Here is a 57,671-nt window from a genome sequence, read left to right as displayed (position 1 = left end):
GCTAGTCCATCAACAGGTAAAAGTTTTTGGGATGTGGCCGTGTTAATTGTCTCTAATGCTTCTCAAGATCAATTAGATAAAGTTGATGTAAAATACTTAGAACATATGTCTTATCTAGCAGCCATGCGCTCTGGTACATATGATATTAATCAAACCGTTCCCACAAAACCGTTTGTGCGTGAATTTAGACGAGACGACCTGACAGATATTTTTAATGTTATTAAAGTTTTACTTGGTGGGTTAGGCTTTTCAATTTTTGCGGATGCTTCAAATGGAATAGAATATGAAAGCGAAGCTGTACAGTCTGGTGACATACCAAAGATTGAAGCAGAGCAAGCGATAGAAAAGGTTGTTCAAGTTGAGACACATTTGTCAAAAGATATAAAATCAGTAATAGTAGAGGACGTTCTATATTGTAAGCGCCGAGATGCGTATGCGACCGGGAAATATGTTAGCGATGGATTTCTTGTCTATAAAGGAGCTTTGCTTGCGAGCGAACAACAGCTAGAAGGACCTAAACTTAAAAGGCACCAAGACCATATTAATACTTTCTTAGCAAACGGTGTATTAGAAATAAAAGATGGTAGATACGTGCTGGTACAAGATCAAATTTTTTCTTCTATCTCAGCTGCGGCAGTGTTTGTGACACAGCGAAGAAGCAGTGGAACTTCTGAATGGAAAGATAAGAACGGGATAACAGCGCGTAATAAAATCGATCAAATGTTAAGTGCAGAAACAAAATAACTTAGATCTAACCCTTTTGAGCTCAATAAGTATTTCAAAACATTGACATTCCCTTCCAAACCGCATACAATAGCTACTAATAAAAGCACACAAATTCGTTGAAGAGAATCAGTACGCTGCAAGTTTGTTTCACAGAGAGCCGGTGATAGCTGAAAGCCGGTGTTCAAGCTGCAGGGGAATATCCTCTCTGAGAAGTCAAACTGAACTGTAAGTAAGTTTGAACGGTAGTCTACCGTTAAAAAGAACGCGTATGATTGTACGTTGCTGAGTGCTATTGATGAACGGATCAATAGAAGCCAGGGTGGTACCGCGGTTTAAAACCCGTCCCTAGTCATAGGGACGGGTTTCTTTGTGTGCTTTTAACTTTAAAAGGAGTGGTATCACATGAAAGAAGTGAATGTAAGGGAGTCTTCGCAAGAGCGCGAACAGCGTATTCAGCAGCAGTGGCAACAAGGAAATGTGTTTCAGCAGTCGGTTCAAAACCGAGAAGGGCATCCTTCGTTTGTATTTTATGAAGGGCCTCCGACAGCAAACGGTTTGCCTCACGTGGGGCACGCGCTAGGCCGGACGATTAAAGACGTGGTGGCTCGTTATAAGACGATGACGGGGCATCAAGTGATTCGAAAAGCAGGCTGGGATACGCACGGACTGCCGGTTGAGCTCGGTGTTGAAAAGCAGCTCGGGATATCGGGGAAGCATGATATTGAAAAATACGGGGTAGAAGCTTTTATCAACAAGTGTAAGGAAAGTGTGTTTGTGTATGAAAAACAATGGCGCACGTTCACGGAGCAGCTTGGCTATTGGGTTGATATGGAAGACCCTTACATCACCTTAGAGAATTCATACATTGAAAGTGTATGGAACGTGCTTGGCACGATTCATGACAAAGGACTTCTTTATAAAGGCCACCGCGTATCACCTTACTGCCCGAGCTGTCAAACGTCGCTGAGTTCGCATGAAGTAGCGCAAGGGTATAAAGATGTAAAAGATTTAACGGTAACGGTGAAATTTAAAGTGAAAAACCGCGATAATGAGTATTTTTTAGGGTGGACGACAACGCCTTGGACGCTTCCGTCAAACGTGGCGCTTGCGGTGCATGAAGAGATGAACTACGTTCGCGCCCAGCAAGGCGGCAGCGTGTATATAGTGGCAGAAGCGCTCGCAGACAAAGTGTTAAAAGGAGAATATAGCGTTTTATCTCATCATAAAGGAAATGAGTTAAAAGGGATGTCGTATGAGCCGCCGTTTGATTTTGTGAACGTTGAAAAAGGTCATGAAGTCGTAACGGCTGATTACGTAACGGACCAAAGCGGAACAGGAGTTGTTCATTTAGCACCTGCATACGGCGAAGATGATTACAGAGTTGTAAAAGAAAACGGCTTTTCATTTGTGAACGTAGTGGATGAAAAAGGACAGTACACGTCTGAAGTGCCGCCTTTTCAAGGACGTTTCGTGAAAGACTGCGACGTTGATATCGTACGTTATTTAGCAAACGAAGGCGTGCTGTATCATAAAGAAAAGCATGAGCACAGCTATCCGTTTTGCTGGCGATGCGACTCGCCGCTTCTTTATTACGCAAATGAAAGCTGGTTTATCCAAACGACGGCGTTAAAGGAACAGTTTTTGAAAAACAATGAAAGCGTGACGTGGTACCCGGATCATATCAAGCACGGCCGCTTTGGCAACTTTTTAGAAAATATGGTGGACTGGAACATCAGCAGAAAACGCTACTGGGGAACGCCGCTGAACGTATGGGAATGCGGAGCATGCCAGCATCAAGTAGCCCCGAAAAGCATCAAAGAGCTTCAGGAACATGCGTCACATTCCGTGGATGACAGCATTGAACTGCATAAGCCTTACGTAGATGACGTGCAGCTGACGTGTCCGGTCTGCAGCGGAGAAATGAAGCGAACGCCGGAAGTCATTGACGTTTGGTTTGACAGCGGGTCGATGCCGTTTGCGCAGTATCACTATCCGTTTGAAAACAGCGAGCTGTTTCAAAAACAGTTTCCAGCAGACGTAATCGCAGAAGGAATTGATCAAACGCGCGGCTGGTTTTACAGCCTGATGGCAGTTTCAACGCTGTTTACAGGAAAAGCACCGTATAAGCGCGTTTTGTCTCTTGGTCACGTCTTAGATGAAAACGGTCAAAAGATGTCTAAAAGTAAAGGAAATGCGCTGGACCCTGTTGATCTTATTCATACATTTGGTGCCGATGCGCTTAGATGGGCGCTTTTAGCAGACAGTGCCCCGTGGAATCCGAAGAAATTTTCAGAGCGCGTCGTGCAGGAAGCGAAGTCAAAAGTCATTGATACACTTGTGAACGTGTACGGCTTTTACGTGCTGTACGCTAAGCTTGACGGCTATGACCCGAAGCAAACGTATGAATTGAAAAAAACAAAATTGGATGAGTGGATTCTTTCACGTTTACACAGCACGGTCAAGCGCGCAACAGTACATCTTGAAGATTACGGATTTACAAGTGCCGCTCGTGAAATCGCGGCATTTATTGAAGAGCTAAGCAACTGGTATGTACGACGTTCTCGCGATCGCTTTTGGTCAGAAGAGATGGATGGAGAAAAAGCAGCGGCTTACGATACGCTTCATGAAGTGTTAGTCACGCTTAGTCAGCTGTTAGCACCGTTTACGCCGTTTGTTGCGGATGACGTTCATGAAAATCTGACAGGAAAAAGCGTTCATTTAGCAGACTATCCTGTGTATGACTCCAACAAAGTGAACGAAAAGCTCGAAAAAGAAATGGCAGCGGTGCTTCAAGTAGTTGAACTAGGTCGAAGCATCCGAAATACGCATTCGTTAAAAGTAAAGCAGCCTTTGCAAAGTCTTTCGCTTGTGGTAACGGAAGAAGATGTAGAGTGGGAAGCATACCATGACGTCATCAAAGATGAGCTTAATGTGAAGAACTTTAACGTGGAGCAAGATGACGACAAGCTTGTTTCATACGTATTAAAACTGGATTTTAAACAGGCTGGACCGAAGTTTGGAAAACAAGTGAATGAGGTCAACCAAGCGTTAAAGAACCTTTCAGAAGAGCAAGGAAAAGAGTTTGTTGAACGAGGCAAGCTGAGTGTTACGCTTGCTTCAGGAGAAAACCTAACGCTTGAAACGGCAGAGGTACTTGTTGAAAAAGTACCAAAAGAAGGCTTTGCGGTTGCATCAAACGGCACGTATACTGCGATGTTGGATACGGCGTTAACCGAAGAACTCGTGCAGGAAGGAGTCGCTCGTGAAGTAATTCGAGCGGTCCAAGACTATCGCAAAAAGCTGGACTTACCCGTGAATTTACGTATCGATTTGGAGCTTAGCGGAGACGAAGAAGTGAAGGAAGCCGTTGCGAAGTTTGAAACGCTGCTTCAAGAAAATCTTCTGCTGCACAGTCTCAGTGTGACAGAAGCCATCAAAAACGGAGAGACGGTAAAAGTCGGAACAAAGCAAGTTACGCTTCGTATTTTAAATCAGAGCTGATAAAGAGAGGCAAAGATAAGTTGAAGTAATGTACGAACGGTTTATTTGTTAACCGTTCGTTTTTTCTGTTTTTATAGTGAACGTAGCTGCTTCTAGCTGTGGATTGGAGGGCAAGATGAAGACTCCTGCGGGAGAAGCGGAATAGGTGAGACCCCGCAGGAGCGAAAGCGACGAGGAGGCTCACCGGCCGCCCGCGGAAAGCGAAGTCTTGCACGGAAATCAACAGCGGGGTAACAAGTGATTCATACTAATCATTCACCCGATTTGTTCGTCTTTAGGTGAGATGAATTTCGGTATTTCTAAATCTCTCTTTTTACCTTTAATCAAACTGTCCGAGAACATTTTTAAGACTCGGCCAAACGATTTCAAAAGGAGCAGCTAACACATACTCTTTTCCGTTTTCATCTTTAAAGTGCTGTACAAAACGGTATTTTCCTACCTTGTAGTTAGGAGTTGCGATATCTAGTTTGAGTGATTTCCCTGGCTTTAGCGTGACGGTTTTATCAGGAAACTCTAATCCGTTTAGCACAACTTCGTACCACTTGCCGTCTTTTAAGTGATCCGCCGTATTTTCATAAGGAATTGTTAAGGTATGCGTCGAATTGTTTTGGATAACAAAAAAGCCAAACTGCGTTTTATCGTATTTTTCGCTTACAGCAGATAGCTTAATAGTTCCCCCGTTAGTGTTAATGGAAGAAGGAATGTTTTTTTCTTGTTTGGCTCCTAGTTCCATTTTTTGACCGTTATAATCGATATAGCCAAAGATACAAAACAAAATAATAAAAATGCCTAGTATTAGTAAAAGTGTTCGTACTATTTTCAAGAGCTTTGCACCACCTTTTTTACTCTTCCATTATACGGAAAACTGCTTGTTTGAAATAGTATGAATTTACATTTTCTATATCACTTTTTTGAAAGGAATGATTGAAATGAGACAAATTATAGCCATGGGCGGCGGAGGTTTTTCGATGGAACCGGATAACTTGCTGCTGGATCAATACATACTTTCACAAGCTCATACAGATGTGCCGAAAATCTGTTTTATCCCTACAGCCAGCGGAGATGCGGATAATTATATAGAAAGGTTTTATGAAGCGTTTGAGAAGTTGGTATGCAAACCGTCTCATTTATCGCTGTTTTCACCAAACTTTATAGATTTAAAAGCATATGTGCTGCAGCACGACATTTTGTATGTAGGCGGCGGTAATACAAGAAATATGCTTTCTTTATGGAAAGAATGGGGACTTGATACGATTTTAAAAGAGGCTTATGAAAAAGGAGTGATCTTAGCAGGAATAAGCGCAGGTTCACTTTGCTGGTTTGAAGAAGGCGTCACTGATTCAATGAACGACAAACTGTCTAATATCGACTGCTTAGGTTTTTTAACGGGAAGCAACTGTCCTCACTACGACGGAGAAAGCAATCGAAGACCTTCGTATCACGAGTTAATGGCAAGCGGGGAAATCAAAGCAGGCTATGCTGTAGATGATGGAGTCGCGCTGCATTTTAAAGATGAGAAGCTATTAACATCAGTTAGCTCAAGGCCTACAGCAAAAGCGTATGTTGTTAATCGAAAAGCAAGTAAAGTCATTGAGCATGAACTCCCGGTGACCTATTTGGGTGATAGCAAGCAATAAATGGCTGCTTTCGATGTTTCTCTGCATAAAATCGAGCTTATTCGTACATACATAAGCAGAGATTCTATATAGGAGGGTGCTTCAGTGAGTTATAAACAATACTGGGGAAACATACATGAACAAAGCGATAAGCTGCAGGAGTTATTATCGTCGTATTGGCATCAGTACTCAGATTTCGGAAACTGGCAGTTTTGGGTGGTGGTTGCTTCGCTCGTTCTTCCTCTTGTGTTGTTGTATTTTACCGTAGATCGGACGAGGATCTTTGAGGTGTTTTTCTTCGGTTACACAGTGCATATGCTCTGGGCATATATTGATATTGCACTTGGTAGAAGCGGTCATTTAACGCACACGTTTTTCTTAACGCCGCTGCTTCCGAACGCAACGAATATTACCGCCTCTATTTTGCCAGTAGGCTTTCTGCTGCTTTATCAATATTGTACGAATCACCAAAAGAATTTTTATCTGTATACGATTCTGCTGAGCGCTGTTTTTTCATTTGGACTGGCGCCCCTTGAACACCATTTTAAATTTATTGATTCAGGAAAAGGAATGAGCTTGTTCTATATTTTTCTGATTGATATAGGGATAACGCTAGTGGCGTACTGGGTTACAAGGCTGCTTGTAAAAGCAAAAGCCGCAGCCTATCGTAAAGTAGAAAAAGAACGCTGAAAAAATGTTTTAAAATGAGTAGTTAAGGGTATACATACACTTAAGATAAATTGAGGTGAAGAAATTGTATTACTACCGCATTTCAGAAGGGCAAGGCGAAACGTACTCTGAAACAATTGTTGTTCATGAAGAACAATTTGATCAAGGTACATTTGAAAAAATGGTGAAAGAAGCGATGGTCGATAAGCCTGGCAAAATCGATCAAGTGGATATTGTGAAATATTTAATTGGACATTATCATTTCCAAGTTGCATATATTGAAGCCGCTTTTCACAGTACATATACAGATTAATAACGTTATGTATTCGTTAAAAAAACCCGTTGCACTGGCAGCGGGTTTTTTTGTCTCTACCAATATCGATAGTGATAGGGATTTTGAGGAGAGTAATAAGAATTTTGAGGCGGAGGATACGTATAAGGAGGAGTCTCGTGGTGAGGGGGTCCGGCTTGTTTTTTCTTTTTATAGTGTTCTTTTTCTCCACATTTGTCCGTTGGTCCAATCACGATGGTTTGATTTTTTAACGGAGCCAGCGTTTTCTTTAGCTGCTTCGGATCTAAGCAGTACGTGTGAGCAAGGACTTCAATAGGCGTTTTATTTAAAATATCAGATCCAAAAATGTATTCCGGATAAGGAGCGTCAAAAATGGCAAGTAAATGCGTATTGTCTTCAGACGCAATTTCCCAGTGCCACCAGCCTTGAGGGATATTAGCTACTTGACCGGGAGTAATCGGAATATTTGTCACTTCATTGTTAAACGGATTGATTAATGAAACGACGGCTGAGCCTGAAATGCAGTAGACTAGCTCAGCGGCATTTTGGTGATAGTGCGGTTCGACTACGCGGCTTTTGCTTAAGTAAATATCAAGTAATGATACGTTTCCTAATGTGTTGAGCACATCCCGGCCTAATCGGTTAATGTAATTTTGATCGTTTCGCGTATTAAGTCTGTTTTTATTCACATCAGAAAAGTATTGTACGTTTGGATTATTGTAATCCATATAGGGCGTTGACAAGGGTCTCCAGCTCCTATCCTTGAATTTTTTATGATGCTGTATCGTATGTGAAGAGTTTTATTTCGTGACAGAAGCCTAGGAGGATCTGTAGGTAAGGCCTATTTTTGATAACGTGTACAAACATTTGTCCACTGATTTTCATACACTGTAACAGGTTCTTTTTTACAGAGCCATGATCAATGTCAGACGCATACGACAGATCATTTTAAGGAAAGTGAGTTGCAGAGCTGTTGCTTGATCAATATGAAAAAATAACTAGTACGTATGAAAAGCTGGATGAACTTCAGCTGCCGTTTGATAAGCCCGTTTTAGTAGGAATCGAGTGGAACGGAGTGCTGTTTGAGTTTTTAGTCAGGTTAAAAAAAGAGTCTTCTCATTTGCTTGTGTTTGGCTCAGGAGGAGGGGCAAGTCAGGAAATGCCTGCAGGCCCTCCATATTTTCAGCGCCATTCGTGGATGAATGAATTCCAAGATTCAATTATTTACTATAACGATCCTACGCTTTATTTAGGAAAGGTGTCGCTTGCGTGGGGACAAGGGACAAGCGCTCGTTTTTATTTAAAAGACATTGCGGTTTTAATTGAAAAGTTCATGAAAAAAGTACAGGTGAGTTCGTCTAATGTGCTATTTTACGGATCATCGGGCGGCGGCTTTATGTCGATGTTTTTAGCAGGGTACGTAAAAGGAGCAAAAGCGCTTGTCAACAATCCGCAGACTTGCTTGACCAAGTGGCTGAAAACGCCGGTTCGGCAAGTGTTTAATTTATCTTATCCGAACCTGACAGAAGATGAAGTGATCGCCTCATACGGTGAGAGAATCAACGTAGTGAAGTTTTTTCGCCATATTAACTATGTGCCAAAGGTGTATTACTTGCAAAATGGGGCGTTTGAATACGATATGAACAATCACTTGCTGCCGTTTTTAACGGATTTGCAGGATATGCCAGATGATTGTGAAATCAATAATATAAAAGTCGAGCTCTATTATAATCCAAAGCTGAAGCACGCGGCTGTTAGCAAGCAAGAAACGATTGATTATGTGAATATGGCAAAGAAGATATAAGAAAAAAGGCAAGAGTTTATCCTTTAAGGAGCTCTTGCTTTTTTATGTCGAATTTTCTAACTCAATAGATACAAGTAGGAAGTTATGTTGCTTTTTCTTTTGAATATGATAGTGAAGATGAGGTGTAAGGAGGGGAAGTATGGCCGATCAAGATGAGAGAAAAAGATACTTGATGGAAGTTCAGACCTGGCTTGAACAAGTATGTGATCCTGTATTTGAAGAAGCCTTTACAGAAGTAGATATAACGTCATATATCACGCGCACGCAAGAAGACGTTCTTGAATATTTAAGTGAAGAAGATGTGAACGAATATACGTTAGAAGAAATCAATAATGCGGTACGGCACATTGATAAAATCTTAAAAGAGCGGCTTGGAGACGACGGCAGGGAGAGGGAATCGATAGCGCCGGGGCAGCATGAGCTGCCGCCGCTTGGTTATAGTTACTCAGCTCTTGAGCCGTATATTAACCGGGAAATTATGCGCCTTCATCACAGCAAGCATCACCAAAGCTATGTCGATGGATTAAATAAAGCAGAGCTCATGCTGCAGCAAGCCCGTAACACAAATAATTTTGACCTCATAAAACATTGGGAACGGGAAGCTTCTTTTCATGGCTCCGGTCATTATCTGCATACAATCTTTTGGGAAATCATGAGTCCAGAAGGAGGAGGAAGGCCGAGGCGCCAGCTGCTGCAGCAGCTTCAAAAAGACTTTGGCAGCTATGAGAAATTTGTGATGCACTTTTCTCAAGCCGCAAAAAAAGTAGAAGGTGTGGGCTGGGCTATCTTAGTATGGTCGCCGCGTTCGCGAAAGCTTGAAGTCTTGCAAGCGGAGCGCCATCAGCTTCTTACGCAGTGGGATACCATTCCGCTGCTCGTATTAGACGTATGGGAACACGCTTATTATTTGCAGTACAAAAATGAACGTGATCCGTACGTTGATAATTGGTGGAAAATCGTTTACTGGCCAAATGTAGAAAAAAGGTTTGAGGCAGCTAAAATGCTTCAGTGGCAGCCGTATTAACAAGTATTGCAGGTATTTTAATTTCAAATAAAAAGGCTATGATAAAAGCATTTTAGTTGAAGGGAAATCCGAACGGTGAATTGAGATTCTTGATGGAGAATCCAACTCGTTCGGATTTTTTATTGTTATGGCGGTGATATATGTATACGCTTCTAGCAGTTGATTGGAGAGTAAGACGAAGACTCCTGCGGAAATAGTGGAATAGATGAGACCCCGCAGGAGCGCAAGCGACGAGGAGGCTCATCGGCCACCCGCGGAAAGCGAAGTCTTGCACGGAAATCAACTGCGGTGTACAAAGTGATTTATATTAAGATCCTTTAACGCATTTATTAATTTTAAATAAACTATGTTCTAAATAACCAATATAAAATAAAATATAAGCCTCTAGAACCAGTGGAATGTTACAAATGAAATAATCCAATATAAATGTGTGTAAAAGCACCGTTATATGCCTGAATATGTATGTTTTTGAAATGTTAAGGTGATTAATTTACTAGTTTAAAAGGAAGAATTTTTATTTTTGCTGTAACTAAACTATCAAACTATTGACATGTTACTGAAATATAACTGTAATATTCATGTGTTATTTTTTATGTATTGGTAGATAAAGGGGAAATCAATTACATGAAAAAGACAATGATTACGTTCAGTTTAGTTCTAATGTCACTGTTCGGAGTGGCAAGTGGTGCATCAGCTGCAACAAATACATATACAGTAAAAAGCGGAGATTCGCTATATAAAATTGCAAAGACATATAAAGTATCGGTTAGTCAGCTGAAACAGTGGAATAACTTAAAGTCAGACAGCATTCATCCGAAACAAGTATTAAAAGTATCACAAGTAAAATCAAGCACGCCTGCTAAAGCAGCGCCTGCGAAGTCTTCAAACGTTGTGAAAGAATTTAAAGTAACAGCAACAGCGTACACAGCGAACTGCAAAGGCTGCAGCGGAAAAACGGCGATTGGAATCGATTTGAAAAAGAATCCAAATCAAAAAGTTATTTCTGTCGATCCAAAAGTGATTAAGCTTGGTTCAAAAGTATACGTAGAAGGTTATGGGACGGCAATCGCAGCTGATACAGGAGGCGCGATTAAAGGAAATAAAATTGATGTTCTTCTTCCTTCTCAAAAAGAAGCGTTAAAATGGGGAAGAAAAACAGTAAAAGTTCAAATCTTAAAATAAGTATTTCTTAAGGAAATGAGAGCCTTCGTTGAAGGGCTCTCATTTTTTTCTTCATTAAAGGGTATGCTACTTTATATATACTGATGGAAAAGTTTTACGAAAATGATCATATTTGTTGACAAATATTTCGGAAACAGATATATTTATCCGGTATATAATTAAGTTCATTAAATATTCGTGACATAAATTAATAGAATGAACACATAAACTATATTCTTAACCTGTTTGTCATCTGAAGATTTACATACAGATAATTTTAAAAGGGAAAGGTCTTGTTAAAATGAATACACAAACACAACAGTCCGATCAAGCCCGAACTCGGTCTATTTTTGGCGTAATGATAATGGGAGCGCTCGTCGCTTTTTTAAATCAAACGCTAATTAACATTGCGCTTCCGCAAATGATGGATCACTTTCAAGTAACGGCGGCTACGGGTAACTGGTTAACAACCATCTTTATGTTAGTAAACGGAATTGTTATTCCAATTACAGCATTTTTAATGAATCGATTTACGACAAGGCAGCTGTATATTACAGCAATGGGTCTGTTTACAGTAGGAACACTGCTTTGCGGTATCGCACCGACATTTTCTGTTATTTTAGTGGGACGCGTCGTGCAAGCAGCAGGAGCAGGAATTTTATTTCCGTTAATTACAAACGTTATTTTTACGCTATTCCCGCCTGACCGCCGCGGCTTTGCGATGGGGATTTTTGGGGTAGCAATGAACTTTGCACCGGCAGTAGGGCCGACGCTTTCTGGTTTAATCGTTGAGCACTACTCATGGCGCGTTTTATTCTTTATGATGTTTCCAATTGCACTTATTAACGTAATTGCGGCGATTATTTTAGTGAAAAACGTGACAGAAACAAGCCGACCTAAGCTAGACGTGCTTGGCGTTATTTTGTCAACAATTGGATTTGGCGGCTTGCTTTATGCGTTCGCTACGGGCGGTACAAAGGGCTGGACCAGCACTGAAGTATTAGCCATGTTCATTGTAGGCGGTATTTCAATTCTGTTCTTTATTTTCCGTCAGTTAAAAATCGATCAGCCGCTTCTTGAATTCCGTATTTTCCGTTACCGTATGTTCACGCTGACAACAATCATTAACGTGATTGTGACAATGGCAATGTTTTCAGGTATGATTTTAATGCCGATTTATATGCAAAACGTACGCGGCTTTTCACCGTTTCTTTCAGGATTGCTGCTACTTCCTGGGGGAATTGTAATGGGGATTATGTCTCCGATTACAGGAAGGCTGTTTGATAAGTTCGGCGCAAGATGGCTTGCTGTTATTGGCTTAGCGATTACCGTTGTGACAACATATGAATTAACAAAACTTGAAACGACCACAACATTTATGTATGTGATGATTGTCTATACTGTTCGTATGTTTGGGATGTCACTGCTCATGATGCCGATCTTTACAGCAGGATTAAATGAGCTTGCGCTTAGTCTAAATAAATACGGCACGGCAATGGTTAATACGCTTCGAATGGTTGCTGGAGCTGTAGGAATGGCGTTCTTTGTATCCATTATGATGAATCAAGGTGAAAAACACGTGAAAAACATCGTAACGAATCAGCAAATTTTGCCGACAGATAAAGGCAGTATGGCTGAAGCTGTGAATCAAGGTACAGCAATGGGTATTAACGATGCGTTTATGATCGCAACGATTTTAAGTGTAATCGCGTTTGTTTTAGCCTTCTTTATTCGCAAAACATCACCAAAAGAAGATACCATTACAAATCGTGTGAAAAAAGCAAGCTAATAAAAAATCCGTGCCTTATATGGTACGGATTTTTTTTATGAGTTAAATTTGTCTTTTTTATAGTCAATATAAAGCGATCCGTCCGACTGAACCTCAGCGTAAAAGACGTCATCAATTGAGTTGACTCCCGCTTTTTCTAGCTGCTTATGCAGCCAGTTATGGTCTACGTGCAGGTCCTTCAAAGCATCTTCATTCGCTTTCCCATCGTAAATAACGCCGGTTGAAGTGGGAAATAAAAGCGTTTTTGACCATGCGTTTGGCTTTTTATCTTGTTTTTGCATAACGGAAAGGTTTCCGTTGATTTCTAATATGGCGTATTCTACATCTTTTATGGAAAATACGTTTTGCTGCCTCAGCATGCCCAAAAGAGATTCAATATCTAGCCGGACTTGTTTTAATGCCTTTTCCATCACTTTCCCTTGCTTAATCACAATTTTAGGCTCACCGGTAATAAGATGCCGCGCTTTTTTCGATTTCATTCCAATATAGCCCATAGCGATTGTTAAAAATGTCCATCCTAGCAGTGAATAAACTCCTTTATCAATTTCCACTCGCTTATCAGTGGAGAGGGAAGAAGCAATATTCCCAATCGTAATCGCCGTAATAAATGTAAATACATTTAACTGGCTGATTTCTGTTTTTCCCATGAGCCGCGTTAAAAGAAGCAGCACAAAAAATGAACAGGCGATTCGAAACGTCGATTCAGCATAGCCCATACATTTCACCCTTCCTTCATTTCATTGTTTTATGTTGTGAAAAAATAGAAATTTTATGCAGTTAAAAGGATAAATTCCATGCTTCTTTCCCAATCGCTTTTGCTTTTGCGCTACAATAAAGAAGCAACGTGTTTAACTAGACAAAAGAAGGTGAAAAGATGAAACCATTTAAAGCCTCAGCCCTACTAGATGTTATTAGTGAACTGTTTTCCGATGAAGCGTCGATTGCTGTTTCAGATCTAGAAACATACGTGTATTACAGGGCAAGTAAACGAATTAATTTAAAAATTAGCCCTGGAGATCACATTAAAAAAGGAACGATTACATATAAAGCATTAGAACGAAAGCAAAAAGTATCGGAATTTATTCACCGAGACGTGTTCGGCACACCTTACTACGGCATGGCCGTACCTTTCTTAGATGAAGGAGATGTTCAAGGATGCGTAACGGCGATTTTTCCCGCGTTAACGAGCGGAAAGTCAGTTGTGACGTTAAAGGTGAACGAGGGATGGATACCGGTTCCTTTCTCAAAAATCATCTACGTAGAAGCGCGTGACCGAAAAACATATGTGTACGCACAGAAGTATACGGGTACGCATAAATACACGTTAAATGAATTTGATTATGTGCTTCCAAAAGAAGAGTTTGTGCGCTGTCATCGTTCCTTTATCGTCAACGTGACGCAAATCCAAGAAATTTATCCTGATACACATTCAACTTTTTTATTAGTGATGAACAATGGAGAAAAAATTCCGGTCAGTCAGTCGTACGCCAGTTATTTTCGAAAGCTGCTTGGGTTTTAACCTTCATTTAGCTTCATTATCATCAAATATGCTGTTTTGTCGCTATTTTTGTCCATTTCATTCCAAAAACTCTTGTGGACGCTTTCTTTACAGTAAAATGGTAAAAAGAGCAAAAACAAGGAGTGAAGAGAATGGAAAACGTACGTAATCGAATTAAGCATGAAGCATTACAGAATCGCGTTGTCTCTGCTGAAGAAGCAGCGTCTTGGATTCAAGATGGAATGACGCTTGGTCTAAGCGGTTTTACACGCGCGGGCGATGTCAAAGCTGTACCGTTTGCGCTAGCGAAACGAGCGGAAACTGAGCCGATAAAAGTCAGCGTGTATACCGGCGCCTCGCTTGGGTCAGATGTAGATAAGCTATTTGCAGAAAAAGGCATGTTAAACAAACGCCTGCCGTTTCAAGCGGACCCGACGATGCGTAAAAAAATTAATGAAGGTGAATTTCAGTTTATTGACCAGCATTTATCGCATACTTCTGAATGGGTGCGTTCAGGCGTGTTAGATTCAATAGATTTCGCTATTTTGGAAGCGGTTTCTATCACGGATGACGGAATGATGATTCCAACAACGTCAATTGGCAATTCGATGGTGTTTGCCCAGCATGCAAAATCGATTATTATTGAAATCAACACAGCGCAGCCAGAGCTGTTAGAAGGTATTCACGACCTGTATGATCCGGGCGCTCAAGGACAGCGAGATGCAATTCCTTTGAAAAAATCCGATGATCGTATTGGTTCGTTGGGCATACCAATTGATTTAGATAAAGTAAAGGGTATTGTGTTTACAAATCAGCTAGATTCACCGTCTACGATTGTAGCACCTGACGAAGAAACGGTTGTAATGGCTCAAAATTTGATTTCATTTTTACGCCAAGAAATTACAGAAGGGCGATTAACTGAATCGCTTGCTCCTTTACAATCTGGAATTGGATCTGTGGCAAATGCCGTTTTCCACGGTTTGTTAGATTCGGAGTTTCATGATTTACAAGTATATTCCGAAGTATTGCAGGACGCCGTGTTTGATTTATTTGACGCAGGAAAAGTTACGTTTGCTTCCTGCTGCTCGATTACGCTTTCAGCGGATAAAATGGAACAAGTTTTCTCTAATTTTGAAACCTATCGAGATAAACTCATTCTTCGTCCGCAGGAAATTTCAAACCACCCAGAGATTATTCGTCGCTTAGGACTAATTTCCATTAACACTGCGCTAGAGCTAGACATTTACGGAAACGTTAATTCAACGCATGTGATGGGAACAAAAATGATGAATGGCATCGGAGGTTCAGGGGATTTCGCCCGAAATGCGCGTCTCGGCATTTTTGTAACAAAATCTATTGCCAAAAACGGTGATATTTCAAGCATAGTGCCGTTTGTTCCACACGTTGATCATACGGAACACGATGTGGATGTCATTGTAACAGAGCAAGGATATGCAGACTTACGCGGACTTGCTCCAAGAGAACGGGCCAAACGCATTATTGAAAATTGTGCACATCCAATGTACCGCGACCAGCTTATGGCGTATTACGAAGAAGCGCTCACGCGAGGCGGCCAAACACCGCACGTTCTTGAAAAAGCCTTTTCTTTTCATACGTCTTATCAAAAAAATGGAACGATGAGAGAAACCGTAGCACAAACAAATTAAAAAAACGCTTTGTCTCATGAGGAGACAAAGCGTTTTTTCCCTGAGTCAGAAACTTGTGTTTGGTATCTCTTTGAATTACGATGAAAGGGAATACATAAAGAAAACGAGGTAACTTATCTATGAAAGCATTAGTATTTGAAAGATTTGGAGGACCTGACGTTCTTCACTATCAAGATATACCGAATCCCTCTATTGGTCCAACAGACGTACTAGTAAGAACAAAAGCAATTGGACTTAATTTTGCGGATGTGTACCGAAGAAAAGGGAACTACCACTTAACGGGTACACCTCCGTATATTTTAGGATATGAAGGAGCAGGTGTGGTAGAAGAAGTAGGAGCAGAAGTAAGTCATGTTAACGTAGGAGACCGCATTGCGTTTGCTGACGTTCCTTTTGCAAATGCAGAGCTTGTTGCTGTGCCACAAGATAAAATAATTGCTGTACCTGACGATATTTCGTTTGACACAGCTGCTTCTGTGCTTTTGCAAGGGTTAACGGCTCACTATTTAACACAAGACAGCTACAGCATTCAGCCGGGTGATTATGTACTTGTGCACGCAGCTGCCGGAGGTGTAGGGCAGCTTTTAGTTCAAATTGCCAAGCTATTAGGCGGACAGGTTATTGGCTTAACGTCATCTTCTGAAAAAGCAAAAGCAGCGGCTCAAGCAGGGGCTGACTACGTCTTTTTATACGAAGATAACTGGGTGGAACAAGTGAAAGAAGTAACGAAGCGAGGCGCAGATGTTGCCTACGAATCTGTAGGAGTTACGCTAGAAAAAAGCTTTGAAGCCGTAAAAACAGGCGGAACCGTGGTATTTTACGGAATGGCAGGAGGCGATCCGGCCCCGGTCGACCCACGTATGCTGATGGATACCTCTAAAACGCTTACAGGCGGAGATCTGTGGAACGTGCTTGTATCTTATGAAGAACGCAAAGTACGCTCACAGCAGCTGTTTGAGTGGATCAGTAAAGGTCAGCTTGTGCTAACCGATCCTGTGGTATTTGACTTAAAAGACGGAGCGAAAGCACATGAGCTTCTTGAAAGCCGAAAAAGTACAGGTAAAATTTTGTTAAGACCGTAAAAGAAAAGCCCTTTCGTCAAGGGCTTTTTTCCGTTAGTAAAGGAGAAATCAAGAAGCTGTCTAATATATATAGTAGAGAAGTAGAGTAAAAGAGGTGAAGGTCGATGAAACATGCATTAATTACAGCAGGTCATAAAGGTATCGGCAAAAAAGTAACAGAACAGTTTCTAAAAAAGCAGTATTCCGTTACCGTCCATTTTCGCAGTGATAAAAATAAAGTGCGAGAACTGCAAGAAGAATGGCATCAATATAGTGATAACGTACAGTTTATAGAAGGAGACATAACAAATAAAGAAGATATTGAACATGTCGTTGCGCAGGCTATGGAGCGGTTTGGACGTATTGATGTTTTAATTAATAATGCAGGTCCGTATGTATTTGAAAGAAAGAAATTAATAGAGTACACAGACAGTGAATGGTATGAAATGGTGGAAGGGAATTTAAGCTCTGTTTTTCACTTTGTCAAAGCTGTTGTTCCTATTATGAAAAACCAGCAGTTTGGACGGATTATTACATACGGCTTTCAAGATGTAGAGCATACCCCTGGATGGATGTACCGCGCGGCTTTTAGTGCCGCTAAGTCAGGGCTAGCTTCTCTGACCAAATCGCTTGCTCTAGAAGTAGCGGAATACGGGATTACGGCCAATATGGTCTGCCCCGGAGATATTGTAGGAGACATGAAAGAAAGTGATATTATAAAAGCAAGATTACTAGAAGACAAAGCAACGCCTGTCGGTCGATCAGGGACAGGAGAAGACATTGCGCGTATTATTGAGTTTCTTTGTGATGAAAACTCAGATATGATTACAGGCAGTATTATATCCGCTTCGGGTGGAGTAGATGTTGTTCATAAAAGTAAAAAAACAAGCCCCTGACGTTGATGCAGGGGCTTGTACGTTACAGCAGCGATTCTCCGCCGTCAATAAACATTTCACTTCCGGTAATATGTTTGGACGCGTCAGAAGCTAAAAAGGAAATTAAATCTGCTACTTCTTCGGGCTTAGCCGAGCGTTTAGCAAGCGGTTGATTGCCATTTGGATATTCAATTGGAATCGCGACTTCTTTTAATTTGTCTTCTTGACGGAATGTATTGCTTTCAATATTTGTATCAACTGCTCCTGGACAAATGACGTTTACCCGTATTCCGCATGTAGAAAGTTCAAGAGCTGCCATTTTGCCGAAGGCCATTTGGCCAGCCTTTGAGGAACTGTATGCGCTCATGCCGATGTTTGAAAATGTACGGTTGCCGTTAATGGAGCTAGTAATAATAACGCTTCCTCCCTGAGCTTTCAAATAAGGAATAGAATGCTTCACGGTTAAAAAAGTACTCGTTAAATTTGTATCAATTGTTTTTGTCCAATCTTCTGGTGATAGTTCTTCAATAGAAGAAAACGTACCGTTGATGCCTGCGTTAATAGAAACAATATGTAATTGACTCCATAAGCTGCTAATCGTTTCGATACTTTCTTTTATACTTTCAGAGTCAGATACGTCTGTTTTAATGGCTATACACTCTCCGCCACTCGCCATGATGGTCTCTTTTACTTCGTGTAGTTTTTCTTCCTCTAAGTCTAAAAGAGCAACGCGCGCTCCTTGTTCAGCTAAGGTAATGGCTGAAGCCCGTCCAATTCCAGATGCCGCTCCCGTCACAAGCGCAACTTTTCCAGTTAATGCAATCATTTGTAACCCCTCCATATAAAAATGTTGTTTCCTTTCTTTAACCTATAAGAAGGAAATAAAAACCTCTTTTAAACTATTTGTGTTTAAATTTGCTAAAAGATGCCAAAAGGAAAAGAGAAAACAGCGGCGAATTATTAATATGACGCCAGAACACGAAAAAGGCTAATCTCAAATAGGCTTACTTGAGTAGCTAAAGATATACTCTGTCTTTTCAGAAGAATGTTTATATAAAATTTTACATCAGAGGGACTTGCAAATCGTTCCTTGAAAGCTTACACTAGTAAAGCACAGAAAAAGGACGGTGTTTTATGAAGAAGAAAGATAATGTGATTCCATTCCCGCAAAGAAGGGAAGCAGCTGCTTATGTTCCCGCTTCTATTAGCTTAGATAAGGATATTGTGGAGTTTTTAGAAATTATGAATTTTGAAGATCGAAATGATTTTTTAAATGAAATGATTGATTCATTTTTTAAATATGTAAAAGGTGAAGAAGACGAAGTAAGATAAAAAGTAACGTAAAGACATCCAAAGAGATGTTTTTTATTTTGTGACCAATTGCTTAAAATGCATGCTTAAGCCTCGTATAGCTATTTATGGTATAGTATACATTAGATACTATCTAGCAGGTGCAAATGCGAGGAGTGATAAGATGAGTGGATTTAAAAAAGACATTCGTGCCGGATCTGAAGAACCACACTCACTAGAACAATTAAAGCATGAAATGGAGCAAAGCCTGTGGAATTTAAGAAAAGATTTGCGAAATGAAAATCGTTCGGAAACGGAAATGGAAATGATTAAAATTTCGCTGCTGTCACTATTTGAGGAGCAGGCCAATAATTTGAGCAAAACGGAGCTCTCTGATTACCTTGCGGACTATCACAAAAGAGTCGAGCAATTATTCGACAGGTATAGCTATAAATAAGACAAGCATCCTTGCGGGGATGCTTGTTTTTATTTGAGCAAAATTCGCTTGTATTCGCTGCGCTTCAGAGGTTTGGATACATATCCGTCAGCTTCTAGCTGATAAATAATGGTGGCAGCTGCATACACGCTAAAGGCATGATCAAGACCAAAGTAGTCTTGCAAGGCGGCGACGCTCACTTCCTCTTGAAAGATTTTACTGCGATTCGATAAGACAATAGGGTAGACGTTTTTAACGATTTGCTTTGAAATTTCGAGTGTTAACATATTGAATCCCTCCTGTGTGAGTGTACATAACTAAAGGTATTCAGCGGGGTGTACATTCATGAAAAAGGGAGCGATTACATTTTTAAAAGGTACAGAAAAGAGGAGTAAATGCCCATAAAATCAGATATTTTATCACTTTGTGGAACTTGTTTGAGAAGCTCAGTATTTTAGTGTATGACAAACATTTTCAAAAGTTCTATGGAATTATTAGGAGCAATTTAACTAAATCCACATATCTTAAAGTATAGCAAATGGAGGTGAAACACATGGGATACTACGGAGGTTACGGATACGGTTGTGGTTATAGCGGTGGTGGCTGCGGCGGCGGTTTCGCTTTAATCATTGTACTTTTCATCTTATTAATCATCATCGGCGCTTCTTGCTTCGGCGGCGGCTGGTGCTAATTATTAAAAAATGAGGACGACGCAACATCCACACTTTATTTCTTCAACTATTTCTTCCACAAAAGGTCTCTTCGGAATGAAGAGACTCTTTTAGTTTACTATTTATAATAACGTGTACAAACTACATGTTAAAAAAATTTATGCGTAGCTCTACATAAAAAAAGACTCTGACTGAAATCAGAGTCTTTTTACTACTTATGCTTTTTGAACGTTAGCAGCTTGAGGTCCGCGTTGACCTTCTTCAACGTCGAATGTTACAGCTTGACCTTCGTCTAAAGATTTGAATCCTTCGCTTTGGATTGCTGAGAAATGTACGAATACATCGTCGCCGTTTTCGCGCTCGATAAATCCGAAACCTTTTTCTGCGTTAAACCATTTTACTGTACCTTTTTCCATGAATGTTGCCTCCTCGTGTGCTATGCACACATTGTATTACTATCCTTGCTCATGATCAAAATCTTTAAGACGAAAGTATTCACCTATCGATTGTTGCCGAACAAAAATAATTCTTCTTATAGAATAGCAAAAGATAATGATAATTGCAAGGAATGAAGAAAATTTAACGAAGATGTTGCCTTCATTTAACGAAAGAAAACGAAAATTATACGACTGAAAATAAGTAAGAAAGAGCGTATCAGGTCACACTATCTCTATATATAAGGAGAAAGGGGTAGTCATATGTTTAAACAAAAAGCTGGGGAAAAACTGATTGAACTGCTAATTGAATGGGGCGTTGATCATATTTACGGCATGCCGGGAGACTCCATTAATTCAATTATTGAACCGCTTCGCAAAGCCCAAGATAAAATTAAGTTTATTCAAGTGAGGCATGAAGAAGCGGGAGCTCTCGCAGCGGCTGCATATGCGAAGCTAACGGGTAAAATCGGTGTATGCACGGCTATTGCCGGACCGGGAGCAATTCATTTACTAAATGGTTTATATGATGCCAAATTAGACAAAGCACCCGTTTTAGCACTTACAGGGCAAGTAGAATCTGACCTCATCGGCAGCGATGCGTTTCAAGAAATTAATTTAGAGAGAATGTTCGATGACGTGGCTGTATATAACCAGCGAGTCATGTCCGCTGAGCAGCTTCCGACTGTTGTTAATCAAGCGATTCGAACAGCTTATGCTAAAAAAGGTGTGGCTGTGTTAACCATTCCCGATGATATTCCTCGTTTTGAAGTTGGATCAGAAGCACGAGAAACATCAAGCATCATTGTCAAGCAAGACATTTTCCCCCATAGAGAAGATCTTGAAAAAGCAAAAGATTTGATTGGTAAAGCGGAAAGTCCGGTTATCCTAGCCGGTCGAGGCACACATGAAATGAGAGAAGAGCTGCTTGCATTTGCAGAAAAAATCGCAGCACCTATTGTCCTTACGCTTCCTGGAAAAGGCGCAATACCGGATGAGCATCCATATTGTCTTGGAGGACTTGGATTAATCGGGACAAAGCCAGCGTATGAAGCGATGCAAGAAGCGGATACGCTTATCATGATTGGGACGTCCTATCCGTTTACAGGCTTTTTGCCAGACCATGCAAAAACGATTCATATTGATATTGATCCTGCACAAATTGGCAAAAGATATCCTGTAGATGCAGGGCTTGCAGGAGAAGCGAAAGCAACGGTTCAGTGGTTTTTAGAAAACGTGGGCCGCTCAGAGCATCGCCAGTTTTTAGAGCAAAGTCAAGAACGTATGAAAAAGTGGTGGAATCAGCTTGATACCCAAGAAGCCAAAGAAAGTGTACCTATCAAGCCTCAGCGAGTGATTCGAGCGCTTCAGCACGTAGCGGATGATAACGCGGTCTTGTCTGTAGATGTAGGAAACGTCACAGTATGGATGGCGCGTCATTTTCGTATGACAAATCAGCAGTTTGTAATTTCAAGCTGGCTAGCAACTCTCGGCTGCGGGCTACCGGGCGCAATTGCTGGAAAAATTGCTTATCCCGAGAAGCAGGTGTTTGCGATATGTGGAGACGGCGGCTTTGCGATGACAATGGCAGATTTTATTACAGCCGTTAAATACAATCTTCCGCTAGTCGTAGTGCTATTTAATAATCATAAAATCGGCATGATTAAATTTGAACAAGAAGTAATGGGAAATGCTGAATTTGGGACGGATTTAACAAACCCGAATTTTGCTAGGTATGCAGATATCTGCGGAGGTGTTGGCTACCGAGTAGAAAAGGAAGACGAGCTGCTTCCGGCTTTTGAAAGTGCAGTTAGACAGAATAAACCGTGCATTATCGATGTAATCGTCGATGCAAATGAAGCGCCTATGCCAGCAAAGATTACGCTAGGGCAAGCAACAGGGTATGCCAAGCACATGGTGAAAGAATTGTTTCAAGAAGGCAAGCTAGATTTACCTCCTCTATAAAAAAGAGGCTGTGACAAAAGTATTTTAGTAAAGATCCGAACGATGAACCGAGATTCTTAATGGAGAATCAACTTCGTTCGGATTTTTTATTGTGATGGTGAATATAATTTAATTAACAATAAAATTATTATGTAAACTTAAGTGCTAGCAAATGAAAAGTAGTGATATCATATTTTTTGTAAAGTGGATGAGTAAAAAAATACCGAATTGGATGGTCTTTTTTCATAAAACTGCTTTAAGATAAGAAAGATAAGAGATAAACTACTAATAAGAAAGTTTAAATGTAAGGACTGACGCCGCATGAACTGGAAACCAGATCGCGCTAGCAAAAAAGCGATTTATAAACAAATTGCAGAATATATTGAAAGCTGTATTTCATCGGGAGCGTTTCCGCCGGATTCTATGTTGCCATCAGAACGAACGCTTGCCGCTGAGCTAAACGTGAACAGGAGTACGGTAGTAGCTGCTTATGAAGAGCTGCAGGCACTTGGAATCGTAGAACGTAAAAAAGGAAGCGGCACGCGAGTTAGTTCGAGCATCTGGGGGATTTCCCGAAAACGTATTCCAAACTGGGGGAGATATGTAGAAGACGGTTCATTTCTGCCTAATTTGCCGCTCGTACAGCGAATCAGAAGCGAGGCTTTGCGAACAGATTTTGTGAACTTAGCCAGCGGAGAGTTAGCTCCTAGCTTATTTCCAAGCGAAGATTTTCAGCAAATATTAGCGGGCATGCCTTTTAATGAACATTTAGGCTATGATCATCCCCACGGCAATGAACGTTTGCGCGACGCTATTGCTGCTCATGTTCATGAGTACCGGAAAATCTCCACGGATTCTAATTCTATTCTAATTACATCAGGTGCACAGCAAGCACTTCATTTAATTGTGCAGTGCTTGTTAAAACCAGGGGATGCAGTAGCGATTGAAGATCCGTCCTATAGCTATTCACTGCCACTTTTTCAATCAGCAGGTCTACGAACGTTTTTACTGCCTGTAGATAAAAATGGAGCCAACCCGGACGACTTAGTAGAATTACATAAAAAGCATCGCATTCGAATGGTTTTTTTAAATCCGTACTATCAAAATCCGACCGGTATTGTGTTATCAGAAGCGCGCCGAAAGCGGTTTTTAGAGCTTTCTTCAGAATACGGCATTCCGCTTATTGAAGATGATCCTTATTCACTCACGGCATTTGATGGCAATGTACATCAAACGCTGAAATCGATGGACGAGAACGGAAATGTCCTCTATATCAGCTCGCTTTCTAAAATTGTTGCATCAGGCCTTCGAATTGGCTGGATAGTGGGTCCGGAGCAAGTGATTCAGCGCCTGGCAGATGCTAAGCAGCAAATTGACTTTGGTCACAGCATCTTTCCGCAGTGGATCGCTTATCAATTCTTAGATTCTCCTACGTTTTCTTCTCATATTGAAAAGCTTAGACAAGAGCTCAAAAAGCAAGAGTATGCCCTGTCGTCGAGTCTGAACGAATTGCTTGGATCAAAAGTATCTTTCGATTCGCCTCAAGGCGGTATTCACTTATGGTGCAAAGTAAATCAGCCGGTCGATGACTATCGTCTATTGGAAGAATCGCTTAAAAAAGGAGTAGCCTTTGTCCCAGGAAGCGTGCTGAGTTCTCAAAGCGGAGCTATTCGCTTTACGTTCGGCAGAGGGGAAGAAGAGGTTATTCGAGAAGGAATTAAACGATTTGCGAGCGCCCTAGAGTGTTTGGAATAGCTATAAACCTAGCTAAACGTGCCGGATGAAAGTTTTATTTTATTATTTCGTATAGATTGTTATGATCTTGTGCTATACTAAGAGTACCATTAACTTTACTTCTGTATTTGTACCGACTGGCCCTGTTGAAAAACAGGGCTTTTTTATGTTTGTACACAAAAAAACAGATCCTTTAAAGGATCTGTTTCTGATATGTTGTGTTTCTTATGCTTTTTGAACGTTAGCAGCTTGAGGTCCGCGTTGACCTTGTTCTACGTCAAATGTTACAGCTTGACCTTCGTCTAAAGATTTGAAGCCTTCGCTTTGGATTGCTGAGAAGTGTACGAATACATCGTCTCCACCTTCGCGCTCGATGAATCCAAAACCTTTTTCTGCGTTAAACCATTTTACTTTACCTTGTTCCATAATTGTTGCCTCCTCGTGCGGACTCGCACATTGTGGTACTATTCTTGCTCAAATCTAAAGACGAAAAGTGACAATACTCATACATCCCCACCGAACAAAAATAATTCTCTTACATCTTAGCAGAAATTTCCTATGTTTGCAAGCGCTTTATTTAAAAACCATTCGTATTTTTTAGACAAGTTTTTTATAAATTATGTCTAAAAAATGTCACATTTTGAACATTATAGAAAGGCTATTCTTTGTATTCGCTTTTACTGTAGTTATATAATAATGAAAATATGTTTTTTCTAAAGGTAGAAAACAAGTATAAATGTACATACTGAGCGCTGAAATGGAGTGGTAAAGATGAAGGTAGGTTTAATTGGTTTAGGGAACATGGGATTACCGATGGCGGAAAATATGATAAAAGCGGGTCATGAACTTGTGATTTATAACCGCACAGCTTCAAAAGCAGAAAGTCTTGTGAAAAAAGGAGCAAAGGTAGTGGAGACACCCGCTCAAGCAGCGCAAGAAGCGAATCTTGTCTTTACGATTCTTTCCAATGACGAGGCTTTAGAAGAAGTAACGATGTCACAAGACGGTATACTTGCAGGCCTCCAAGAAGGCGGTATTCACGTTTCTGTGAGTACCATTAGCGTAGATTTGTCCGAAAAATTAACAAGCGCACATGCTGCATCAGGACAGCATTTTGTTGCAGCGACTGTTTTAGGTCGCCCTGACGCAGCAGCAGCTGCGGCTCTCAAAGTAATAGTGGCAGGTAATAAAGAAGCAAGAGAGCACGTTTGGCCGCTGTTTGAAGCGATTGGTCAAACTATTTTTACTGTAGGAGACGAGCCTTACTTATCAAATGTAGCTAAGCTTGGCAATAATTTTTTATTAGTATCGATGTTAGAAGCCATTTCTGAAGCAGTAGTCATGGTAGAGCAGTATGGCATGGAAGCGGAGCAGTTTCTTGAAGTGGTTAACAGCTTATTTGCATCTCCTGTGTATAAAAATTACGGCAATTTAATTGCTAAAAGAGACTTTGATCCAGCCGGATTCAAGCTGGAGCTTGGACTAAAAGATGTAAACTTGGCTATTGATGCAGCCAAAAAAGTGTCCGCTCCGCTTCCGTTAGGAGAGCTTGTGAAAGGTCATTATGAACAAGGAATTGAAAATGGCTGGGGTCATTTAGACTGGTCCGCGTTACTAAAAACAGTTGAAGCTCTAAAAAAAGATAACTAAAAAGACGAAAAGGAGTGCAGCCAGTGAAAGCGAAAGGAAAGTGGGTATGGATTGTATCTTTTATTTCGATTATTTCGTGTCTGCTGTTTGCAGCAGGGCTTGGAATGTCTATTTATGATTACGTTAGCGCCTCAAAAGCTACTGTAAAAGAAATGCCAAAGCCGAAGCAAGAAACAAGCAGCAGTAACAAAAGTACCAAAAATTATACGATTGTTGCTTTAGGAGATTCACTGACAAGAGGAACAGGAGACGCAGCGGGGAAAGGATATGTTGGGTATTTAAAAGATAATCTTGAAGAAAAAACGAAGAAAAAAATCCTCTTAAGTAACTTTGGAATAAAAGGTCAAACGTCTTCGCAGCTGGCAAGTCAAGTAAAGCAGCAGCAAATTCAGCGGCAGATTAAGTCTGCAGATACCGTGTTGATTACGATTGGAGGAAATGACTTATTTCAAGGCGGACAAACGCTGCAGAACTTAAATAAAAACAATATTCAAAAGCTAGAAAATGACTATTTAAAAAACGTAGACAGCATCTTAAAAAGCATCCGTTCGGCAAATAAAGACGCGACGATTTTTTTAATTGGTTTATATAATCCGTTTAGTAACCTGCAAGATGCAAAAACGACAACGGCTATTGTACGAGAATGGAATTATAAAAGCAGTGAATTAAGCGCTAATTATAAGCAAACTGTTTTTGTTCCGACCTTTGATTTGTTTCAGCTAAAGGTAGATGACTACTTATATACTGATAAGTTTCATCCGAATGCAAAAGGCTATAAGCTAATCGCCGAGCGTGTAGCATCGCTTATTACGTGGTAAGGGAGGGAATGATATGAGTGAAGTAACACTCTCAGTAAAAGGACTGAGAAAAGTAATAGGAAAACGTGAAATCATCAAAAATATTGATTTTGAACTAAAAAGAGGCGAAGTATTTGGTTTTTTAGGGCCAAATGGAGCTGGTAAAACAACAACGATCCGAATGCTTGTAGGCTTGATTCGCCCGACGGCTGGTTCGATTTCTATCTGTGGATACAGCGTATCGAAGCAGTTTACAAAAGCGATGGAGCATATCGGCTGTATTGTTGAAAATCCTGAGCTGTATCCATACTTAAGCGGCTGGGAAAATCTGCAGCACTTTTCACGTATGATTCCTTCTATGACGGAAGAACGCATTCATGAAGTTGTGGCATTAGTTGGCTTACAAGAGCGTATCCACGACTTAGTTCGCACGTATTCGTTAGGCATGAGGCAGCGTTTAGGAATTGCGCAAGCGCTTCTCGGAAAACCCAAAGTGCTCATTTTAGATGAGCCAACGAACGGACTCGATCCCTCTGGAATTCGGGATATGCGTAAATTCATTCGCTTTTTAGCTGAAAGTGAAGGCCTAAGCGTCTTAGTATCGAGTCATTTGCTGAGTGAGATTCAGCTGATGTGTGACCGAGTAGCGATTATTGCAAAAGGCGAAGTTATTCACACAGAATCGGTGAAGACCCTGTTAACTCAGCAAGAGCGTTTACTGTGGAAGCTAGATCCGCAGCCTGCGGGAATAGACGTCTTAAAACAAGTGACGGACTTTGTGCAAGTGCAGGGAGAATATGTTACGACATTTTATGAAGAAGCGGAAGTGGGAGAGTGGAACAAACAGCTCATTCAAGCAGGAGTAACGGTAAAAGAAATGAATCGAAAGCTTCCAACTCTTGAAGATTTATTTATCGAAATGACAGGAGGCGAATCGATTGATTAGTTTGGTTCAAAATGAAATGATCAAGCTCGTTCGAAAAAAGCGCCTGTTAATCGTTACCCTTATTATGGGCGTTTTGATTTCAATGTTTACCTATGCTCAGCTTCGCGAAACGCAGCGCCTTCAAGAAAAGCTAGGAACGACCGATTGGCGCAGTACGCTGCAGCAAGAAATTATCGATACGCAAAACCGGCTGAGCGGAAGCCAAATTTCAGATGATTGGCGCAAACAGCTTGAAATTCGCGTGGCGCAGCAGCAGTATTACTTAGATAACGATATTAATCCTTCGGAACCAGGAGCCCCAACGTTTGTGCGAGGGTTCATTGAAAACGCCATTCAGCTTTTGCTGCCGCTAATGATTATGATTATTGCAGCGGATTTAGTGTCTTCAGAATACAGCTTGGGATCTATCAAGGTACTGTTGACGAGGCCTGTGAAACGGTGGAAAATCCTGCTTAGTAAATACATCACGCTCGTCATGTCCGTCTCGTTTTTAATTTTAATGTTTGGCGTTTTGTCGTATCTCATTTCTGGCGTTGTATTTGGATTTAAAGGCTGGACAGCGCCTATTCTTACGGGATTTAGCGTGCAGGGCAATGATTTGAATACAGCGGACGTTCATTTAATTTCGCAGTGGAGATATATTTTAATGGAATTTGGCCTTGCTTGGTTTGTATCCCTGGTGGTTGGAACGCTTGCTTTTATGCTGTCCGTGTTAATTAAAAGTACGGCTGCTGGTATGGGTGTGATGCTTGCTTGTTTGATTGCAGGTACGATTTTAAGCAGTATGGTTTCTTCGTGGAATTCAGCTAAGTACTTGTTTATGGTCAATTTAAATTTAACTTCTTACCTGCAAGGCACAGCTCCTCCGACTGAAGGAATGACACTAGGATTTTCCTTAGGTGTTTTAACCATTTGGGGACTTGCCGGGCTGCTCGTGTCGTTTCTGGTATTTACCAAAAAAGATGTGTACTAATTCCATATAAGTTGACGATAATCAGGAACATACGTTATGATTGTGTTAACAAAAAATGCTGTTTTGCTCAAAGGGGAGTAGCTCTTGCAGTAAAGTCGTCATTTCGAGATTATTATCTCCGGCTTTATTGACAATGCAAATTGTTAGCGAGACCTTTGCCAATGTTGCCATTGGTAAAGGTCTGGATACAAACACCTTTACCACATGTGGTAAAGGTGTTTTTTGTTATTTCAAAAGAAGAGAGGAGCTTAAAAATGTCAAAACTATCGAGACTGTTAAAAAGCCCCGCTGTAAAAAAAGGAATAAAAAAAGCTGTACCCATTATTATGAAAGAGTTAAAGAAACGAAAATCGAAAAGAAGATAGCAGAAAAGAAATAAGAAAGGTTGAGTGCTAAGTGAAAAAATGGATGCTAGTCATATCAACTGCTGCTCTTTTGATAGTCGGCGGCTGTTCTTTTCTTGAAGATACAAGCAGTACGCTGAACTACGCAAACGATGCAAAAGATTACGTGAGTGAAGCCCAAAAGTTTGCTGAAGAAATACCGCCTCTAGCGGAAAAAGCTGTTAATGACGATGAGGCAATAAAAAAGCTCGAGCAAAAGCTGCAGGAAATGAAAGGGAAAGCTGAAGAATTTAATCAAACCAAAGCGCCTGACATCGCTTCTGATGTGCACGATCAGCTTGTTCAGCAAAACGAAAAAATCATTAGTGGAATTGAAGCGTATGAAGCCAATATAAAGGATGGCAGCTTTAATCCAGAAGCACTAAAAAACAGTGAATTGTTTCAATCAATTCAAGATGTATCAAGTATTATGAAACAAATTAAAGAATTAGGTCAGTAAAAAAACGAACCTGGGACAAAAGTGTGTTAGCTGAAGAAAATCCGAACGATGAATCACGATTCTTGATGGAGAATCAACTTCGTTCGGATTTTTTTATTTGTAGGGTGAACGTAGGTTTCATGTGTATAGATGATTTAGATTGGATTGATGTAGCTATGTCTTATGACTCAACCTCGTTTTCCTATTATAAATGTAAAATTATATAAATATATCTATTTATTAGAAGACAAAACCTTCTCTTTCTTTTTTATATCTACGAAATTTTGTTAGAAACTGTGACAAACTTAATGTCTGCTTTTCATATCCTATGTATAGTACATATATACACACCGCTTGAAATAAATTTTTTTTGAATGAAAAGAGAACGTGGGAACGTCGATATATTAGGTAATAAGACTCATTTAAAAAGGAGGGTTCATCCAATTAATAAAAACTATAGTCCTTTATTTTAAAGAGAGAAACTAAAAAAATTTTTTCGGTTTACAAAAAGTTAATAAAACGCATACAAACGGTTTACTAAAAAATCAAAAAATTTACATCCTTTATAAATCTTTTCTGCTATACTATTTTTGAACAGTTGCTAGATTTATAGCGATGATAACTTACTTGAAAGGTGAATGGTAGATGAAAAAGAACAAACGCAGCAAAACGAAGAAAATACTAACTACATCACTGGCACTTTCTTTATTATCAATGCCGCTTCTAACTACACAGGCAGGAGCAGAAGAACGTCACCCTGGACAAAGCTCACAGCAAAGCAAGCATCAAGGCCACAATAAAAAAGATGCGCTTGTGAATATACGCCTGATGGAAACAACTGATGTTCATACCAATCTATTAAACTATGATTATTTTAAAGATGCTCCTTATGAAAAAGTGGGTTTAGCTAAAACGGCTACTTTAATCAAAAATGCTCGAAAAGAAGTAAAAAATAGCTTATTAGTAGATAACGGAGACCTCATTCAAGGAACGCCTCTAGGAACGTATAAAGCCAAGATTAATCCGCTGAAAAAAGGCGAAGTTCATCCTGTATTTAAAGCGATGAATCAGCTAGATTATGATATTGCAACGCTTGGAAATCATGAGTTCAACTACGGATTAGACTTTCTAAAAGAAGCGTACAACGATGCGAACTTCCCTTACATAAATGCCAATGTCTATGTTGACGATCATGACAGCAACCCGAAAAATGACAAAAATAAATTTACGCCTTATAAAATTATGAATAAAAAAGTCGTTGATGAAAACGGTAAAAAACGAACGATTAAAGTCGGTTTCATTGGCTTTGTGCCGCCTCAAATTAACGATTGGGACAAAGCAAACCTTGACGGAAAAGTCATTACAAAAGGTATTGTAGAAACAGCCAACAAGTACATTCCAGAAATGAAGAAAAAAGGTGCGGACGTAGTTGTCGCGATGGCTCACTCTGGGTTTAGTAGCAACAAGCAAAACACGGAAGATGTGATTTACTCATTAAGTGAAGTAAAAGGCATTGATGCTATTACGTTTTCACACACGCATAAAGTCTTCCCTGCTAAAACGGAAGCTGCGCTAGACGGTTTGTTCCTCGGAGCAGATAAAAAGCCTCTTCCTGGCGTCGATAATGCGAAAGGAACAATCAACGGCGTTCCGGCTGTCCAAGCAGGTTACGGAGGAGGATCACTTGGCTTAATTGACTTAACGTTAAAAGAAGAAAAAGGAAAATGGAAAGTAGTAAGCTCTCAATCGTCTACGCGTGAAACGTATAAAGACGTAAAAGATGCGTCAGGGAAAACGATTACGCAAAGTACGGTAGAACCGGATAAAGGTGTTGTTAAAGCAGTTCAAAAAGATCACGATGCAACGGTTAAATATGTGAACACACCAATTGGTAAAACGACGGATGATATTCACAGCTATTTTTCTCTTGTAAAAGATGATCCATCTATTCAAGTGGTAACAAATGCACAAAAAGATTACGTAGAAAAATACGTTTCTCAAAACAAGCCGGAATATAAAGACCTTCCGATTTTATCAGTCGGAGCACCTTTTAAAGCAGGAAGAAACGGCGTAGATGAATATACGGAAATTAAAAAAGGTGACTTAACGATTCGAAGCGCAGGCGATTTGTATCTATATGACAACACGTTGAAAGCGGTCAAAGTAAAAGGTTCTGTTGTAAAAGACTGGATTGATATGTCTGCCGGTAAGTTTAATCAAATTACACCGAATAAAACAGAAGAGCAGGAATTATTAAACCCAAGCTTCCCTGTTTATAACTTCGACGTCATTGACGGCGTTCAATATCAAATTGACGTCACAAAACCAGCAAAATACGATGTGAATGGAAACGTGATTCACGCAGATTCAAGCCGAGTTGTTAACTTAACGTATAACGGTAAACCAGTTGACCCGAATCAAGAGTTTATCGTTGTGACAAATAACTACCGAGCTGGTGGAGGCGGAAACTTCCCTGGTCTAAAAGGAAGCGAGCTTGTGGTGGATTCAGCGGATGAAAACCGTCAAATTCTAATGGACTACATCACCGAGCAAAAAGAAATTACGCCTACAGCTGACGATAACTGGTCTATTGCACCAATTAACGGAACGGCTAACGTGACGTTCACAAGCTCACCGCGCGGAGAAAGCTATTTAACTGAAGGAAGTAACATTACGTATACAAATAAAGCGGACGACAAAGGATTCGGCATTTACAAAATTAATTTAAACGGCGAATCAAAAGATAATACAAAGGTACAGCTTTTAGGCATGAACGACCTGCACGGTCAGCTCGATACAGATACAAAAATTACGTCAAATGGCCAATCGTTGTTAGCTGGAAATATGAAGTATACAGCAGCGGCTATTCGTAAACAAGAAGCTGAAAATCCGAATACGCTTTTAGTTCATGCAGGAGACATGATTGGCGGAAGCCCGTTAGTTTCAGCGCTGTTTCAAGATGAGCCAACGGTTGAAGTAATGGAATCACTTGGATTTGATGTAGGCACGCTTGGAAATCATGAATTTGACGAAGGCATTGCTGAGCTTCATCGTATGATTGAAGGCGGAGACCATCCAAAAGGCACAAAAGGATACGACGGCATGAATTTCCCAGTAGTAGCGGCAAATGCTTATGATACTTCAACTGATAAATTAATTACAGAACCTTACGCGATAAAAGAAGTAGGCGGCAAGAAAATTGGATTCATAGGCGTTGTAACACAAGAAACGCCAAGCATGATTGTTCGTAAAGGAAATGAAAACTTAAAAATTACGGACGAAGCAGAAGCAATTGATAAATATACGGCAGAGTTAAAAAAGAAGGGTATTAAAGCAATTGTTGTACTTGCTCATAATCCATCTAATCAAAATGGAACGTCTACCGAATTTGATGCAGCCGATATCGCTAAAAAAATTGATGATGAAGTTGACGTGATCTTTTCAGCTCACAATCACGTATACAACAACAAAGTAGTAGATAACAAACTAATCGTTCAAGCTTATTCATACGGTTCAGCGTTTTCTGACGTAGACGTTGAAATCGATAATACGGGTGACATCGTGAAAAAAGATGCAAAAATTGTGACCGTTTATCAAAAAGACTATACGCCAGATCCTGAAGTTTCAAGCATTATGAGAAAGTATGAAGACTTAGCAGCACCTATTAAAGCAGAAGTTGTTGGAAATTCATCTACTGCTCTAGCAAAAGGTTATCCATCTAGCGGAGCAACGGGCGATATCGCGCTTGGAAACTTAATTGCTGACGGTATGAAAGCAGAAATGAAAGCTGACTTTGCGTTAATGAATGGCGGAGGCGTTCGTTCACAGCTTGATGCTGGTGACGTGACATATGGTGATTTATTTGCGATTCAGCCGTTTGGCAACGTCTTAAATAAAGTAAAGCTAAGCGGAGCGGATTTAGAAACGGTGTTAAACAATCAAATTACATCATCTGGACTAGATTTCCATATTGCAGGCTTTAACTATACGTGGGATGGAAGCACGAATAAAGTAGTTGATATCACGCTTCCAGATGGAAGTAAAATTGACAAAGAAAAAGAATATACAGTAGTAGTCAATAACTATATGTATGGAAATGAAAAATACGGTATTGGCGCACTTTCTTCAGATATGGAAGTGGGACCAGAAGATTTACAAGCAACGGTAAACTATATTAAAACACTTAATAGCCCGTTTGAATACAAAGCAGAAGGACGTATTCAAAACGTGGCAGCTGCTAAAACAGCTGAACAGCAAGAGCCTGCTTTGAAAATAGCTCAATAAGCCAAAAAAGACTGTCTCATAACCCGGATTTCCGGTTTAGAGACAGTCTTTTTTTAGTAGGCTGACTTACCTTTTAAACTTTAAATCAACTAATTTATGTCACAACAGCCCGCTTAATTTTTGAAACAATCACCAGATTGTGGTATTCTTTCCATGGAAAGAAGATTTACGTAAACGTTAAAAGTGGTATAAAAGATTTCACTATTTTTTCATTTATTTGCGCTATGATATAGAGCTATATAGAGTCTGAAAAAGAATGTGTTCGTTACAGTAAAGGAGTAAATAAACGTGGCTATTAATCTACAAAAAGGTCAAAAAATTGATTTAACAAAAGGAAGAGAAGGCCTATCTTCTATTACAGTTGGATTAGGATGGGATCCTGTAAAAAAACGCAGCTTTTTTGGTTTCGGAGGAAACGGACCAAATATCGACTGTGATGCGTCTGTGCTTATGCTCAATTCAAACGATAAGCTTGTAAGTAACTCAGCCGTTGTGTATTTTGGAAATCGTCATAGTAACTGTGGGAGCGTCAAGCATTCAGGCGATAATCTTACCGGAGCAGGTGAAGGGGACGATGAACAAATTTTTGTTAATTTGAAAAATGTTCCTGGAAACGTACATAAACTTGTGTTTGTAGTCAACATCTATCAGTGTGTTGAGCGAAACCAAGATTTCGGTATGATTAAAAATGCTTTTATTCGTGTTGTGGACAGCGCTAAAAACGAAGAGCTTGTACACTTTAATCTATCTGAAGACCATTCAGGAGCAACAGCTTTATTTGCAGGTGAAATTTATCGAGACGGAAAAGAGTGGAAGTTTTCAGCAACTGGAGATGCAACGAGAGATACTGGATTAGGTGAAATTGCAAATAAATATACAAAATAAACAACTTGAAAAGAGGGAAACGAAATGGCTATTAATCTTTCAAAAGGACAAAAAGTAGATTTAACAAAAACAAATCCAGGATTAACAAACGTAGTAGTAGGTCTTGGATGGGATGTAAATAAGTATGACGGTGGAAACGATTTTGATTTAGATTCATCTGTCTTTTTATTAAACGGAGCAGGAAAATGCGCTTCAGAATCTGATTTTATTTTTTACAACAATACGACGGGTGCAAACGGAGCGGTTGAACATACCGGAGATAACCGTACAGGCGTAGGTGAAGGAGACGATGAGCAGGTTCAAGTAGATTTGAAGAATGTGCCTCAATCTATTGAACGCATTGCGTTTACCATTACGATTCATGAAGCGGAAGCACGCGGTCAAAACTTTGGTCAAGTAAGCAACGCCTATGTTCGTATTTTAAATGCAACAAATGACGAAGAGTTAATTCGTTATGATTTAGGTGAAGACTTCTCTATTGAAACAGCGGTCGTGGTAGGCGAGCTGTACCGACACGGTGGAGAATGGAAGTTTAATGCTATTGGCAGCGGCTATCAAGGCGGCTTAGCGGCACTTGTCAACGACTTTGGTTTAAACGCCTAATCATTAAAGTAAGAAAACGTACGGAGGATGTTTTTATGTCAATTTCTTTATCAAAAGGTCAGCGCATTGACCTAACCAAAACGAACCCAGGCTTAACAAAAGTAATAGTAGGTCTTGGGTGGGATACAAATAAATATGCTGGATCTCAAGATTTCGATTTAGATGCATGTGCATTTTTAGCCAATAAATCAAGCCAAGTTGTAAATGGCGAGGAGTTTGTTTTTTACAACAATTTAAAAAGTCCAAACGGAGCTGTGGAGCATACCGGTGACAATCGTACAGGTGCAGGAGAAGGAGACGATGAGCAAATAGCTGTTGATTTTTCTCTTCTTCCTGACCATGTTGAAAAAATCGGAATTAGCGTCACGATTCACGACGCGGATGCTCGAGGACAAAACTTTGGACAAGTATCCAACGCGTTTGTTCGTTTGATTGACGCTGAAACAAATGAAGAAGTGCTTCGATATGACTTAGGAGAAGATTTTTCGATTGAAACAGCTGTCGTTGTATGCGAGCTATACAAGCACGGAAGCGACTGGAAGTTTAATGCCATTGGCAGCGGATTTTCCGGTGGCTTGGCCGACCTTTGCCGCAACTACGGATTATCCGTATAAAAAAGGCATGGGATAAATGAAAAAGAAAGGGTGCTTTAACGAGTACCCTTTCTTTTTAGCATGTATATGTCTGAAAAGAAAGGAGCTGTAAGGTGTGAGTAAATTAATTGATCCTCATATGATTAATCTTAACGAGCAGGATGGAACTTCTCTTTTTTCTAAAGATGTTTCTCTGCGAGGTGACTTTATACAAAATGAGCAGCAAACTTCCTATAAACAAGTGGCAGGAAGATATGTAGGCACCCATCTTGATGCGGACGAGTACGCAGCTTTTCTTTATGAACTTGCACATTCATCACCATCAATTATTGTCTTGCAAGATAAGCTTGATAAGTCCATTTCTAATGATAGATTAAAAGAAGTACAAACGATCCTTAAAATTAATCAAGAAGAGCGCGGCCTTTCTGTCAATCGACTGTTTGCTTTTTTAGAAGGAAAAAAGCTGATCGTGAAGTCAGAAAATCCCGCTATACATAGAAGAATACGCGAAAAATTTATTGAAACGTTAACGTGTTTTAAAGAACAGCACGCAGACGGTTTTATGGACGGGCATTTTCAACGCGTATTAATCGATTTAATAAAGTGGCAGTGGAATCATGTAAAACCTTGGATGGTCGATAAAGCATTTCCTGAGCACGCGCCTCGCATCATGTGGTACGGGGATGCGAATAAAAGCGAGCAGTATTTTCTCTATTATTTAATTTTACTAGGTTTTGACGTCCTTACCTTTCATCCAGAAGGAAAGGATAATTTAAAAGAAGTAGATAAGAATCAGCATTTAACAACGGTTTATACGTTTCCTTCTACTAGCTCTCTTGTACCTTTTCCAACGGATAAACCGGTTCGAAAAGGTACGGTAGCATTTCGAGCTTCTCAAGAAATTGAGCAAGTGCTTCATTCAGAGGAGTCCATGCTGTATAAACCTTGGCAATTTCGTTCGTATTTTCCAACTTCAGTCACTCTCAAAACGACGTATGATGAAATCTTTTTATTAATGAGAGAACGGGCCTTTATTCGTCCTAATTTTGAAGTGTCAAAGCCATATGTACACGTGCCGGTTCTGTTTTCAAAAGTGCTTGGCATCTCTAAAAACCGAAAAGAGTACTGGAGTAAAGTGCATGAGCTCATGCAAACGGAAAATGAGTTAGCTCTGACGATTGATTCTGTTCCTTTTGCCAAAAAGATAGAGGGGAATAATCATTTTCACTATCAAGGAGCTCTCGGAAGTGATGGGACGCTCAGTCCTGATAAAATGATTGAAAGCAACTGGTGGCGCTATAAAGAACTGCCTATCGGGCTTCAGCAAGGGCTAGCTGCAGCCATTTCTAGATACTGTGCACATCCAAAGCTTCTTCGGTTAGATCATGAAGATGCGTATCAGCATCAAATGTACTTGTTTAATCAGTCTTTGAAGCTTCCAAACAACGTGCTTCGCATGCTTCAAAAGTTTGATTATACGCAGCATGTACCCCATCTCATTATTTATCATGGAAATGAACGAGAAGCGTTTACGCGTGAAGATGCAGCTTTACTGCTTCTATTAAATGAATTCGGCGTTGATATTGTTCTCTTTAATCCAACCGGTCAACTGGATATAGAAGCGTTCGTCGAAGAAAAGTATTTCGATATGCACTGGCTAGAAGATATTAGCTTTAATGAAGAATTCAAAGAGCCGTCGCTCATTCAAAAATGGTTAAAACGAATCTTTTAAAGAAAGAAGGGTTTTTAAATGGCAACAAATGAATTACAGCCTTTAGATGTAAACGAAGCCGAAGAAGTTTTAGAAACAAAGCCTAACGAAGTAAAAGCAAAACTGCGAGAAGAACCGGAAGTACGTCGCTTAGCAGAACAAATTGATTATAAAAATCAGATGTCTCTGCTTGAATACGGGAAAGAAACAGCTAATGAAATTTCCTCGTTTTCTGGAAAAGTACTTAGTACAATTAAATCGTCTAGTATGGAAGAGTCCAGTCAATTATTAAAGCAGCTTGGAAAGATTATGGATAAATTTGATGCAAAGGATTTTGTTGAAGATAAAGGGTTTTTCTCTAAGCTTTTTAAACGCGGTCAAAAAATAGTGGATAAGCTGTTTCAAAAATATGAAACAATGGGCTCTGAAATTGATAAAGTATATGTAGAGATTACAAAATATGAAACGGAAATGAAGCATTCGACCACAACGCTTGAACAGCTTTACGAGCAAAACTATCAGTATTATATGGAGCTTGAAAAATACATTGTAGCGGGCGAAGTGAAAGTAGAAGAGTTAAAACAAGAGCTAAAGGTGCTTGAAGAAAGAGCGTCGAGTGGAAATCAGCTGGCGGCAATGGAGCTTCAAACTTTAAAAAACGCAGTTGAGCTAATGGAGCAGCGATTATATGACTTAGAAATGGCAAAACAAGTATCTTATCAATCCGCTCCTCAAATCCGTATGCTGCAGCGAGGAAATACAAAGCTGATCGGAAAAATCAATTCGGCGTTTATTACAACGATTCCTATTTTTAAAAATGGACTTATTAACGCAATCGCAGCAAAACGTCAAAATTTAGTAGCTGAGTCGATGAACGAATTAGACAAACGTACAAATGAACTGCTCATTCGAAATGCAGAAAATATTTCACAGCAAAGTGTCAAAATTGCCAAAATGTCGGGTGCGCCCAGCGTAAAAGTAGAAACGATGGAACAAACGTGGAATATTATTATGAAAGGAATGCAGGAAACAAAAGCAATTGAAGAGGAAAATAAACGCCTTCGTGAAGAAGGACTTGTTCGATTGGAGCAATTTCAAGAAAACTTCAAAGCGCTTGAACATAAGATGTAACGAAAAAGCGGGAATCTTTACGATTCTCGCTTTTTTTGCATATACGTTTGCTAGAAGCCTAAACCATAAGCGATTAGTGAAAAGCGTGAAAGGGTATCAGATATAAAAGAAGTATTATCCAAAATAAGATAGTTATTTCCAGAAGACGTTTGTGTACTTTTATAATTTAAGTTAAAAATGCAAAAAACTTAATTATTTTAAGTTTTTTTGCTGGTTTTTAACTTTTCTTTGCGCTACAATTAGCTCATATCAAAGTAAAAAAGGAGGGTATTCGGGTGTATCAAGAGCAGCGCATGAGTGCGATTATTGAATACCTTCACACACACCGCACGATTACATTAGACGAAATTTGCGATATGTTCACCGTTTCAAAAGATACGGCGAGACGCGATTTAGTCAAGCTTGAAGAACACGGTGAGGTTATGAGAGTCAAAGGCGGAGCGACGCTATCGTCAAGTCATATCATCGATTACAGTGAGCGAACGCCTACCAAAGCGAAAGAACAAATTGCTAAAGAAGCAGCTTTGTTAATGTCGGAGGGGTATGACGTGCTTTTAGATACGTCTTCTACCATCGCACTGATGGCGAAGTATATGGATGTAAAGCATGTAACCGTTATTACGAATTCCATCGATAATGTGGATTTGCTCGATCAATATACCCCGTGTGATACGTTTTTGCTGCCGGGCAAGTTTAACGGGAAAAACCGTAACGTCACCGGGCCAAGAACGATTTCTACGTTGCAGGAATACAAAGTAGATCAGCTGTTTTTAGGTACGTGCGGCGTTGGTGCAGATGGTATTACGTCTCCAAGTGAAGAAGAAGCGTTTTTAAAAAGACAGATGATTCAATGTGCAAGACAAGTGATTATGCTTGCGGATCATACGAAGTTTGAACGTGAATTTTTACATCGAGTATGTGATATGAGCGACATTGATATCTTAATTACAAATAAAGACCCAGAAGCGGATGTTAAAGAAAAAATAGAACAAAATCAAGTGCGGATTATCGTCACAGATTTTGATAAAGGAGAGGAAACGCAATGAAGAAAATAAAAGTAGGATTAGTAGGATACGGATTTTCAGCAACGGTCTTTCACACGCCGCTTTTAAGCGTGTTAGACGAATTTCATATTTCAAAGGTAATGAGTTCAAATCCTGAAAAGGTGACGAGTGACTTAGAAGACGTTGAAGTAGTGAGTACTTTATCTGAACTTCTAGAAGATGACAGCATTGATTTAGTTATTATTACAACGCCTAGCGGCATGCACTATGAAATGGTGAAAGATGCACTACGTGCAGGTAAGCACGTAATTGTTGAAAAGCCGATGGTCGTATCAGAAAAAGAAGCAAATGAATTAATTCAATTAGCAAAAGAACAAGGTGTTCAACTAAGCGTCTATCATAACCGTAGATGGGATAATGATTATTTGACAGTGAAACAGCTGATTGAAGAAGGGAAATTAGGCGACGTAAAAATGTATGAAGCTCATTTTGATCGCTATCGTCCAGCTGTTCGAGACCGCTGGAGAGAAAATGAAGGACCTGGGTCAGGAGCGCTTTACGATTTAGGATCTCATTTAATTGACCAAGCTTTACATCTTTTTGGAATGCCTGACTTTGTTCAAGCTGATGTGTTTGGGCAGCGAGATCATGCACGTACGGATGATTACTTCCACGTAGTGCTTGGATACGGTTCTCTTCGCGTTATTTTACATTCAAGCGCTATTGTGCCAAGCAACGGGCCGCGCTTTCAAGTTCACGGAACAAAAGCAAGCTATATTAAATACGGAATTGACGGCCAAGAAGATATGCTAAGAGCCGGCAAGAAGCCTGTGGATGATACGTGGGGAGCCGACAGCCCTGAACACTACGGTAAGCTGACAACGGGCGAAGGCGAAACAACAGAAATTGAAACGCTGCACGGTTCTTATGTGACGTATTATCAAAAAATCGCCGACAGCCTGCTTCGAGGAGAAGAGCTTCCGGTTTCAGCAGAAGAAGCTCGTGACGTGGTTAAAGTTATCGAAGCGGCATTTGAAAGCAGCAAAGAAAAACGAGCGGTTTATTTTAACTAAGGAGCGAGAAACAGTGAGTAATCATTCGGTAGAGACGCTGCTTGAAAAAGTAGTTCAACAGGAAAAAGAACTGATCTTTCATCAATTTACAAATGACCAGGCTTTACAGATCGGAACGGCCATTATTAATGAAGCGAAAAGCAAAGGTAAGGCAGTAACTGTCAGTATTAAACGAAATGGTCAAACTCTCTTTCAACATGCGATGGAAGGGGCTATTCCCGATCATGAAGAATGGATTAAACGAAAATCAAACACCGTTCTTCGTCACCATCACAGCTCGTACTATATGAAGCTGTACTGCGAGTTAAAAGATCGTTCTTACGCGCAGTTTTACGCAGCGAATCCTCAGGAATTCGAAGCAGTAGGAGGGTCATTTCCAATTTCGGTTAAAAACGTCGGCGTAATTGGAACCATTACCGTATCAGGCATGTCGCAAGAAGAAGATCATGCACTTGTGGCAGATACGATTCGCAGCTTTATTTCGTAAAGAAAGAACTTAGGGTAGGAATAGTTTAAGGAAGATCCGAACGATGAATCGTTCGGATCTTTTTATTGGTTTGGTAAACGAAGGTTGCGCCTACTTAACTATGTCTCAAGCTCTATTTTTGCGGAGCCATTATCTGCTGAAGTGCTTAATGGCAGAATCATTTAAAGAAAAATCTTCTTTAGTAAGTGCCGTTTGATTCTGTGTTTCGCATTCTTTAGTAGGGTGCTCTTCTTTTTTAGAAACAGTAGAAACTTCTTCGTTATTTTCATACGTGTAGTTTGTTGACATTATGTTTCACCTCTTGTATCTAGTGTTTGAGGTACAGAAAATAAAATAAGAAGAAATATCAGGAATACCTTAAAAAGAAGGGTACCCTTTAAATTATTTGAACTTATGCAAAAAATTGTCTACACTAAACACTGATACATAAATCAAGTGAGGAGAACGTGGACAGTTTATGAAGTTGATTTCCTGGAACGTAAATGGCATTCGCGCGTGTGTGCGAAAAGGATTTTTAGATTATTTTCAAGAAGTAAATGCGGATGTATTTTGTATTCAAGAGACGAAGCTGCAGGAAGGCCAAATTGATTTGCAGCTAGAAGGATATTATCAGTACTGGAATTACGCCGTGAAAAAAGGCTATTCCGGAACAGCTGTTTTTACAAAGCAGAAGCCTTTATCGGTTTCATACGGTGTGGATAAAGAATCGGAAGACGAAGGACGTATCATTACGCTTGAATTTGAACAATGCTATGTAGTAAATGTGTATACGCCAAATTCTAAAAGAGACTTAGCAAGGCTTGAAGAAAGGCTTCAATGGGAAGACGATCTGCTCGTGTACTTAAACAAATTAAATAGCCGTAAAGCGGTGATTTTGTGCGGAGACTTAAACGTAGCACATGCAGAAATTGACTTGCGTAATCCGAAGCCAAACCGAGGAAATTCTGGTTTTACAATAGAAGAGCGAGAAAAAATGACGACGCTTCTTGCTAGCGGATTTCTTGATACGTTTCGCTATTTGTATCCGAATCAAGAAGGAGCCTATACGTGGTGGTCGTATATGAACAAAGTGAGAGAACGAAATATCGGGTGGCGCATTGATTATTTTATCGTATCGGAGAGAATGAAAAACGTTATTCAAGAAGCTACTATTCATCCGCATGTAATGGGAAGCGACCACTGTCCTGTAATGTTGGAATTGAATGTACCCTATCTATGATATCTTTCTATATAATAGAAGAAAAACGGAAAAAAGGTTGGTTCACGCGAACGGTTGCGGTATAGTAAACATATCAAAAAGTACAGAATGTTTCATGAGATAAAGGGGGAGACAGAGGTGAAGCGAGACTCGCTGCAAACCATTGAGCACGAAATTGCGCTGCTTGTTCGTCTAACAACGACGCACAGTCCTAAGCTTGGAAGCTTGGACCGTTCTGAGTATTTACTGTTAAGCGAGCTAGATCAGCGCAGTCCGCTCGGGATTAATGCATTAGCTGAAAATTTAAAGCTGAGCTTATCTACAGCTAGCCGGCAAGTATCTGCGCTTGAGACTAAACAGTTTGTTCGTCGCTTTCCGAGTCCAGAAAATGGGCGGATTAGTTTAATTGAAATGACGGATGCAGGGAAAGATATTTTGCAGCATGTACAAAGCAAGCGTAAACAAGCCTATGCTGAAGTGTTAGAAAATTGGTCGGAAGAAGAGGTTTTGGCACTGGAAAAAAGTTTATCACGCTTGAATCTTGATTTTAAAAGATGGCGCAGTAATGGATGTTAAAGCGAATACATATAGATGAACAAAAAGGCTATTGAAAAATAGTCTTTTTAAGTTGAAACAAAGAAGTTGATTTCTTCATTAAAAGATGTATAATATGTAGTGCTGCTATAACTTGCATGATACAACTTGTACAATAAAATATGTAAGGAATTGTTAGTCTTATGAAAAGAATTTAATAAAAGGAGGAATAAATATGAGTCAGAATAATCCAGCAGTAGCCTCCGACAAACAAGGTTTAAGCGTACCTAAATACTTAATTATGGCGATTTTAACGCTATTTTCAATTGGCCCTCAGTATTTTTTGAATTTATCCTACACGGTCAATCAAGTATTAATTCAAAATCGATTTGATGCGAGTACACAAAGCTTACTATTGCCATCTATTATTTCTAACTTGGCATTTGGACTTGGAGTACCTATTGGTCCGATGCTTGCGAAAAAATATGGCGTGCGTAAAGCATACTTAACGTTCGTTTTAGTCTTTTTAGCAGGTTCGATTATCAACGTTTTTTCCGAAAACGTTGCGTTTTTATCCCTTGGTCGTCTGATTCAAGGCTTAAGCTCAGGAATGCTGTTTTTAACCATTATTCCAGCTGCGCTGATTTCGTTTCCGAATAAAATCCGAAACTTCTTTTTAGTGTTAGCGATCGGCGGACTGTTCGGTTCAACGGCAATTGGAGCCTTTTTAGGTGCTGTATCTCTTAGCATGGATAATTGGCGCTGGGTTTTTGTTTTAGGAATAATAGCTTCTCTTGTCTCTCTGTTTATCGGATATAAGGTATTACCTGCTCATGATCCAACTCAGCAAGAAGACCGTCCAGTGGATAAGAAAAGTATCTTTATTCTTAGTCTTATTATGATTTTATTAGTGTATCCACTGTATGAACTAAGATACGAAGGATTTGCTTCTATCCAAGTGTGGCCGTTCTTACTAGCTGCAGCAGGGTTAGTTGTCATTTTTGTCTTAGTTGATTTAGCGGCTGAAAATCCGTTAGTACCATTAAAATCGCTGCTAGCCGTAAAACCAGTTGCGGGTACAATTATGGCCATTGGCGGTCATATGGCATACATCTTAGCAATTGCAGGTATTAATGGCGTCATGCAAAATGTGCAAAATGCATCGTACACCACGCTTTCTTATTTTTATTTATACTTTTTTGTTGGGGTACTGATTTCAGCATTTGCAACGACATTCTTATATGACAAATTTGGTCCAGGTTACCTTGGAGCAATTGGATCACTTCTTATTGTCATTGTAGGATTTAGCTGGGTGAACGTATCAGCCGATACATCACTAGTGAGCTTGTATGTTCACATTATGCTCTTTGGTATGGGTGTTAGTATGGCACTGGTATCCGGTGCATTAGGAGCGGCACTAGCCGGAGATTTACATCAAGCTTCGATGCGTTCCATTTCACTGCACTCCATTCGAAATTTATTAGGAGCCATCGTAGCACCTGTGATTGGGTGGTTTGTTGTTCGACAAAATGCGATTTATTATGAAGATTTTCGAGGTCAAATTAGCTCAGTAGATCCTCAGGTGAAGATGCAGCTGTCTGAAATGATCAAACGCTATATGGGTATGGGAATGAGTCAAGCAGACGCAAAAACATCGGCTGTGACGGCTGTTGTAGCAGGTGCTAAAAAAGCATCGATTTTACATGCGTATCACAACTTATTTTTCATGCTTGGTATTTTAGGCGTAATTATGCTCATTGCTTCACTAAGTAAAGCGTGGAGCGGTGAAAATAGAATTCTTGTTCAAAAAGAAGAGGTGCAAGAAGAAGCTGAGCCGCAAGAAGAAAGAAAAATGCTGCCAGCACCTCAAACAGAAGAAACCTCTGTATAATATACTAACTATAGAAAGAAGGAATTCCGATGAGTAAAAGTCGTTTATTGGTTACTAACATTGTTGGAATCATTGTGATTTTATTACTAGTAGGCTTTGGTGGATATTATTTCTACGAAAAAGCAAATTACGTTAAAACAGATGAAGCGCAGGTAGAAGCACCGCTTTCACAAGTCATCGCTTCAGCTAACGGTCAGTTAAGCGAATGGAATGTAAAAGAAGGAGATAGCGTTTCTCAAGGTGATTCTGTTGGAAGCTTAAAAGAAGGCGAAAAATCAACAGACGTAACGTCTATGATTGACGGAACAATTATTAAAAACAACGTATCTCAAAATCAATTAGTAAAAGCTGGCGATGTGTTAGCACAAACAGCTGATTTATCTAAAATCTATATCAATGCAAACATTAAAGAAACAGACCTAGGTGACTTAGAAGAAGGAGACAGCGTCGACATTACAGTGGATGGAGATTCAGGTAAAGTCTTTAAAGGCCATGTTGAAGCAATCGGCCGCGCAACAAACTCAGTGTCTTCTATGCTTCCTGCTCAAAATACAGGAAACTACACAAAAGTAACGCAAAAAGTACCGGTGAAAATTTCAATTGATGACGCATCAGATAAAGTTCTTCCAGGTATGAATGCGGAAGTGAAAATTTCAATTTAATAACGGAAAAAAAGCTGCTTCCTCCAAGGGAGCGGCTTTTTTTATGCCTAAACAAATAAAATAAAAAATGTGCTAAAAAGGGGATGTATACAAAGGAAATGTGTGGTAAGATACTTCTTGTTTGAAATTGGATATCGGTAAAGAAGGTGATGGGATGACCGCGGTCGAAACAAAAAAAGGGCCAAAAGAAAAGCTGAATTTGTTTTTCTTAACGTGGCCGATCTTTTTAGAAGTGTTTCTTTTTATGTTAATGGGGATTGCTGATACCTTTATGCTAAGTGCGCTGTCGGATGATGCCGTATCAGGAGTCGGAGCAGCCAATCAATACCTTCACATTGCGATTTTGGTGTTAGAGGTCATTGGTAACGGAGCGGCAATTGTTGTGTCTCAGTATTTAGGATCAAAACGGTATATGGAAGCGTCAAAGATTTCTGCTTTGGCCGTTACGTTAAATTTAGGAGTCGGGCTAGTCATTAGCGCGGGTTTTCTTTTGTTTTCAAGACATATGATGGAAGCGATGAATTTACAAGGTGATGTGCTGATGTATGCACAAAGCTATTTATCCATCGTTGGAGGAGCTATTTTTCTTCAAGCGATTATTAACTCTCTTGCAGCGATTATTCGCGTACATGGCTTTACGAAGCAGGCGATGTTTGTTTCACTTGGAATGAACATTTTTCATATTGCAGGAAACTATGCTTTAATTTTCGGGAAGTTCGGCTTTCCGGAAATGGGCGTGCAAGGAGCAGCGATTTCATCTGCGTTCAGCCGATTCGTTGCCCTTATTGTGTTCTTTTGGCTGCTGTATCAAGTGATGGAATATAGAGTGAAATTTCAGTACTACATTACGCTTTCAAAAGAATATATCGGTAAAATTTTAAAAATCGGTATTCCGTCGGCTTTTGAACAAGTGATGTATCAAGGCTGTCAAATTGTCTTTTTATACTATGCAACCTACCTAGGAGCAGAATCACTTGCTGCGAGACAGTACGCGATGAATATTTCAATGTTCATTTACTTATTTGCCATTGCAATTGGAATGGGTACAGCGATTATTGTCGGCCGTTTAGTAGGCGGAAACGAAAAAGATGAAGCGTACCATCGCGTATGGAAAAGCGTCAAATGGGCCAGTGCCGTAACGATGATGATGGTTGTTCTTGTGATGACATTCAGAACACAGCTGATCAGCGTGTTTACAGACAATCCGCATATCATTGAGCTTGGGGCGACGGTGCTGCTTCTGAGCATTGTGCTTGAAACGGGAAGAACGATGAACATTGTGCTGATTAACTCGCTGCGGGCAGCGGGAGATGCCAAATATCCGGTGTTAATTGGTGCGATGTCGATGGTCATGATGAGCTTGCCGCTCGGTTATTTCTTCGTTTTCCATTTAGACATGGGGCTCGCTGGCATTTGGCTTGCCATCGCAGCCGATGAATGGACGCGCGCGGTTATTATGTTTTTCCGCTGGAAAAGCCGAGCATGGGAAAACTACGGACTTATACAGCACGAGCAAACAGCTGAAGAACCAACGCCGGTTCAAGTATAAAACAAAACCTCTGCAGGATGTGCAGAGGTTTTTTGCTGTGTAAAAAAACGAAGTGAAGTTGGTCTTTTTACGCAAAAAGCTTTAATTTGTGGGAAAAAACGGGTATGGGTACAAAGGAATGGTTTTATTCTACTTATTGTTTGTTTTAGATAACGGTATATGGTTGGATAACGTATTTAGACATGAGTCTTTTTTCTCTTATTTTTCATTTTTATCTCAATTCATGAAACTAGAAGCATAAAAAAGAGAGTTTTTTCCTATTTAGCTATAATGAGACAAATTTTATACTTATAATTATTGGATTAAACTCGAAATGTGCGGAACAGGAGGAACGATATGGGGTTAGGAAGCGTATTAGACGGACTGCTGGGTGAAGTATCTGGAAGAGTCTCAGATGTAGAAGGGAAAATTTCTAAGCTAAGAACGGCTAAAAGTAAAATTGAGCATGAACAAGCTGTTTCATTAAAAGAAATTGAACACATCAAAAAGCCTGAGCTGGGAGACAAATGGACGGGTACGTTATCGGATGATTTTGATGAAAAACGTAAGGCAGCCTACGACAACATAAAAGGCATTTTAGACGGTGATTACGATGGATACATTCGTGAAATTGAAACAAAGATATGGGCGCTAGAAGCTGAAAAAGGAGCTTTGAGCGGCTTGAACGCCGTTATTGGAGAAGCGGATTCTTTATTAGCTAAAGGTGAAGAAGCCTATGACGCAGTAGAAAACAAGATTAGTGAAATTAGAAGGGGGCTGTTTTCATGACAATTAAGCTTGATCACGCTGACGTTATTAAAAAGCTTGAAGCAGTCAGCACAGCGATTGGAAATTTATCCATTAGCAAAATGCCTGACCTTGGAAAAAACAGTCTTGATACTACAGAGAAATGGGAAGCGCGCGAAGAAGAAATTCAAACGCTTATTTCTACTTATATAAAAGCACTAAACAAAAACGTAAAAGATACAAAATCTAATGTAGACTTACTAAAAGAACAAGACGAATCTATTATCCATTCGTAGCAGCAAAGGGGGATGACTGTGGGAAAGGTATACGATGCAAAAGCGCTGTTTGATGTAGCAAAAGACAGGGAAAAAGCCTACGATGAGTTACTAAGCCAGCTGGGTGAACTGAAAAAAGCGCTGCAGGGCGTAGCGGACTTAGATGGCAGCTTAGAAGGAAAAGGCGCTGACAATATAAAATCTTTTTATAAGCAGCACGCCGATACGGCCGGACAGTGGGAAAACTTAATTAAAATGCAGCAAAGCTATTTTTCAACGCTTCACGTCAAAGCTGAAAAAGCAAAGCTATCAGGAAGCACGATTGTAACTGAATCATTTTTAGAAACAGAGCTAAAAAACGCCAACAGCAATGCTAAAGAAATGGTTGCGCAGCAGCACGACGATCTGCAGAGTATTTTAAACGGTATTGACGATATCGTCTCTATTTCAGCGTTTTCAACGAGTGAGTTTAACGATAAAATAGAAGAAGCAGAGAAAAAACGCACCGATACAATTGAAGCAGTGAACCAGCTTGACGCTGAATGGTCAAAAGAATACAGCGAAATGGACGACTTCTATGCGGTAGTGGATACGCTAGTAAGCGGCTTAGAGCTTGCTACGAGTCAAGGAGGAAGTGTCTATCAGCTTGCCTTTGACGAAAAAGCCTATCACGACAGCGAGCTGTATAAAGTTCAAACAAAGCTAAACGACTATGCCACTTCATATGTTGATTACAACAAGCAGCAAGAAGAAGTATACGAGCTGGAAAAAAAGCAAGAAGAAGAAGCAAACAAGCCGTGGTATGAAAAAACGTGGGACGCGGTTTCTACCTTTACAGGAGAGGTCAGCGGATATTATGATTATAAACGAGCAGCAGAAGGCGTGGACCCTGTTACGGGTGAAAAACTTTCCACCTCACAGCGCGTCGCAGCGGGAGCCATGGCAGCAGCCGGCTTCATTCCGGTTGTTGGCTGGGTAGGACGAGCCGCAAAAGGCGGAAAAGCCATCTACAAAACGGCTAAAGGCCTAAGCGCAGCCGATCACGCCTTAGACGCCTACAAATCCGCCAAATCCTTCAAAGTCCTGGAGCAAACCGAAAAAGGGCTCTACGGTCTTGTGGCTGCAAACGGGCTAGGAGAATACATGACCGGACGCGATATGTTCGGGAATAAAATCAGTGAAGAGCAGCGTAAAGCAAGCCTTCTGCAATCATTAGGAATTGCTGGAGCTGGAGCGCTTTCTACGAAGGTAGCGGGGAAAATGGGACAAAGCCTTGCGACCAAAGGAACCGAAAAGCTCAACAACATGCGCAACACGCTTCGCACAAGCGCTGTTGCCAACGTCACAAAGCAAGCCTACCAAAGCGTCAAAAACGCACCGGCCTCTTGGACTCAGTCGCTACATAAAACGTATAACAACATCTTAGACAGCAGTATGCCAAGACTCATGCCAGATCTTGTGCCGGCAGGTCCAGCACTTGCCCAGCAGACGGTGAGGGAGACCTTGCAGAATGTGAAGAAACAGACGCTGCAGATGATTGGTAAGGTGACCTACGATCCTGTTCATAATCGCTATCGCAAAGCTGATGGAAGGTTTATGTCCAAGCGTGATGTGGAGAAGCTGGGTGATTCGGTTAAGGTAGAGACGGTTCGGAAAGTTGATAAGCCTGTAAAAGTGGAGCGTGTGAGTGAGCCTCAAATTCGAAAGAATACTAAGGGTACGGGTAATCGTTTAGCTGGAGAAAGTGAAGTTAAAACATTCGTGGGAAGAGGAGAACAGTATACAAATGGAAGAAAAAATAGATTAAAGCCTAATATAAGATATATAACAGGAGAGTATGACTACTTCTATGAAACAGATAATGCAGGTAGACTTGTGAAATTTGAAACAGAAAATTTACAATTAACAAACAGAGAAGAAAGATTACCACACAGTAAAAATACACCTGGTAAAGTTAAAGGGCAAGATCATGCAGGCCATTTGGCAGGTGATAGATTTGGTGGATCGCCTAAAATTGATAATCTAGTTTCACAGTTATCGGATGTTAATCTAAAACAATATAAAAAGATAGAAGAAGAATGGGCTACAGCCTTAAAAGAGACTCCTCCTAAAGAAGTAAAAGTTAATGTTGAAATTAAATACGAGGGAAATAATAAAAGGCCATCAGAATTTATCGTTGAATATGAGATAGACGGAAGATATGAGGGAATAAATATACTAAACTAGGAGTGAATATATTGGGAAAAGTATTTGAGGATTACTTTAGTGAATTGCAGGCGGATATGGTTTCGATATGTTTAGAGTATGTTTTCGATAGAGCAAATAAAATATATATATATTGTTCTTATGAAGAAGGTCTTATTTCAAATGATTTTTTTTATAATATCAATGGTAAAATTGTCGAGAGACATAAACTTAATGATGCATTGATCAATGTAGAGAATAAAAACGATTTTTCTTATGATACTTCTGTAGTCCGTCAAAAAGCAGTTGTTAAAATAATCAATGAAGATATTAAAGAAATGATTAAATTATGCAAAGAATACAATCGTGAAATGCCAACAGAGATTAAACTGGTTTACGATGTTAAAGCAAATAAATTAACCGCAGATTATAAGTATGAGCTTGTGCATACAATTGATTCTAATGAAACTGCAAGTTCCGTTGCTAGGCGGTGGTTTGAGCAAGTTAAGAGGGAACATATTTAATAATAAAATAGCTTTTTACTTATTAAGAACCCTTGATTGAGTGTCAGTTACTCGTTAAAGGGTTTCTTTTTATAAAAGGCAGTTTCGCTACTGAGAGAAGGCGTAAATTTTGAGGAGGCTCCTAAGGGTACGTTTGAAGTTGGGCAGAAGAGCCCAGCTAGAACCTTTAACAATACGTATGGAGAAAGACTTGCACAAATGCCGGTGAATAATGGAAAATAGAATGAAGAACGTGGTGACTCCACATTTGCTTATAAAAATGAGAGGGTCAATGAAACCCTAAGTGGAGTTTTTAAGGCAGGTAAAGTAAAAAAACAAGTAGAGGGTGGCAGCAATGAAGACCATTCAACATAAAATGTTTGGAGAATTAGCCTACTACCATGGTTGGAAGAGGGCTATGAACATTACCTTGTTTGGACATGAAAAGACTGTAACATTAAATATTGAAGCGGAAGATGATGCAGAATTTGAAGATGCACAGGTCAATGCTTATCATAAATTTTTTAATGACAAAGAACGTCTTTTGAACTTGGCTGAGGATGCTATATTGAACTATTATTTAGAAGTTTACGAAGATTACAGACAGCGGCTCGGTGAGAAATTCGCTGATAAGATGGCTCCTGTCATATCTACAAAGGACGAGATAGCTAATATTGTTGAACCTAAGCAACTGATATTTCCTATGGTCTTTGATGAAGATGTAAGACAAGTTGGTTTGTTACTTGAATGCACGTGGGAACCTGAGCATGGTCTTGCGGTAAAATTTGAGGATGAAGAAATAGTCGAGGTTGGTTTTCAAGATATTGTTTTATAATTTGGGGACTACCCAGTGCCGAATGGACCCAACGGTTTTTATGAGATAAAACTAATAAATAAGGTAGTGGTTAAAGAGTTCATTAATTATTTAAAGGATAGTAATACTTCGCTAAAAAAAGATGATATTATGAACTTTTTAAAAGGGTTACAATAGAATTTAAAGCACTTGATTGTCTACTTTAGGCAACAAGTGCTTTTTGTTTTTTGTGAGAAATTTATGCTTTGGACTACATAAAAAATGCTAATGAAAATCAATAGCTTATGATGGTTGTACCATCAAGGCATTATGTTTTAATACTTGGTTTGTGAAAATAATATAATAATTAGGCGATAAACAATGGATAAAGTAAAAGGGTGTTCGAACTCTGCTTTGGCTTAATAAATTATGAGTTGTATTTTTACTAGATACGGCCGTATAATACTCGCTATTCGTTAAAAAAGCGTTACATAAATTTTAATTTCGCAATGGGGGGCTGAAAAATTAAACGTTGTTGAGTATACAGAATTCTCAACTCAAGGACAGGTAAGTTGAAATATCAAAAAGACGAAATCAAAGTATACTGTAAGGAACAAGGCTTAAACTTAATACATATTGTTAGAGATGAAGGGATAGAAGAGATGGCTAAAGATATGACGCCTGAACAACTCAAAAACACGTATTTAAATGTAAAGCTTACACACCAGGGAGGAGTAGGAATTGAATATATGCAATGATTTTCGGCAAATTGGAACAGTAGAAGAAGAAACAATCAATAAATATAAAGAGTATCTTCCAAAAGAATTGATTGAAGCGTGGAAAACATATGGATATGGAACTCTTCTGAATGGTTATTTAAAAGTAATTAACCCTGATGATTTTAGGGAGTTGATAACTGACACATATTTAAGAAATGAAGGGACCATTCCAATTTTTGCTACATCCATGGGTGATATTATACTATTTGAGATGGATGAAAATAATGAGTCCTATGTAGTGATGGTTAACTATCGTAAGGCTAAAACGAAAGTGCTAGCTTCAAAATATTCTTTATTTATTAGATTTTTAGAGGCAGAACCATTTAGACAGAGATCATTAGAATGGTCACCTTATATAGAAGCAGTAGACCACTATGATTTGCCAGCTTATGATGAGTGTTTTGGTTATACTCCATTATTAGGGCTTGGTGGAGCAGAAAAAGTAGAGAATCTAAAAAAAGTCAAATTGAAGGAACATATTCTTATTATTACTGAATTCATGGGACCAGTACAGTAATGTTCAAGGCTATATTACAAAATGAACTATAAGCACTTGACTGCCTTTTAGGCAACAAGTGTTTTTTTGTGAGCAATTTTTTGTTTTTAAGTCATCCGATGTGAATGTGAAAAATATCAGAAAGTTAAAGAGAAATAAGGTTGGATTTTTAAAAAAATATTTCAAAAAAATAAGTGTTGACGTTAAAAACATTTATACTGAGAGTAATATGCAAACAAAGAAATTTATAGTTAAATATATTATTGATGGCAAGCATGGCCTTACAGCATTTTATTAGTGTTAAAGAAGTAAAAGTAGTATGAAAGAATTTGAAGATTTATTCAGTGAATTAAAGGCTGATATGATATCTAGTATGGAAGGAGGATATAAATGAAACCTAATTATTTTTCAATTTCAATGTACCCCACAGTAGCTTTTAACGAAGAGGAGCTATTAGGTCGTCTTTTGGATGTGTTTGAGTCAAATGAAAAATTTGCTCCTACTCATTGGGGGAACGCTGAAACGGTACGGGTAGAATATAATCGTGAGGAAATTCTAGAAGAAGTAATTTCGGGACGTAAAGTATCTGAAGTTCATCTGTATCGTGATAAATCTGTGCACTATAGAGGACGCTTTGAAGTTAACTTGAACTATGGTTCATTTCTGAAATTTGAATTTCAAAAATCTATTCCTCAAAAATTTTGGTCAGATTTTTTTGTGCTATCTGATCAAATCGCAGAAGTTGCAAAACCTTGTTTTGGAGTAGCTCAAATTTGTTGGCCAGTACCTAATCCTTGGAATACTGAACGTGAACGCTTACAAAAATGGATGAATATTTCATCTCTACCTATACCGGTTAGATTTCTTCCTAACGGTCCTTTGGGGGTAGGAGCTAGAACATATTTTAGTGGTCAGGTTTTGGAAATGTTTGATAAAGAATTCTTACTAAATACTCCCGCTGTCGTATCGGAATTAGAATGGGGCGGAGTTTGTATGGATCTTTTACAAAATCCATTAGAAGCTGATAGGGATACATGGCTAGATCGGTGGTTACATGTAATGAAATACTTAGAACCAGCTCAAGTAATAGCTGTGCCAAGCTTTCATGAAAGTCGAATGGTTGTCACGTATTCGCCTAATGTTGCTTGGAAGAAGTATCTAGAAAATTAAAGGAAAGGAATTTGTAATCATGGATGAGGAAAGTAACGATCGAATAAGGGTCATGGAAATAGTAAATAGATCTCAATATAATGATGAGGTTATAGATCAGGTAGATATGAGTGATTTAGACCTTAGTTTTTCAGACCTGTCAGAAGTAATGGCAAGGCGTATTATGGCAAAACGTGTTGTGTTGAGAGCCTCTTCACTAATGAGAGCAGCGTTTCATGACTGCGATTTTGAGTTAGCTGATTTCAGAAGTTGTAATTTAGAGGAAATTAACATGGCAGATTGTAGGTTTGGCGAAGCGGATTTTTCTAAAGCAAATATGAAATATGCAAAACTAAATATAAGTAGTTGCTTTGAAACTCGTTTTGATGAGGTTGATTTTTCACATGGAGAATTAGTTGGAACAATTTTAAATCATGCTACATTTCGCCATGCAGATTTGTCAGGAATTGATGCGGAACAGGCCGACTGTACGGGAACGGATTTCAGCGGTGCCAATCTGACAAATAGTAAATTTGAAAAAGCGTATTTGGAAAATGTGAATTTATCAGAGGTAGATGCTAGAAATGCTAATTTCACAGAAGCGGATTTTACCGGTGCTAAACTCAACAATGTAGTTTGGACAGGAGCAAATGTAGAAGGAGCTAAGTTTGACGAAAATGTGAAAGAACAAGTGTTAAAAATGATATAGAAGTTGATTTTAAATTGTATGTAAAAGTGGCACCTACGTTTTAATGTATGATTTGTCACAGCATGTAAAGGGTGTCACACTCTCACTATAAAACTTGAAACTAAAAGAAAGAATCTCTAGGGATGATATGGGTTGCAAAGTTATAGACCGAGATAATTTATAGAGGGAGGTTAATATTTATTTATGAATATAGAGATTAAAAATAATAGTAAACCTGCAAATTTGCAAGAGATTCAATCATTTGAAGAAGAGTGGAATATTGAATTGCCCGATGATTATAAAGAGTTTTTACTTAAAACCAATGGCGGCAACCCTACTATACGAAGGTTTCAAACCTTAGACAAAAAAATCACGTCATCTTTAACATCTATACTTCCATTTACTAGAGAAGTGCATAAAAATGTACAGAATGTATTTTTAGCTTTTCATAGTAACCATATAATACCTGATAATTTTCTAATTATTGGCGAAGATCCAATTGATAACAAAATTTGCTTGTCATTATCAGGAGAAGATGCTGGAGCGGTTTATTATTGGAGCTTAGACATGGAAGACATCTACGAAGAAGAGTATGAACCTTCTAACACGCATTTTAGCCTTATTTCTTATAGCTTTGAAGATTTTATAAAAAGCCTAAAAGACAAATAACTCTAGAGGGCTGCTAAACTTATTTGTTTGTTAATTTTATTGGGAAACTTATAAAACCTACGTTCGTAAATAGGTATAAATTCTTTTATTCCTGAATTAATGAGATTAATTTGGGAATAAAAAATTTGCAAGAGTAAGTGGGAGCACCGATTGAATTTTCTAGGCAATCGGTGCTTTTATTAAACGCATTTGCGCATTTCAGTATTTATTTTCTATTTTATAAAAGTTACGGCTTATAAAATAGAATAGCGCCAAAATAGCTTATCCCAATCGCTAGTCATTGCAAGTATCTAAACAAATAAGGTGGGTCACTCTATGATGACTAAAGGAACGAAAAGATTTTTTAGGTAAGGTTAACTGGAATTCTTGAGAGTTAATCTAAGGAGTGAAAACAGTAAAATGAAAGAATATGAAGATAAGTTTAGTGAATTACAAGCTGATATGATATCTATATGTATGGAGTACGTTGAAGATAGAGCTGATAAAGTATATGTTTATGCTTCACGTGAAGGAGGAATTGTTTCAGGCAGTTTCTTTTATTGTATCAATAATAAGTATGTAGAATGTCATAAAGTGAATGATGCATTGGAGAATGGAGACGAAAGATATGATGTGTCTCAAAAAAGAATGCTTATGGTGTTGCGAATAATATGTGAAGATATCGAAAAGATTGAAGAATTATGCAAAGAATATGAAAGAGATATGCCAACGGAGATGAAGTTAATCTATGATGTTAAGAGTGGCAATTTTAAAGCTGAATACAAGTATGATTTAGTATATACTAACGATGATAGTAAAACAGCTGATCATGTTGCTGATGAGTGGTTTGAAGAAGTGAAAAATAACAAGCTTTAATTTAGTATTGGTGTGTGGTAATGAAGCAGTTAGTGCATATGGTAATAACATGATGAGAAATTACACCAATTTTAGAACTATCATAGATAATAAAATAATTGTTACTTTATAGTACATCAAATGGTTTGACTTAGTAAGCGATAATTGGTAACCCAATTATCGCTTTTGGTTTTAAATAAGGATACGGATAAAGCCAAGCATTTAGATGATATACCTAGAACAAAAGAAATTAAAGTGAAATTTACCTACAAAACTAAATTCGATTCATAAGAATTTACAAGACAGTTAAAAGATCAAGAAAAAGGGATGAATGAATTAACCATATATGAATATCAGAAAAATCGAGAGCAATTTATTGATAAAGGTAGAGCGAAAGAAGGAAATGCAGTTCAAAAATAGCTAGACAAAAAGCTTATGTACAAAAGGTAAATGAACTTCAAAGTGAGGGATTACCGTTATCACAAGCAAAGAAAAAAGCTCAGGCATGGTTAGTTACTTAAGCACCCTGACTCCTGACTAGATAGCAGGTGGACAAGCTGAAATAATAGGAGATAAGAGGATTAATTTCTCTATAGGTAGTTAATGGAGGTCTAGAATCAAGAGTATTGATAAACAAATAGAGGAAGTAGCGAAAAACATGACACCAGAACAATTTAAAAATACGTATTTGAATGTAAAGTTAACACTTTAGGGGAGGAGGTTGAATGGAGCAATATTTAAAAGATTTTAAGTTGCATAGTAAAGTTCCGAGTGAAATCATTGAAAAGTATAAAGAATTAGTACCAAATGAAGTGATAAATTTTTGGAGTAATTATGGATTTGGTACATTTATGCAAGGGTATTTTAAAAGCGTAAATCCAGAGGAATTTATAGAAATCTTGGAGGAGAGTTGTCCAAGATTTAAGGATTCAATCGTATTGTTTGCTACGAGTATGGGAGACTTGATTATTTGGGCGGATGGATATGTTGGATTACTTAATTACAGGTATGGCATAGTAAAGATTATTATGTTTACATTTGAATTTTTCTTTCAAAATATTGCTGATTTAGAATTCAGGGATGAAGATTTATCTTGGCAGCCTTATCCCGAAGCGCTTAAACAATACAATGAGTTAGAGTATGATGAGTGTTTTGGTTATACACCTCTATTAGGGTTAGGTGGAGCAGAAAAAGTAGAGAACTTAAAAAAGGTCAAATTGAAGGAACATATTCTTATTATTACTGGTTTTATGGGGCCAGTAGAGGTATAAGGTTCGTTCTAATGAAGTAGACTTACTACTTATTTTATATTTTACAAGCAGATCGTATAGGAAACACAATAACGAATATATAAATAAAAAAACAAAGTACGAGTGAAATGAGTAGAAAAAGAATTACGAGTCTAGGTGAGATGACATTTTATCATTTTAGTCTAGAAGACCCCTACCTGAAGGAGCGGAACGAGCTTAGCTCAGCGAGTAAGTGGGGGGAAGTTCCATGTATGAAAAGTACAAAGACGTATATAAACAAACATGGCATGAGTTAGGTTGTGATGTTAGTTAAAATAGGCATTACCTAGAAACTGAAAAC

General features: G+C 39.3%; 58 protein-coding genes, 1 pseudogene and 1 other annotated feature (2 of these 60 running past the window's edge). Of the genes and pseudogenes, 51 read left to right on the top strand and 8 right to left on the bottom strand.

Translation table 11 applies throughout. The features are described 5' to 3' along the window. Window positions 1-744, top strand: partial view of a GIY-YIG nuclease family protein gene (locus U9R83_RS13575; protein ID WP_014459725.1) — the 3' portion only. 243 nt of this gene lie to the left of the window's left edge; the window shows 744 of its 987 coding nt (coding positions 244-987); its start codon lies beyond the left edge, outside the window; the stop codon is at window positions 742-744. 89 nt (window positions 745-833) lie between these two features. Continuing rightward, window positions 834-1,076: a binding site (T-box leader), on the top strand. A 52-nt stretch (window positions 1,077-1,128) separates the two neighbouring features. Then, window positions 1,129-4,227 (top strand): isoleucine--tRNA ligase, encoded by a 3,099-nt coding sequence (gene ileS, locus U9R83_RS13570; protein ID WP_140450993.1) that lies wholly within the window; start codon window positions 1,129-1,131, stop codon window positions 4,225-4,227. A 319-nt stretch (window positions 4,228-4,546) separates the two neighbouring features. Here ileS and U9R83_RS13565 read toward each other — a convergent pair whose 3' ends face one another. Next, a complete protein-coding gene (locus U9R83_RS13565) occupies window positions 4,547-5,050 on the bottom strand; it encodes an immunoglobulin-like domain-containing protein (protein WP_140450992.1) in 504 nt (167 codons plus the stop codon). A gap of 106 nt (window positions 5,051-5,156) precedes the next feature. Between U9R83_RS13565 and U9R83_RS13560 the strand changes: the two genes are divergently transcribed. The 3 genes from U9R83_RS13560 (at window position 5,157) to U9R83_RS13550 (ending at window position 6,825) form a co-directional block, all read left to right on the top strand. Continuing rightward, window positions 5,157-5,864: a Type 1 glutamine amidotransferase-like domain-containing protein gene (locus U9R83_RS13560; protein ID WP_208733397.1), complete on the top strand. Its 708-nt coding sequence runs from the start codon at window positions 5,157-5,159 to the stop codon at window positions 5,862-5,864. An 84-nt stretch (window positions 5,865-5,948) separates the two neighbouring features. Further along, window positions 5,949-6,533, top strand: a complete 585-nt coding sequence (locus U9R83_RS13555) for a hypothetical protein (RefSeq protein WP_155010091.1) — start codon at window positions 5,949-5,951, stop codon at window positions 6,531-6,533. Window positions 6,534-6,588: 55 nt separating this feature from the next. Beyond that, window positions 6,589-6,825, top strand: coding sequence for a hypothetical protein (locus U9R83_RS13550; protein ID WP_223546060.1), 237 nt, complete (start codon window positions 6,589-6,591; stop codon window positions 6,823-6,825). A 56-nt stretch (window positions 6,826-6,881) separates the two neighbouring features. On the opposite strand, the gene U9R83_RS13545 is transcribed toward U9R83_RS13550, so the two are convergent. Further along, on the bottom strand, window positions 6,882-7,547 hold the full coding sequence (locus tag U9R83_RS13545; protein ID WP_208733398.1) for a cupin domain-containing protein: 666 nt from the start codon (window positions 7,545-7,547) through the stop codon (window positions 6,882-6,884). Window positions 7,548-7,777: 230 nt separating this feature from the next. Here U9R83_RS13545 and U9R83_RS13540 point away from each other — a divergent pair, with 230 nt between their 5' ends. The 4 genes from U9R83_RS13540 (at window position 7,778) to U9R83_RS13525 (ending at window position 12,582) form a co-directional block, all read left to right on the top strand. Next, window positions 7,778-8,608: a glycosyl transferase family 2 gene (locus tag U9R83_RS13540; protein ID WP_140450988.1), complete on the top strand. Its 831-nt coding sequence runs from the start codon at window positions 7,778-7,780 to the stop codon at window positions 8,606-8,608. Between the two features lie 139 nt (window positions 8,609-8,747). After that, on the top strand, window positions 8,748-9,632 hold the full coding sequence (locus tag U9R83_RS13535) for a superoxide dismutase (protein ID WP_099331087.1): 885 nt from the start codon (window positions 8,748-8,750) through the stop codon (window positions 9,630-9,632). 624 nt (window positions 9,633-10,256) lie between these two features. Further along, the gene (locus U9R83_RS13530) at window positions 10,257-10,814 is read left to right on the top strand and encodes a 3D domain-containing protein (protein WP_014459735.1); all 558 of its coding nucleotides are present in this window, start codon (window positions 10,257-10,259) and stop codon (window positions 10,812-10,814) included. 280 nt (window positions 10,815-11,094) lie between these two features. Next, a complete protein-coding gene (locus U9R83_RS13525; RefSeq protein WP_181170475.1) occupies window positions 11,095-12,582 on the top strand; it encodes a DHA2 family efflux MFS transporter permease subunit in 1,488 nt (495 codons plus the stop codon). A 35-nt stretch (window positions 12,583-12,617) separates the two neighbouring features. Here the strand turns inward: U9R83_RS13525 and U9R83_RS13520 are convergent, their stop codons facing one another. After that, window positions 12,618-13,298 (bottom strand): DUF421 domain-containing protein, encoded by a 681-nt coding sequence (locus U9R83_RS13520; protein ID WP_155010092.1) that lies wholly within the window; start codon window positions 13,296-13,298, stop codon window positions 12,618-12,620. 158 nt (window positions 13,299-13,456) lie between these two features. Between U9R83_RS13520 and U9R83_RS13515 the strand changes: the two genes are divergently transcribed. The 4 genes from U9R83_RS13515 to U9R83_RS13500 all read left to right on the top strand — a co-directional run bounded on the left by U9R83_RS13515 (window position 13,457) and on the right by U9R83_RS13500 (window position 17,704). Then, window positions 13,457-14,101, top strand: a complete 645-nt coding sequence (locus tag U9R83_RS13515; RefSeq protein WP_155010093.1) for a LytTR family DNA-binding domain-containing protein — start codon at window positions 13,457-13,459, stop codon at window positions 14,099-14,101. 131 nt (window positions 14,102-14,232) lie between these two features. Then, a complete protein-coding gene (locus U9R83_RS13510; RefSeq protein WP_209366676.1) occupies window positions 14,233-15,747 on the top strand; it encodes an acetyl-CoA hydrolase/transferase family protein in 1,515 nt (504 codons plus the stop codon). A gap of 119 nt (window positions 15,748-15,866) precedes the next feature. Further along, the gene (locus tag U9R83_RS13505; protein WP_182421613.1) at window positions 15,867-16,829 is read left to right on the top strand and encodes a quinone oxidoreductase family protein; all 963 of its coding nucleotides are present in this window, start codon (window positions 15,867-15,869) and stop codon (window positions 16,827-16,829) included. A gap of 104 nt (window positions 16,830-16,933) precedes the next feature. After that, window positions 16,934-17,704: an SDR family oxidoreductase gene (locus U9R83_RS13500; protein WP_209366673.1), complete on the top strand. Its 771-nt coding sequence runs from the start codon at window positions 16,934-16,936 to the stop codon at window positions 17,702-17,704. Between the two features lie 22 nt (window positions 17,705-17,726). Here U9R83_RS13500 and U9R83_RS13495 read toward each other — a convergent pair whose 3' ends face one another. Further along, window positions 17,727-18,509 (bottom strand): SDR family oxidoreductase, encoded by a 783-nt coding sequence (locus U9R83_RS13495; protein WP_209366671.1) that lies wholly within the window; start codon window positions 18,507-18,509, stop codon window positions 17,727-17,729. A gap of 308 nt (window positions 18,510-18,817) precedes the next feature. Between U9R83_RS13495 and U9R83_RS13490 the strand changes: the two genes are divergently transcribed. Both U9R83_RS13490 and U9R83_RS13485 read left to right on the top strand, forming a co-directional pair. Beyond that, window positions 18,818-19,015: a hypothetical protein gene (locus U9R83_RS13490; RefSeq protein ID WP_014459743.1), complete on the top strand. Its 198-nt coding sequence runs from the start codon at window positions 18,818-18,820 to the stop codon at window positions 19,013-19,015. A 142-nt stretch (window positions 19,016-19,157) separates the two neighbouring features. Then, window positions 19,158-19,430: a hypothetical protein gene (locus U9R83_RS13485; RefSeq protein ID WP_033579235.1), complete on the top strand. Its 273-nt coding sequence runs from the start codon at window positions 19,158-19,160 to the stop codon at window positions 19,428-19,430. A 29-nt stretch (window positions 19,431-19,459) separates the two neighbouring features. On the opposite strand, the gene U9R83_RS13480 is transcribed toward U9R83_RS13485, so the two are convergent. Next, the gene (locus tag U9R83_RS13480) at window positions 19,460-19,696 is read right to left on the bottom strand and encodes a hypothetical protein (RefSeq protein ID WP_014459745.1); all 237 of its coding nucleotides are present in this window, start codon (window positions 19,694-19,696) and stop codon (window positions 19,460-19,462) included. 266 nt (window positions 19,697-19,962) lie between these two features. Here U9R83_RS13480 and U9R83_RS13475 point away from each other — a divergent pair, with 266 nt between their 5' ends. Then, the gene (locus U9R83_RS13475) at window positions 19,963-20,100 is read left to right on the top strand and encodes a YjcZ family sporulation protein (RefSeq protein WP_098113090.1); all 138 of its coding nucleotides are present in this window, start codon (window positions 19,963-19,965) and stop codon (window positions 20,098-20,100) included. 195 nt (window positions 20,101-20,295) lie between these two features. Here the strand turns inward: U9R83_RS13475 and U9R83_RS13470 are convergent, their stop codons facing one another. Next, window positions 20,296-20,496, bottom strand: a complete 201-nt coding sequence (locus tag U9R83_RS13470; RefSeq protein ID WP_013057408.1) for a cold-shock protein — start codon at window positions 20,494-20,496, stop codon at window positions 20,296-20,298. Between the two features lie 282 nt (window positions 20,497-20,778). Here U9R83_RS13470 and U9R83_RS13465 point away from each other — a divergent pair, with 282 nt between their 5' ends. Both U9R83_RS13465 and pdxR read left to right on the top strand, forming a co-directional pair. After that, window positions 20,779-22,479, top strand: a complete 1,701-nt coding sequence (locus tag U9R83_RS13465) for a pyruvate oxidase (protein ID WP_140450984.1) — start codon at window positions 20,779-20,781, stop codon at window positions 22,477-22,479. A gap of 300 nt (window positions 22,480-22,779) precedes the next feature. Further along, window positions 22,780-24,213: a MocR-like pyridoxine biosynthesis transcription factor PdxR gene (gene pdxR, locus U9R83_RS13460; protein ID WP_116740407.1), complete on the top strand. Its 1,434-nt coding sequence runs from the start codon at window positions 22,780-22,782 to the stop codon at window positions 24,211-24,213. A 204-nt stretch (window positions 24,214-24,417) separates the two neighbouring features. Here the strand turns inward: pdxR and U9R83_RS13455 are convergent, their stop codons facing one another. After that, window positions 24,418-24,618: a cold-shock protein gene (locus tag U9R83_RS13455; protein WP_013057405.1), complete on the bottom strand. Its 201-nt coding sequence runs from the start codon at window positions 24,616-24,618 to the stop codon at window positions 24,418-24,420. 345 nt (window positions 24,619-24,963) lie between these two features. On the opposite strand from U9R83_RS13455, the gene U9R83_RS13450 reads away from it, so the two are divergent. From U9R83_RS13450 to U9R83_RS13385, 14 genes are all read left to right on the top strand, one after another. Next, window positions 24,964-25,842 (top strand): NAD(P)-dependent oxidoreductase, encoded by an 879-nt coding sequence (locus U9R83_RS13450; protein ID WP_108674774.1) that lies wholly within the window; start codon window positions 24,964-24,966, stop codon window positions 25,840-25,842. 23 nt (window positions 25,843-25,865) lie between these two features. Continuing rightward, entirely contained in the window at window positions 25,866-26,660 is a 795-nt protein-coding gene (locus U9R83_RS13445) for a GDSL-type esterase/lipase family protein (protein WP_033579231.1), read from the top strand. Between the two features lie 13 nt (window positions 26,661-26,673). Further along, window positions 26,674-27,585 carry an ABC transporter ATP-binding protein gene (locus tag U9R83_RS13440; RefSeq protein ID WP_014459750.1) on the top strand — a complete coding sequence of 304 codons (912 nt, stop codon included), beginning with the start codon at window positions 26,674-26,676 and terminating at the stop codon, window positions 27,583-27,585. Beyond that, window positions 27,578-28,558 carry an ABC transporter permease gene (locus U9R83_RS13435; protein WP_014459751.1) on the top strand — a complete coding sequence of 327 codons (981 nt, stop codon included), beginning with the start codon at window positions 27,578-27,580 and terminating at the stop codon, window positions 28,556-28,558. The genes U9R83_RS13440 and U9R83_RS13435 overlap by 8 nt, the downstream gene beginning before the upstream one ends. A 396-nt stretch (window positions 28,559-28,954) precedes the next feature. After that, entirely contained in the window at window positions 28,955-29,401 is a 447-nt protein-coding gene (locus U9R83_RS13430) for a DUF6376 family protein (protein WP_140450982.1), read from the top strand. A gap of 624 nt (window positions 29,402-30,025) precedes the next feature. Beyond that, window positions 30,026-33,664: a multifunctional 2',3'-cyclic-nucleotide 2'-phosphodiesterase/3'-nucleotidase/5'-nucleotidase gene (locus tag U9R83_RS13425; RefSeq protein ID WP_209366669.1), complete on the top strand. Its 3,639-nt coding sequence runs from the start codon at window positions 30,026-30,028 to the stop codon at window positions 33,662-33,664. Window positions 33,665-33,952: 288 nt separating this feature from the next. Continuing rightward, on the top strand, window positions 33,953-34,549 hold the full coding sequence (locus U9R83_RS13420; RefSeq protein ID WP_140450980.1) for a TerD family protein: 597 nt from the start codon (window positions 33,953-33,955) through the stop codon (window positions 34,547-34,549). A 24-nt stretch (window positions 34,550-34,573) separates the two neighbouring features. After that, a complete protein-coding gene (locus U9R83_RS13415; protein WP_013057396.1) occupies window positions 34,574-35,152 on the top strand; it encodes a TerD family protein in 579 nt (192 codons plus the stop codon). Between the two features lie 35 nt (window positions 35,153-35,187). Further along, window positions 35,188-35,766 (top strand): TerD family protein, encoded by a 579-nt coding sequence (locus U9R83_RS13410; RefSeq protein WP_328575272.1) that lies wholly within the window; start codon window positions 35,188-35,190, stop codon window positions 35,764-35,766. 94 nt (window positions 35,767-35,860) lie between these two features. Beyond that, window positions 35,861-37,477, top strand: a complete 1,617-nt coding sequence (locus U9R83_RS13405; RefSeq protein ID WP_209366665.1) for a YceG family protein — start codon at window positions 35,861-35,863, stop codon at window positions 37,475-37,477. 18 nt (window positions 37,478-37,495) lie between these two features. Beyond that, window positions 37,496-38,587, top strand: a complete 1,092-nt coding sequence (locus U9R83_RS13400) for a toxic anion resistance protein (protein ID WP_209366663.1) — start codon at window positions 37,496-37,498, stop codon at window positions 38,585-38,587. A gap of 275 nt (window positions 38,588-38,862) precedes the next feature. Further along, window positions 38,863-39,633 carry a DeoR/GlpR family DNA-binding transcription regulator gene (locus U9R83_RS13395; RefSeq protein WP_209366661.1) on the top strand — a complete coding sequence of 257 codons (771 nt, stop codon included), beginning with the start codon at window positions 38,863-38,865 and terminating at the stop codon, window positions 39,631-39,633. Beyond that, on the top strand, window positions 39,630-40,664 hold the full coding sequence (locus tag U9R83_RS13390) for an oxidoreductase (RefSeq protein ID WP_209366659.1): 1,035 nt from the start codon (window positions 39,630-39,632) through the stop codon (window positions 40,662-40,664). Before U9R83_RS13395 ends, U9R83_RS13390 begins: the two co-directional genes overlap by 4 nt. A 13-nt stretch (window positions 40,665-40,677) precedes the next feature. Further along, window positions 40,678-41,151 carry a heme-degrading domain-containing protein gene (locus tag U9R83_RS13385; RefSeq protein ID WP_099331080.1) on the top strand — a complete coding sequence of 158 codons (474 nt, stop codon included), beginning with the start codon at window positions 40,678-40,680 and terminating at the stop codon, window positions 41,149-41,151. A 129-nt stretch (window positions 41,152-41,280) separates the two neighbouring features. On the opposite strand, the gene U9R83_RS13380 is transcribed toward U9R83_RS13385, so the two are convergent. Further along, window positions 41,281-41,439, bottom strand: coding sequence for a hypothetical protein (locus tag U9R83_RS13380; protein ID WP_014459762.1), 159 nt, complete (start codon window positions 41,437-41,439; stop codon window positions 41,281-41,283). 169 nt (window positions 41,440-41,608) lie between these two features. Between U9R83_RS13380 and U9R83_RS13375 the strand changes: the two genes are divergently transcribed. From U9R83_RS13375 to U9R83_RS13290, 19 genes and pseudogenes are all read left to right on the top strand, one after another. Beyond that, the gene (locus tag U9R83_RS13375; RefSeq protein WP_209366657.1) at window positions 41,609-42,370 is read left to right on the top strand and encodes an exodeoxyribonuclease III; all 762 of its coding nucleotides are present in this window, start codon (window positions 41,609-41,611) and stop codon (window positions 42,368-42,370) included. A 117-nt stretch (window positions 42,371-42,487) separates the two neighbouring features. Continuing rightward, window positions 42,488-42,925 (top strand): MarR family winged helix-turn-helix transcriptional regulator, encoded by a 438-nt coding sequence (locus tag U9R83_RS13370; protein WP_014459764.1) that lies wholly within the window; start codon window positions 42,488-42,490, stop codon window positions 42,923-42,925. Window positions 42,926-43,118: 193 nt separating this feature from the next. Then, complete coding sequence (locus U9R83_RS13365; protein WP_209366655.1) at window positions 43,119-44,774, top strand: MFS transporter; 1,656 nt, start codon at window positions 43,119-43,121, stop codon at window positions 44,772-44,774. Between the two features lie 29 nt (window positions 44,775-44,803). Continuing rightward, window positions 44,804-45,436 carry an HlyD family secretion protein gene (locus tag U9R83_RS13360; RefSeq protein ID WP_014459766.1) on the top strand — a complete coding sequence of 211 codons (633 nt, stop codon included), beginning with the start codon at window positions 44,804-44,806 and terminating at the stop codon, window positions 45,434-45,436. Window positions 45,437-45,590: 154 nt separating this feature from the next. Beyond that, window positions 45,591-46,985 (top strand): MATE family efflux transporter, encoded by a 1,395-nt coding sequence (locus tag U9R83_RS13355; RefSeq protein ID WP_014459767.1) that lies wholly within the window; start codon window positions 45,591-45,593, stop codon window positions 46,983-46,985. 336 nt (window positions 46,986-47,321) lie between these two features. Beyond that, window positions 47,322-47,753 (top strand): YwqH-like family protein, encoded by a 432-nt coding sequence (locus U9R83_RS13350; RefSeq protein WP_140450973.1) that lies wholly within the window; start codon window positions 47,322-47,324, stop codon window positions 47,751-47,753. Further along, the gene (locus U9R83_RS13345; protein ID WP_013083474.1) at window positions 47,750-48,007 is read left to right on the top strand and encodes a YwqI/YxiC family protein; all 258 of its coding nucleotides are present in this window, start codon (window positions 47,750-47,752) and stop codon (window positions 48,005-48,007) included. Before U9R83_RS13350 ends, U9R83_RS13345 begins: the two co-directional genes overlap by 4 nt. Window positions 48,008-48,025: 18 nt before the next feature. Continuing rightward, window positions 48,026-50,212, top strand: coding sequence for a T7SS effector LXG polymorphic toxin (locus U9R83_RS13340; RefSeq protein WP_328575271.1), 2,187 nt, complete (start codon window positions 48,026-48,028; stop codon window positions 50,210-50,212). A 56-nt stretch (window positions 50,213-50,268) separates the two neighbouring features. Then, a complete protein-coding gene (locus U9R83_RS13335; RefSeq protein ID WP_140451025.1) occupies window positions 50,269-50,694 on the top strand; it encodes a DUF600 domain-containing protein in 426 nt (141 codons plus the stop codon). Window positions 50,695-51,028: 334 nt separating this feature from the next. Further along, complete coding sequence (locus U9R83_RS13330; RefSeq protein ID WP_028408251.1) at window positions 51,029-51,508, top strand: DUF6985 domain-containing protein; 480 nt, start codon at window positions 51,029-51,031, stop codon at window positions 51,506-51,508. A 530-nt stretch (window positions 51,509-52,038) separates the two neighbouring features. Then, window positions 52,039-52,224 (top strand): hypothetical protein, encoded by a 186-nt coding sequence (locus U9R83_RS13325; protein WP_209369402.1) that lies wholly within the window; start codon window positions 52,039-52,041, stop codon window positions 52,222-52,224. After that, entirely contained in the window at window positions 52,208-52,762 is a 555-nt protein-coding gene (locus U9R83_RS13320; RefSeq protein ID WP_140450972.1) for a T6SS immunity protein Tdi1 domain-containing protein, read from the top strand. Before U9R83_RS13325 ends, U9R83_RS13320 begins: the two co-directional genes overlap by 17 nt. A 369-nt stretch (window positions 52,763-53,131) precedes the next feature. Next, window positions 53,132-53,911 carry a hypothetical protein gene (locus U9R83_RS13315; protein WP_140450971.1) on the top strand — a complete coding sequence of 260 codons (780 nt, stop codon included), beginning with the start codon at window positions 53,132-53,134 and terminating at the stop codon, window positions 53,909-53,911. 19 nt (window positions 53,912-53,930) lie between these two features. Further along, on the top strand, window positions 53,931-54,599 hold the full coding sequence (locus tag U9R83_RS13310) for a pentapeptide repeat-containing protein (protein ID WP_209366653.1): 669 nt from the start codon (window positions 53,931-53,933) through the stop codon (window positions 54,597-54,599). 183 nt (window positions 54,600-54,782) lie between these two features. Then, the gene (locus U9R83_RS13305) at window positions 54,783-55,247 is read left to right on the top strand and encodes an SMI1/KNR4 family protein (protein ID WP_097812533.1); all 465 of its coding nucleotides are present in this window, start codon (window positions 54,783-54,785) and stop codon (window positions 55,245-55,247) included. 399 nt (window positions 55,248-55,646) lie between these two features. Beyond that, window positions 55,647-56,102, top strand: a complete 456-nt coding sequence (locus U9R83_RS13300; protein WP_209366651.1) for an immunity protein YezG family protein — start codon at window positions 55,647-55,649, stop codon at window positions 56,100-56,102. A 306-nt stretch (window positions 56,103-56,408) separates the two neighbouring features. After that, window positions 56,409-56,501, top strand: a complete 93-nt coding sequence (locus tag U9R83_RS27700) for a hypothetical protein (RefSeq protein ID WP_226555440.1) — start codon at window positions 56,409-56,411, stop codon at window positions 56,499-56,501. Window positions 56,502-56,806: 305 nt separating this feature from the next. After that, window positions 56,807-57,352, top strand: a complete 546-nt coding sequence (locus U9R83_RS13295) for a T6SS immunity protein Tdi1 domain-containing protein (RefSeq protein WP_025751635.1) — start codon at window positions 56,807-56,809, stop codon at window positions 57,350-57,352. 316 nt (window positions 57,353-57,668) lie between these two features. After that, window positions 57,669-57,671 (top strand): annotated as a pseudogene (locus U9R83_RS13290) (DUF6985 domain-containing protein) (its annotated part continues 180 nt past the right edge of the window); the annotation flags it as partial.

It is taken from the genome of Priestia sp. LL-8, assembly GCF_036227845.1.
Lineage (GTDB): Bacteria > Bacillota > Bacilli > Bacillales > Bacillaceae_H > Priestia > Priestia zanthoxyli.
Note: the sequence above shows the minus strand (reverse complement) of the source record. Positions and strands in the feature narration are given on the sequence as shown.

Bases quoted from the DNA above. Each gene is read 5' to 3' on its own strand.
- ileS (WP_140450993.1), top strand. From the start codon at position 1,129: ATGAAAGAAGTGAATGTAAGGGAGTCTTCGCAAGAGCGCGAACAGCGT.
- U9R83_RS13560 (WP_208733397.1), top strand. From the start codon at position 5,157: ATGAGACAAATTATAGCCATGGGCGGCGGAGGTTTTTCGATGGAACCG.
- U9R83_RS13535 (WP_099331087.1), top strand. From the start codon at position 8,748: ATGGCCGATCAAGATGAGAGAAAAAGATACTTGATGGAAGTTCAGACC.
- U9R83_RS13530 (WP_014459735.1), top strand. From the start codon at position 10,257: ATGAAAAAGACAATGATTACGTTCAGTTTAGTTCTAATGTCACTGTTC.
- U9R83_RS13525 (WP_181170475.1), top strand. From the start codon at position 11,095: ATGAATACACAAACACAACAGTCCGATCAAGCCCGAACTCGGTCTATT.
- U9R83_RS13520 (WP_155010092.1), bottom strand. From the start codon at position 13,298: ATGGGCTATGCTGAATCGACGTTTCGAATCGCCTGTTCATTTTTTGTG.
- U9R83_RS13515 (WP_155010093.1), top strand. From the start codon at position 13,457: ATGAAACCATTTAAAGCCTCAGCCCTACTAGATGTTATTAGTGAACTG.
- U9R83_RS13510 (WP_209366676.1), top strand. From the start codon at position 14,233: ATGGAAAACGTACGTAATCGAATTAAGCATGAAGCATTACAGAATCGC.
- U9R83_RS13505 (WP_182421613.1), top strand. From the start codon at position 15,867: ATGAAAGCATTAGTATTTGAAAGATTTGGAGGACCTGACGTTCTTCAC.
- U9R83_RS13500 (WP_209366673.1), top strand. From the start codon at position 16,934: ATGAAACATGCATTAATTACAGCAGGTCATAAAGGTATCGGCAAAAAA.
- U9R83_RS13495 (WP_209366671.1), bottom strand. From the start codon at position 18,509: ATGATTGCATTAACTGGAAAAGTTGCGCTTGTGACGGGAGCGGCATCT.
- U9R83_RS13490 (WP_014459743.1), top strand. From the start codon at position 18,818: ATGAAGAAGAAAGATAATGTGATTCCATTCCCGCAAAGAAGGGAAGCA.
- U9R83_RS13485 (WP_033579235.1), top strand. From the start codon at position 19,158: ATGAGTGGATTTAAAAAAGACATTCGTGCCGGATCTGAAGAACCACAC.
- U9R83_RS13480 (WP_014459745.1), bottom strand. From the start codon at position 19,696: ATGTTAACACTCGAAATTTCAAAGCAAATCGTTAAAAACGTCTACCCT.
- U9R83_RS13475 (WP_098113090.1), top strand. From the start codon at position 19,963: ATGGGATACTACGGAGGTTACGGATACGGTTGTGGTTATAGCGGTGGT.
- U9R83_RS13470 (WP_013057408.1), bottom strand. From the start codon at position 20,496: ATGGAAAAAGGTACAGTAAAATGGTTTAACGCAGAAAAAGGTTTCGGA.
- U9R83_RS13465 (WP_140450984.1), top strand. From the start codon at position 20,779: ATGTTTAAACAAAAAGCTGGGGAAAAACTGATTGAACTGCTAATTGAA.
- pdxR (WP_116740407.1), top strand. From the start codon at position 22,780: ATGAACTGGAAACCAGATCGCGCTAGCAAAAAAGCGATTTATAAACAA.
- U9R83_RS13455 (WP_013057405.1), bottom strand. From the start codon at position 24,618: ATGGAACAAGGTAAAGTAAAATGGTTTAACGCAGAAAAAGGTTTTGGA.
- U9R83_RS13450 (WP_108674774.1), top strand. From the start codon at position 24,964: ATGAAGGTAGGTTTAATTGGTTTAGGGAACATGGGATTACCGATGGCG.
- U9R83_RS13440 (WP_014459750.1), top strand. From the start codon at position 26,674: ATGAGTGAAGTAACACTCTCAGTAAAAGGACTGAGAAAAGTAATAGGA.
- U9R83_RS13425 (WP_209366669.1), top strand. From the start codon at position 30,026: ATGAAAAAGAACAAACGCAGCAAAACGAAGAAAATACTAACTACATCA.
- U9R83_RS13415 (WP_013057396.1), top strand. From the start codon at position 34,574: ATGGCTATTAATCTTTCAAAAGGACAAAAAGTAGATTTAACAAAAACA.
- U9R83_RS13410 (WP_328575272.1), top strand. From the start codon at position 35,188: ATGTCAATTTCTTTATCAAAAGGTCAGCGCATTGACCTAACCAAAACG.
- U9R83_RS13400 (WP_209366663.1), top strand. From the start codon at position 37,496: ATGGCAACAAATGAATTACAGCCTTTAGATGTAAACGAAGCCGAAGAA.
- U9R83_RS13390 (WP_209366659.1), top strand. From the start codon at position 39,630: ATGAAGAAAATAAAAGTAGGATTAGTAGGATACGGATTTTCAGCAACG.
- U9R83_RS13380 (WP_014459762.1), bottom strand. From the start codon at position 41,439: ATGTCAACAAACTACACGTATGAAAATAACGAAGAAGTTTCTACTGTT.
- U9R83_RS13375 (WP_209366657.1), top strand. From the start codon at position 41,609: ATGAAGTTGATTTCCTGGAACGTAAATGGCATTCGCGCGTGTGTGCGA.
- U9R83_RS13365 (WP_209366655.1), top strand. From the start codon at position 43,119: ATGAGTCAGAATAATCCAGCAGTAGCCTCCGACAAACAAGGTTTAAGC.
- U9R83_RS13360 (WP_014459766.1), top strand. From the start codon at position 44,804: ATGAGTAAAAGTCGTTTATTGGTTACTAACATTGTTGGAATCATTGTG.
- U9R83_RS13355 (WP_014459767.1), top strand. From the start codon at position 45,591: ATGACCGCGGTCGAAACAAAAAAAGGGCCAAAAGAAAAGCTGAATTTG.
- U9R83_RS13350 (WP_140450973.1), top strand. From the start codon at position 47,322: ATGGGGTTAGGAAGCGTATTAGACGGACTGCTGGGTGAAGTATCTGGA.
- U9R83_RS13345 (WP_013083474.1), top strand. From the start codon at position 47,750: ATGACAATTAAGCTTGATCACGCTGACGTTATTAAAAAGCTTGAAGCA.
- U9R83_RS13335 (WP_140451025.1), top strand. From the start codon at position 50,269: ATGGTTTCGATATGTTTAGAGTATGTTTTCGATAGAGCAAATAAAATA.
- U9R83_RS13330 (WP_028408251.1), top strand. From the start codon at position 51,029: ATGAAGACCATTCAACATAAAATGTTTGGAGAATTAGCCTACTACCAT.
- U9R83_RS13315 (WP_140450971.1), top strand. From the start codon at position 53,132: ATGAAACCTAATTATTTTTCAATTTCAATGTACCCCACAGTAGCTTTT.
- U9R83_RS13310 (WP_209366653.1), top strand. From the start codon at position 53,931: ATGGATGAGGAAAGTAACGATCGAATAAGGGTCATGGAAATAGTAAAT.
- U9R83_RS13305 (WP_097812533.1), top strand. From the start codon at position 54,783: ATGAATATAGAGATTAAAAATAATAGTAAACCTGCAAATTTGCAAGAG.
- U9R83_RS13300 (WP_209366651.1), top strand. From the start codon at position 55,647: ATGAAAGAATATGAAGATAAGTTTAGTGAATTACAAGCTGATATGATA.
- U9R83_RS27700 (WP_226555440.1), top strand. From the start codon at position 56,409: ATGAATGAATTAACCATATATGAATATCAGAAAAATCGAGAGCAATTT.
- U9R83_RS13295 (WP_025751635.1), top strand. From the start codon at position 56,807: ATGGAGCAATATTTAAAAGATTTTAAGTTGCATAGTAAAGTTCCGAGT.